The 57,671-nt window shown below is 46.0% G+C and carries 49 protein-coding genes and 3 pseudogenes (1 of these 52 cut by a window edge); 32 read left to right on the forward strand and 20 right to left on the reverse strand.

Annotation, left to right across the window (positions count from 1 at the left end):
* Window positions 1-1,468: 1,468 nt before the first annotated feature.
* The 3 genes and pseudogenes from QUA42_RS14585 to QUA42_RS14595 all read right to left on the reverse strand — a co-directional run.
* Window positions 1,469-2,539: pseudogene (locus QUA42_RS14585) on the reverse strand (ABC transporter ATP-binding protein); the annotation flags it as partial.
* A gap of 412 nt (window positions 2,540-2,951) precedes the next feature.
* Complete coding sequence (locus tag QUA42_RS14590) at window positions 2,952-4,595, reverse strand: WD40 domain-containing protein (protein WP_333137894.1); 1,644 nt, start codon at window positions 4,593-4,595, stop codon at window positions 2,952-2,954.
* Between the two features lie 161 nt (window positions 4,596-4,756).
* Window positions 4,757-4,963: a hypothetical protein gene (locus QUA42_RS14595; RefSeq protein ID WP_333137895.1), complete on the reverse strand. Its 207-nt coding sequence runs from the start codon at window positions 4,961-4,963 to the stop codon at window positions 4,757-4,759.
* Window positions 4,964-5,152: 189 nt separating this feature from the next.
* Between QUA42_RS14595 and QUA42_RS14600 the strand changes: the two genes are divergently transcribed.
* Window positions 5,153-5,500 (forward strand): DUF2442 domain-containing protein, encoded by a 348-nt coding sequence (locus QUA42_RS14600; protein WP_333137896.1) that lies wholly within the window; start codon window positions 5,153-5,155, stop codon window positions 5,498-5,500.
* Window positions 5,501-5,611: 111 nt separating this feature from the next.
* On the opposite strand, the gene QUA42_RS14605 is transcribed toward QUA42_RS14600, so the two are convergent.
* The gene (locus QUA42_RS14605; RefSeq protein ID WP_333137897.1) at window positions 5,612-6,310 is read right to left on the reverse strand and encodes a pirin family protein; all 699 of its coding nucleotides are present in this window, start codon (window positions 6,308-6,310) and stop codon (window positions 5,612-5,614) included.
* Between the two features lie 116 nt (window positions 6,311-6,426).
* Here QUA42_RS14605 and QUA42_RS14610 point away from each other — a divergent pair, with 116 nt between their 5' ends.
* Both QUA42_RS14610 and QUA42_RS14615 read left to right on the forward strand, forming a co-directional pair.
* Window positions 6,427-6,765, forward strand: a complete 339-nt coding sequence (locus tag QUA42_RS14610; RefSeq protein WP_333137898.1) for a helix-turn-helix domain-containing protein — start codon at window positions 6,427-6,429, stop codon at window positions 6,763-6,765.
* A gap of 71 nt (window positions 6,766-6,836) precedes the next feature.
* Window positions 6,837-7,235: a DUF4112 domain-containing protein gene (locus QUA42_RS14615; protein WP_190737102.1), complete on the forward strand. Its 399-nt coding sequence runs from the start codon at window positions 6,837-6,839 to the stop codon at window positions 7,233-7,235.
* 203 nt (window positions 7,236-7,438) lie between these two features.
* On the opposite strand, the gene QUA42_RS14620 is transcribed toward QUA42_RS14615, so the two are convergent.
* The gene (locus QUA42_RS14620) at window positions 7,439-8,461 is read right to left on the reverse strand and encodes a low specificity L-threonine aldolase (RefSeq protein ID WP_333137899.1); all 1,023 of its coding nucleotides are present in this window, start codon (window positions 8,459-8,461) and stop codon (window positions 7,439-7,441) included.
* A gap of 82 nt (window positions 8,462-8,543) precedes the next feature.
* On the opposite strand from QUA42_RS14620, the gene QUA42_RS14625 reads away from it, so the two are divergent.
* The 5 genes from QUA42_RS14625 to QUA42_RS14645 all read left to right on the forward strand — a co-directional run bounded on the left by QUA42_RS14625 (window position 8,544) and on the right by QUA42_RS14645 (window position 12,894).
* Window positions 8,544-8,756 carry a DUF2997 domain-containing protein gene (locus QUA42_RS14625; protein WP_333062395.1) on the forward strand — a complete coding sequence of 71 codons (213 nt, stop codon included), beginning with the start codon at window positions 8,544-8,546 and terminating at the stop codon, window positions 8,754-8,756.
* 11 nt (window positions 8,757-8,767) lie between these two features.
* Window positions 8,768-9,550 carry an XRE family transcriptional regulator gene (locus QUA42_RS14630; RefSeq protein ID WP_333137900.1) on the forward strand — a complete coding sequence of 261 codons (783 nt, stop codon included), beginning with the start codon at window positions 8,768-8,770 and terminating at the stop codon, window positions 9,548-9,550.
* Between the two features lie 20 nt (window positions 9,551-9,570).
* Window positions 9,571-11,169 (forward strand): Hsp70 family protein, encoded by a 1,599-nt coding sequence (locus tag QUA42_RS14635; RefSeq protein WP_333137901.1) that lies wholly within the window; start codon window positions 9,571-9,573, stop codon window positions 11,167-11,169.
* Window positions 11,170-11,278: 109 nt separating this feature from the next.
* On the forward strand, window positions 11,279-12,136 hold the full coding sequence (locus QUA42_RS14640) for a bifunctional class I SAM-dependent methyltransferase/HIT family protein (protein ID WP_333137902.1): 858 nt from the start codon (window positions 11,279-11,281) through the stop codon (window positions 12,134-12,136).
* Between the two features lie 188 nt (window positions 12,137-12,324).
* On the forward strand, window positions 12,325-12,894 hold the full coding sequence (locus tag QUA42_RS14645; RefSeq protein ID WP_333137903.1) for a hypothetical protein: 570 nt from the start codon (window positions 12,325-12,327) through the stop codon (window positions 12,892-12,894).
* 91 nt (window positions 12,895-12,985) lie between these two features.
* On the opposite strand, the gene QUA42_RS14650 is transcribed toward QUA42_RS14645, so the two are convergent.
* The gene (locus QUA42_RS14650) at window positions 12,986-13,540 is read right to left on the reverse strand and encodes a GNAT family N-acetyltransferase (RefSeq protein WP_333137904.1); all 555 of its coding nucleotides are present in this window, start codon (window positions 13,538-13,540) and stop codon (window positions 12,986-12,988) included.
* A 214-nt stretch (window positions 13,541-13,754) separates the two neighbouring features.
* Here QUA42_RS14650 and ilvA point away from each other — a divergent pair, with 214 nt between their 5' ends.
* Entirely contained in the window at window positions 13,755-15,287 is a 1,533-nt protein-coding gene (gene ilvA / locus QUA42_RS14655) for a threonine ammonia-lyase, biosynthetic (protein ID WP_333137959.1), read from the forward strand.
* 33 nt (window positions 15,288-15,320) lie between these two features.
* Window positions 15,321-16,529 (forward strand): hypothetical protein, encoded by a 1,209-nt coding sequence (locus QUA42_RS14660; protein WP_333137905.1) that lies wholly within the window; start codon window positions 15,321-15,323, stop codon window positions 16,527-16,529.
* Window positions 16,530-16,549: 20 nt separating this feature from the next.
* Here QUA42_RS14660 and QUA42_RS27775 read toward each other — a convergent pair.
* The 3 genes and pseudogenes from QUA42_RS27775 to QUA42_RS14675 form a co-directional block, all read right to left on the reverse strand.
* A pseudogene (locus QUA42_RS27775) lies at window positions 16,550-16,648 on the reverse strand (Rpn family recombination-promoting nuclease/putative transposase); the annotation flags it as partial.
* Window positions 16,649-16,839: 191 nt separating this feature from the next.
* Window positions 16,840-17,571 (reverse strand): DUF6920 family protein, encoded by a 732-nt coding sequence (locus QUA42_RS14670; protein ID WP_333137907.1) that lies wholly within the window; start codon window positions 17,569-17,571, stop codon window positions 16,840-16,842.
* Between the two features lie 175 nt (window positions 17,572-17,746).
* On the reverse strand, window positions 17,747-18,121 hold the full coding sequence (locus QUA42_RS14675; RefSeq protein WP_333137908.1) for a DUF1257 domain-containing protein: 375 nt from the start codon (window positions 18,119-18,121) through the stop codon (window positions 17,747-17,749).
* Between the two features lie 312 nt (window positions 18,122-18,433).
* Between QUA42_RS14675 and QUA42_RS14680 the strand changes: the two genes are divergently transcribed.
* From QUA42_RS14680 to QUA42_RS14690, 3 genes are all read left to right on the forward strand, one after another.
* The gene (locus QUA42_RS14680) at window positions 18,434-19,624 is read left to right on the forward strand and encodes a WD40 repeat domain-containing protein (protein WP_333137909.1); all 1,191 of its coding nucleotides are present in this window, start codon (window positions 18,434-18,436) and stop codon (window positions 19,622-19,624) included.
* A gap of 517 nt (window positions 19,625-20,141) precedes the next feature.
* Window positions 20,142-22,514, forward strand: coding sequence for a PAS domain S-box protein (locus tag QUA42_RS14685; protein ID WP_333137910.1), 2,373 nt, complete (start codon window positions 20,142-20,144; stop codon window positions 22,512-22,514).
* On the forward strand, window positions 22,514-24,211 hold the full coding sequence (locus tag QUA42_RS14690; RefSeq protein ID WP_333137911.1) for an EAL domain-containing protein: 1,698 nt from the start codon (window positions 22,514-22,516) through the stop codon (window positions 24,209-24,211). Before QUA42_RS14685 ends, QUA42_RS14690 begins: the two co-directional genes overlap by 1 nt.
* A 315-nt stretch (window positions 24,212-24,526) precedes the next feature.
* Here QUA42_RS14690 and QUA42_RS14695 read toward each other — a convergent pair whose 3' ends face one another.
* On the reverse strand, window positions 24,527-25,852 hold the full coding sequence (locus QUA42_RS14695; RefSeq protein ID WP_333137912.1) for a J domain-containing protein: 1,326 nt from the start codon (window positions 25,850-25,852) through the stop codon (window positions 24,527-24,529).
* Between the two features lie 200 nt (window positions 25,853-26,052).
* On the opposite strand from QUA42_RS14695, the gene polA reads away from it, so the two are divergent.
* From polA to QUA42_RS14715, 4 genes are all read left to right on the forward strand, one after another.
* Window positions 26,053-29,124: a DNA polymerase I gene (gene polA, locus QUA42_RS14700; RefSeq protein WP_333137913.1), complete on the forward strand. Its 3,072-nt coding sequence runs from the start codon at window positions 26,053-26,055 to the stop codon at window positions 29,122-29,124.
* An 11-nt stretch (window positions 29,125-29,135) separates the two neighbouring features.
* Entirely contained in the window at window positions 29,136-29,708 is a 573-nt protein-coding gene (locus QUA42_RS14705; protein ID WP_333137914.1) for a thermonuclease family protein, read from the forward strand.
* A 531-nt stretch (window positions 29,709-30,239) separates the two neighbouring features.
* A complete protein-coding gene (locus tag QUA42_RS14710; RefSeq protein WP_333137915.1) occupies window positions 30,240-30,761 on the forward strand; it encodes a hypothetical protein in 522 nt (173 codons plus the stop codon).
* A 365-nt stretch (window positions 30,762-31,126) separates the two neighbouring features.
* Window positions 31,127-32,842 carry an ATP-binding protein gene (locus QUA42_RS14715; RefSeq protein ID WP_333137916.1) on the forward strand — a complete coding sequence of 572 codons (1,716 nt, stop codon included), beginning with the start codon at window positions 31,127-31,129 and terminating at the stop codon, window positions 32,840-32,842.
* A 281-nt stretch (window positions 32,843-33,123) separates the two neighbouring features.
* On the opposite strand, the gene QUA42_RS14720 is transcribed toward QUA42_RS14715, so the two are convergent.
* A complete protein-coding gene (locus QUA42_RS14720) occupies window positions 33,124-33,816 on the reverse strand; it encodes a DUF2259 domain-containing protein (protein ID WP_333137917.1) in 693 nt (230 codons plus the stop codon).
* Between the two features lie 410 nt (window positions 33,817-34,226).
* Between QUA42_RS14720 and clpB the strand changes: the two genes are divergently transcribed.
* Together clpB and QUA42_RS14730 are read left to right on the forward strand one after the other, a co-directional pair.
* Window positions 34,227-36,842, forward strand: coding sequence for an ATP-dependent chaperone ClpB (gene clpB / locus QUA42_RS14725; RefSeq protein ID WP_333137918.1), 2,616 nt, complete (start codon window positions 34,227-34,229; stop codon window positions 36,840-36,842).
* 43 nt (window positions 36,843-36,885) lie between these two features.
* Window positions 36,886-37,011, forward strand: a complete 126-nt coding sequence (locus QUA42_RS14730) for a hypothetical protein (RefSeq protein WP_333137919.1) — start codon at window positions 36,886-36,888, stop codon at window positions 37,009-37,011.
* A gap of 34 nt (window positions 37,012-37,045) precedes the next feature.
* Here the strand turns inward: QUA42_RS14730 and QUA42_RS27780 are convergent.
* From QUA42_RS27780 to QUA42_RS14740, 3 genes and pseudogenes are all read right to left on the reverse strand, one after another.
* Window positions 37,046-37,096, reverse strand: a pseudogene (locus QUA42_RS27780) (ribbon-helix-helix domain-containing protein); the annotation flags it as partial.
* Window positions 37,097-37,139: 43 nt separating this feature from the next.
* Complete coding sequence (locus tag QUA42_RS14735; RefSeq protein ID WP_333137920.1) at window positions 37,140-37,802, reverse strand: hypothetical protein; 663 nt, start codon at window positions 37,800-37,802, stop codon at window positions 37,140-37,142.
* Between the two features lie 231 nt (window positions 37,803-38,033).
* Window positions 38,034-39,059 (reverse strand): YihY/virulence factor BrkB family protein, encoded by a 1,026-nt coding sequence (locus tag QUA42_RS14740; RefSeq protein ID WP_333137921.1) that lies wholly within the window; start codon window positions 39,057-39,059, stop codon window positions 38,034-38,036.
* A 143-nt stretch (window positions 39,060-39,202) separates the two neighbouring features.
* Here QUA42_RS14740 and QUA42_RS14745 point away from each other — a divergent pair, with 143 nt between their 5' ends.
* The 4 genes from QUA42_RS14745 to QUA42_RS14760 all read left to right on the forward strand — a co-directional run bounded on the left by QUA42_RS14745 (window position 39,203) and on the right by QUA42_RS14760 (window position 41,493).
* Window positions 39,203-39,838 carry a hypothetical protein gene (locus QUA42_RS14745; RefSeq protein ID WP_333137922.1) on the forward strand — a complete coding sequence of 212 codons (636 nt, stop codon included), beginning with the start codon at window positions 39,203-39,205 and terminating at the stop codon, window positions 39,836-39,838.
* A 161-nt stretch (window positions 39,839-39,999) separates the two neighbouring features.
* Entirely contained in the window at window positions 40,000-40,260 is a 261-nt protein-coding gene (locus QUA42_RS14750; protein ID WP_333137923.1) for a hypothetical protein, read from the forward strand.
* Window positions 40,261-40,366: 106 nt separating this feature from the next.
* Window positions 40,367-41,353: a mechanosensitive ion channel family protein gene (locus tag QUA42_RS14755; RefSeq protein ID WP_333137924.1), complete on the forward strand. Its 987-nt coding sequence runs from the start codon at window positions 40,367-40,369 to the stop codon at window positions 41,351-41,353.
* Window positions 41,354-41,367: 14 nt separating this feature from the next.
* Entirely contained in the window at window positions 41,368-41,493 is a 126-nt protein-coding gene (locus QUA42_RS14760; protein WP_333137925.1) for a hypothetical protein, read from the forward strand.
* Here QUA42_RS14760 and purU read toward each other — a convergent pair.
* The 3 genes from purU to thrC all read right to left on the reverse strand — a co-directional run bounded on the left by purU (window position 41,490) and on the right by thrC (window position 44,332).
* Window positions 41,490-42,344, reverse strand: a complete 855-nt coding sequence (gene purU, locus QUA42_RS14765; protein ID WP_333137926.1) for a formyltetrahydrofolate deformylase — start codon at window positions 42,342-42,344, stop codon at window positions 41,490-41,492. The two genes, QUA42_RS14760 and purU, sit on opposite strands and share 4 nt — an antisense overlap.
* A 113-nt stretch (window positions 42,345-42,457) precedes the next feature.
* A complete protein-coding gene (locus QUA42_RS14770; protein WP_333137927.1) occupies window positions 42,458-43,078 on the reverse strand; it encodes a Uma2 family endonuclease in 621 nt (206 codons plus the stop codon).
* A 129-nt stretch (window positions 43,079-43,207) separates the two neighbouring features.
* Window positions 43,208-44,332 carry a threonine synthase gene (gene thrC / locus QUA42_RS14775; RefSeq protein WP_333137928.1) on the reverse strand — a complete coding sequence of 375 codons (1,125 nt, stop codon included), beginning with the start codon at window positions 44,330-44,332 and terminating at the stop codon, window positions 43,208-43,210.
* A 120-nt stretch (window positions 44,333-44,452) separates the two neighbouring features.
* Here thrC and QUA42_RS14780 point away from each other — a divergent pair, with 120 nt between their 5' ends.
* From QUA42_RS14780 to QUA42_RS14795, 4 genes are all read left to right on the forward strand, one after another.
* Window positions 44,453-44,731, forward strand: coding sequence for a hypothetical protein (locus tag QUA42_RS14780; protein WP_333037450.1), 279 nt, complete (start codon window positions 44,453-44,455; stop codon window positions 44,729-44,731).
* A gap of 257 nt (window positions 44,732-44,988) precedes the next feature.
* On the forward strand, window positions 44,989-46,041 hold the full coding sequence (locus QUA42_RS14785; RefSeq protein ID WP_333137929.1) for a fatty acid desaturase: 1,053 nt from the start codon (window positions 44,989-44,991) through the stop codon (window positions 46,039-46,041).
* A 182-nt stretch (window positions 46,042-46,223) separates the two neighbouring features.
* Window positions 46,224-47,729 carry an AAA family ATPase gene (locus QUA42_RS14790; RefSeq protein WP_333137930.1) on the forward strand — a complete coding sequence of 502 codons (1,506 nt, stop codon included), beginning with the start codon at window positions 46,224-46,226 and terminating at the stop codon, window positions 47,727-47,729.
* The gene (locus tag QUA42_RS14795) at window positions 47,726-48,442 is read left to right on the forward strand and encodes a ParB N-terminal domain-containing protein (RefSeq protein ID WP_333137931.1); all 717 of its coding nucleotides are present in this window, start codon (window positions 47,726-47,728) and stop codon (window positions 48,440-48,442) included. The genes QUA42_RS14790 and QUA42_RS14795 overlap by 4 nt, the downstream gene beginning before the upstream one ends.
* A 124-nt stretch (window positions 48,443-48,566) precedes the next feature.
* Here QUA42_RS14795 and QUA42_RS14800 read toward each other — a convergent pair whose 3' ends face one another.
* Window positions 48,567-48,830, reverse strand: coding sequence for a hypothetical protein (locus QUA42_RS14800; protein ID WP_333137932.1), 264 nt, complete (start codon window positions 48,828-48,830; stop codon window positions 48,567-48,569).
* 216 nt (window positions 48,831-49,046) lie between these two features.
* On the opposite strand from QUA42_RS14800, the gene QUA42_RS14805 reads away from it, so the two are divergent.
* Window positions 49,047-50,135: a Rho termination factor (modular protein) gene (locus QUA42_RS14805; RefSeq protein ID WP_333137933.1), complete on the forward strand. Its 1,089-nt coding sequence runs from the start codon at window positions 49,047-49,049 to the stop codon at window positions 50,133-50,135.
* A gap of 188 nt (window positions 50,136-50,323) precedes the next feature.
* Here QUA42_RS14805 and QUA42_RS14810 read toward each other — a convergent pair whose 3' ends face one another.
* Window positions 50,324-51,853, reverse strand: a complete 1,530-nt coding sequence (locus QUA42_RS14810; RefSeq protein ID WP_333137934.1) for a phenylacetate--CoA ligase family protein — start codon at window positions 51,851-51,853, stop codon at window positions 50,324-50,326.
* A 304-nt stretch (window positions 51,854-52,157) separates the two neighbouring features.
* Between QUA42_RS14810 and QUA42_RS14815 the strand changes: the two genes are divergently transcribed.
* The 4 genes from QUA42_RS14815 to QUA42_RS14830 all read left to right on the forward strand — a co-directional run bounded on the left by QUA42_RS14815 (window position 52,158) and on the right by QUA42_RS14830 (window position 57,323).
* Window positions 52,158-54,062, forward strand: coding sequence for a serine/threonine-protein kinase (locus QUA42_RS14815; RefSeq protein WP_333137935.1), 1,905 nt, complete (start codon window positions 52,158-52,160; stop codon window positions 54,060-54,062).
* Window positions 54,063-54,142: 80 nt separating this feature from the next.
* Window positions 54,143-54,412, forward strand: coding sequence for a hypothetical protein (locus QUA42_RS14820; protein WP_333137936.1), 270 nt, complete (start codon window positions 54,143-54,145; stop codon window positions 54,410-54,412).
* A gap of 585 nt (window positions 54,413-54,997) precedes the next feature.
* A complete protein-coding gene (locus QUA42_RS14825; protein ID WP_333137937.1) occupies window positions 54,998-56,344 on the forward strand; it encodes an EAL domain-containing response regulator in 1,347 nt (448 codons plus the stop codon).
* 202 nt (window positions 56,345-56,546) lie between these two features.
* On the forward strand, window positions 56,547-57,323 hold the full coding sequence (locus tag QUA42_RS14830; protein WP_445301317.1) for a response regulator: 777 nt from the start codon (window positions 56,547-56,549) through the stop codon (window positions 57,321-57,323).
* A gap of 219 nt (window positions 57,324-57,542) precedes the next feature.
* On the opposite strand, the gene QUA42_RS14835 is transcribed toward QUA42_RS14830, so the two are convergent.
* Window positions 57,543-57,671 carry the end of a pentapeptide repeat-containing protein gene (locus QUA42_RS14835; RefSeq protein WP_333137938.1) on the reverse strand. 588 nt of this gene lie beyond the right edge of the window, so only the last 129 of its 717 coding nucleotides appear in the window; its start codon lies off the right edge, out of view; the stop codon is at window positions 57,543-57,545.

Here is a 57,671-nt window from a genome sequence, read left to right on the forward strand (position 1 = left end):
GTTCTGGTTGAGAAGGCTCAATCGACTCTACTGTTTCTACAATAAGTAGATTTTCGACAATCGGTTCTGGCTGAGAATGCTCGATCGACTCTACTGTTTCTACAATGAGCAAATTTTCGACAATCGGTTCTGGCTGAGAATGCTCGATCGACTCTACTGTTTCTGAAACTTCGAGATTTTCGACAACCGGTTCTGGCTGAGAATGCTCGATCGACTCTACTGTTTCTACAATAAGTAGATTTTCGACAACCGGTGCTGGTTGAGGATGTTCTATCGACTCTACTGTTTCGACAATGAGCAGATTTTCGACAACCGGTTCTGGTTGAGGATGTTCTATCGACTCTTGTCTTTCTACAGTTTCCAGAAAATCGGCCACTGGTTGCATTCCAGGTTCTAAATCGCTTATTTCCTCTGCTGTTTCTGTAATTGCTTCGGATTCTGGTTGAGAATAGTCGATCGACTCTACGGTTTCTACAACTTGCAGATTTTCGACTATCGGTTCTGGTTGAGAATAGTCGATTGACTCTACGGTTTCTACAACTTGCAGATTTTCGACTATCGGTTCTGGTTGAGAATAGTCGATCGACTCTACGGTTTCTACAACTTGCAGATTTTCGATTATCGGTTCTGGTTGAGAATAGTCGATCGACTCTACGGTTTGTGAAACTTCTAGATTTTCGACTATCGGTTCTGCTTCATGATGCTCGATCAACTCTTGCCTTTCGACAACTGGTTCAGATTCTGACTGAGGATGCTCGATCGACTCTACGGTTTCTACAACTTGCAGATTTTCGACTATCGGTTCTGGTTGAGAATGCTCGATCGACTCTACGGTTTCTACAACTGGTTCCGATGCTGGTTCCTGATGCTCGATCGACTCTACGGTTTCTGCAACTTGCAGATTTTCGACTATTGGTTCTGGTTGAGGATGCTCGATCGACTCTACGGTTTCGACAACTGGTTCGGATTCTGGTGGAGAAGGTTCGATCGGGAGTACCTCACTTTTGTAAAAAATGTTTTTTACAAAAGTGAGCATCCTGCTTGCTTGTTGAGATATCTGTAGCGAGTAAGATGATCTGGTTCCTGTGACACCCAAACTGAGATGCTTCCCTTTTATCGGCTGTACGGTTTCTACAACTGGTTCGGATTCTGGTTGAGGATGCTTGATCGACTCTACTGTTTCTGAAACAACGGGCAGATTTTCGACTATCGGTTCTGGTTGAGGATGCTCGATCGATTCTACTGTTTCTGAAACAACGGGCAGATTTTCGATTATCGGTTCTGGTTGAGGATGCTCGATCGACTCTACTGTTTCTGAAACAACGGGCAGATTTTCGACTATCGGTTCTGGTTGAGGATGCTTGAGCGACTCTACTGTTTCTGAAACAACGGGCAGATTTTCGACTATCGGTTGTGGTTGAGGATGCTCGATCGACTCTACTGTTTCTGAAACAACGGGCAGATTTTCGACTATCGGTTGCGATTCGGATTGATGAGAATCCGCGATCGAGTCTTGAGTTGTTGCCGCTTCTTGCAGATTTTGATCGACCTCCGGTTCGCTATGAACCAGATTTTCTTCCGGTTTCTTTTCAGCCGCTGTCAGCCTTAAAAACACATCTTCCAGAGTAGCGCGAGAGCGACGCATTTCGCACAGTCCAAATCCAGAGGCGACGATAGCTGTAGCAATTTCTCGTCCGGGTTCTATGTCGGATTCGCACAATGCCCGCAGGCGGTAGCGACCCACTAAAAATTGATTGCTTGGAATCAATTCCACCGATCGAACTCCCCGCAAATTTTCCAAAGAAGGCAACAGCAGACTGTTTACCAAATCCCCCTCGCCTTCAACTTCGAGTTCGTAGCCCTCTCCGGCGGCCAACTCTCCCATCAAATTTTCGGGACTACCCGCAGCGACGATTTTTCCGCGATTGATGATGGTGACGCGGTTGCAAGTCATGCTGACTTCCGGCAGAATGTGCGTGGAAAGGATGATTGTGTGCTGGCCGCCAAGACTTTTGATTAAATTGCGGACTTCGATGATTTGTCGGGGGTCGAGGCCGACGGTTGGTTCGTCTAAGATAATTACCGGGGGGTCGTGGACGATCGCCTGCGCGATACCGACGCGCTGCCGAAATCCTTTAGAAAGTTTGCGGATTAAAACTTTCCGTTTATCAACCAGGCCGCAGCGTTCGATCGCGGAGGTAACTCGTCGCGCGCGATCGCCCGCAGGTACTTGCTTGATCCGGGCGACAAAAAACAGAAACCCTTCCACAGTCATTTCTGGATACAGCGGCGGGTTTTCCGGCAGATAGCCGATGCGCTGTCTGACGGCCATCGAGTCTTCGTGAACATCCATGCCGGCGATGCGGGCCGTACCACTGGATGCCGGCAAATATCCCGACAAAATCCGCATCGTTGTGGTTTTGCCCGCGCCGTTTGGCCCCAAAAACCCGAGAATTTCTCCTGATTCGACCGAAAAAGACACGTCCGCGATCGCTGCGGTCGAACCGTAAGTTTTGCTTAAGTGTTCTACTTCAATCATTTGTCAGAAGTCACGCGATTTTAGATTTTAGATTTAGATTTACTTTGCCAACCACAGGCGGGACGCCTGTTCCACGAAGTTGAGAGTCCCGCCCGATCGGCGGGTAGATCGAAATTTATGGCGAAATTTTTAATTTGATTTTGTCTTCCAGTGTAGTCTGGCAAGAACCAAATCTATCATAAGGGTCGATCGTACTTTGAAACAAAATGCTAGGTAGTAGGGTGCCGAGCCCGGAAATGATTAGCCGATGTACATCGAATCGCTACCAACTGACGCACCCTACCAGTAGAGTCCGTGCCTAACCGAACCCTCAACTAGCTGCCTTCGCTACAGACGCGGGGCTGTTTCTAGGTTGAGTAGCGCTTACGCGCCCCTCCGCCTAACGCGCCTTCGCGGTTCGTTCAAAAAAATCTCAACTCCTTTTCCAAATCTTGATTTCCCCCAACCAACCCGCACTAACAATAGTCTTACCGTCGCTGCTAATCGCCACTGCGCTAACGTAGCCAGAATGACCGCTCAAATTACCTCTCAATTCGCCCGATCGCACATCCCAAAGTCTCACACTCTTATCCCAACTGCCAGTAACCAGCGTAGTGCCATCCCGACTGAATGCCACCGACCAAACTCCGTCGGTATGCCCGCTTAAACGCCGAATTAACTGACCATTTCCGGCATTCCATAACCCAACAGTGCCATTGCTGTTTCCCGCCGCTAAATTTTTGCCATCGGGAGTAAAAGCTAGCGACAAAACAGACAAGTTTTTGCCGCCAATAGTGCGAATTGCTTGACCGCTAGCTAAATTCCACAACCTAATTGAACCGTCTTTGCTGCCACTAGCTAAAGTTTTGTTGTCGGGACTGATTGCAACAGAATTCACCAACCCCGAATGCCCGGTCAAAGTCCGCAGCAACTCTCCTGTTTTCGCATTCCAAATCTTAATCGTTTTGTCCCAACTACCGCTGGTTACAAATTGACCGTCAGGACTAACGGCAACGCTCGAAACAGCATTGGAATGCCCGCTCAAAGTGCGTACAACCGCGCCTGTTTCTAAATTCCAAATTTTCACAGTTTTGTCGTCGCTGCCGCTAGCTAACACCTTACCATCCGCACTCGCGGCCAATGCGTTTACTGCTTCCGCGTGTCCTTGCAGGGTAGTTTTTAATTGCCCACTGGGAAAATTCCAAACTGAGATTGTGCCGTTGCTATTTCCTGTAGTAAAATAAGCTGAAGCTAGGGCAAGGGAACTGACAACTTCCGAAGGCCCTTTGAGGGTATTTGTAGCAGCAAAGGCGATCGCACTTGCCGGCGTGCGGGGCGCATTATTCGCCGGAGTTTTTGGGTTCCTGGCAGTAGGAGATTGGGGAACTACTGGCAGCGAAACAGTCGATCGCCATTTCATGAAAGTATTAATTTCTATTCCCGCAGCGACAATTTTATCAGAGTTGTCCTCTAACCTGACAATGCCGTTAATTGCGACAACTCGGCCTGCATCGTCGAGCACTGGGCCGCCGCTCATGCCCGCTCTCACTAAGTTGTTGTAGACCAAAGTATAACCGTTCCAGGGAGTTTGGCGGCCGGTAAGCTGACCTTCCGTGGCGATGAAAATCGGCTGTCTCAGAGAACCGCCGGATATCGGCCAGCCTGCCACATAAGCTTTGTTTCCCTTAGTTGCTGCGGAATTGGCTAATTGAGCCAGGGGGTAGCTTTGAGTGCTGCTGAAAGGTACGATCGCCAAATCCGCACCGGGCATTCGCCGCACGAGGCTATAGTATACAGAGTGAGCTTTGCCGTCCGGAGTTACCACCTCGTAATCCCCGGCTTTATCGACAACGTGCCAGTTTGTGAGAATATAGTATGTGCTGCCTTGTTTCTCTAAAATTACTCCAGAACCGCCTTTTGTCCCCTGGATGCGAACAGTAATTTGTTGGGCAACGGTTTTAACTTTGTCGGCGGTTAATGCGAGGGCGATTTGAGGTGATGTCAGTGGGATGAGGGCGATCGAACTCAGGGCGATCGTAGCACTCAAAATAGCCGGAATTGTTCTGCTGTAATTCATTATTGTGTCAATTTAACATACCCACATATCAACAGACGCATAACTTTTCCGGTTTGTGGCATATTGACGGTTGACAACGCCAAAACCCCTGCGCGATCGAACTTTCGACATTCGCACAAGCCTCACAATATTTGACACAGCCCTCTGGCTAGCAGAAAAATTTAGAATCGGGAACCGCACCTAGCCTCAACAATAGCCACTGGCTGATCTCTATTCTTTTCTCGGCAAATCAGAATTTGAGCCAAACGCTGCTCGGAATAATACCCATTAGCCATCCAGCCGAGGGGTGCGCCCGCGATCGCGCCAACTGCTAAACCAGTGATGAGGCTTCCAATAAGATGCTTTCTGGCGATCGGCTGTTGTTCCATAAAAATTTATCCTAAACATTTACCCTTACCAGAAATACCACAAATAAAAGTTAGTTTCTTCCTCCTATTTACTTATTTCTTAAGTAGTAACCCCTTATTAAGTATCATGTCCTTCACAGTCCGCTTAACACAACCCCATGCAGCAATAATCAAGTATCCACACTTAACAAAACCGATGGCAAGAAATATATGGTATTTAGAAACTGGGAAAAAGAATTAACTGAGGAAAATCTCCGAGATCAAATAGCAAAAGCCAAAGAAGTAGGGAAAAACGCTGAGGCTACAGAACCCCGCGCCGAATCCGTGCAGTATAACCAGTCAGAAGATTTAATAGTTATCAAACTGAAAAACGGTGCTATTTTTTGTTTTCCCCCAAGCCTTGCACAAGGCTTAGAAGGTGCTTCACCAGAACAACTTGCTGATGTTTGGCTACCGCCTTCCGGTAGTAGCGTGCACTGGGAAAGCTTAGATGTTGATTTTGGCATTCCCGAACTTATCGCAGGTATTTTTGGGACAAAATGTTGGATGGCTGATTAATTTCTTAGTCCCTCTCTACTCGGAGGAGAGTTTGACTCTTAAGCGATTTCAATCCCCGAACGATCTAAAATCCCCGACTTCTTGGAGAAGCCGGGGATTTATTGTGTAATTCTATGCCAAATCAAACAGCAAAAATTCAGCATCTGCCGTAGCTTCAATCGCCAATTCAGACTCGCCGCTAACCGCCGCAGCGTCGCCATTTTTCAAAGGCAAACCGTTGACCAAAACTGAGCCGCGAGCAACTTGCACCCAAGCGTGGCGATTCGGCTGCAAAGCATGAGAAACCCGCGAGTCTTTATCCAAAACAGCCGCATACAAATCCACATCTTGATGCACTTTCACAGCACCATCTCTCGCATCTCGTGCCGCCACTAAACGCAGTTTTCCGTGCCTTTCTGCTAGGGGAAACTCCCGCTGTTCGTAACTCGGAGGCAAACCCTGTGTATCGGGTAACAGCCAGATTTGCAGCAAATGAACCGGGTCTGTTTGCGAGTTATTGAACTCGCTGTGCTTGATCCCCGTACCTGCACTCATCCGCTGTACTTCACCGGGTTTAATCACTGCACCAGTACCCAAACTGTCCTTGTGTTCTAATGCTCCTTCTAATACATAAGTAATGATTTCCATGTCGCTGTGCCCGTGAGTGCCGAAACCTTTGCCTGGGCTAACGAAATCCTCATTAATTACCCGTAAAGAGCGAAAGTTCATATAATTTGGATCGTAATAGCCCGCAAAAGAAAATGTGTGGTAACTGTCCAGCCAACCGTGATTTGCGTGTCCTCTTGCTTCACTTTTTCTGACGGTAATCATTTTCTGAATCCTCAGTGAAATTTATCGGGTATTTCTTTGATGTTTTTATTTTAAACCGAGTCAAGTTATTATGGATAGTACGCACTTAAAAGTGCGGTACTTACCAAAAAGATACTATGCAAGTCCAAGAAGTAAAGGTCGATCGAGCAAATTGCCCTGTAGAACGCACTCTAGAGGTGATTGGCGGGCGCTGGAAAGTCTTGATTCTGCGGGAGTTGTTTCAAGGAGTGAAGCGCTTTAACGAGCTGCAACGAGCTGTCAACGGCATTACTCAGAAGATGCTGACGCAGCAACTGCGGGAAATGGAGTCAGACGCGATCGTGCACCGGGAAGTTTACCTGCAAGTGCCGCCAAAAGTTGAATATTCGCTAACGCCTTTGGGCGAAAGTCTCAAACCGATTATTAATGCCATGCACGAATGGGGAATTCAGCATATTAGCGAAGATGAGAAATGAGCGGTTTCTAGATGTTTTTTTTCCGTCTTCCGACAGATTTCAAATTTTCAACCTAGTTCAACAATAATAATATGAACAACATAGAGCGTCTCGCCACCCTCAACCGCATCCGCAAACTCAGCCGCCTGATGGATACCGCCATTGGCATCCCCGGCACCAAATTTCGCATCGGCTTAGACCCCATTATCGGTTTAGTTCCGGGTGCTGGGGATATCGTAGATACCGCGTTTTCCGCCTACCTAATTTATTTAGCAACTAGATTCAACATTCCCCAAAAAACTCTAGGGAAAATGATTTACAATATCGGTCTAGAAGCCGTTGTTGGTTCAGTACCTTTAGTCGGAGATATCTTCGATGCTTTTTATAAATCAAACATGAGAAATCTGGCGCTTTTAGAAGCACACCTCGAAGAAGCTGAACCAGAACTAGCCGCAGTTGCCGAACCTGTTCCTCAATCTATTAAATTGTAGGTACGAATTTCACAAACAATAATTGTAAATAACCCACAATCTCTCAAGCCCGCCCCCATCAAACGAAAAATCCGAATGTAGATTTTCCGCATTCGATTCAAATTTAATGTTGATGTGGGTTATCTGTTGTGGGGGGCGGGTTTATCTAGATTGTTGGTACTCGTCAGATATTATTATTTGTAAAACTCGCCCTTACGAAATAATCACTGATGTCGTTTAGCCGCTTCCACCAAAGCAATAACATCTTCTTCTCTAGTATTAAAAGCCGTTACCAGTCTAACAGTACATTCATCCCACCGATAAAACAGAAAACCCTCAGCTAGAACCGATGTAATTACAGATTCGGGAAGTTGAATAAAAATCTCGTTGGCTTCAACCCGATCGCAAAACTTCGCTCCCTCAACTTCCGCCAAACCTTGGGCTAATTTCGCTGCCATATTATTTGCATGAGCCGCATTTTTCAGCCACAAATCATCCGTTATATACGCTTCCAACTGCGCCGACAAAAACCGCATTTTCGAGAATAGATGCCCGCTGCGCTTGCGGTAAAAAGGGAAAGTCTTTGCTAATTCTCGATTAAAAAAAACCACAGCTTCCGCACCCATCGCACCGTTTTTGGTCGCTCCAAACGATAGAATATCTACACCAGCGCGCCAAGTGACATCCGCCGGAGAACAGCCCAAACTGACAACAGCATTGGCAAAGCGAGCTCCATCCATGTGCAGGTGCAAATTGTGATCGTGAACTACTTCCGAAATGTGGGAAATTTCTGCTGGATTGTAGACTGTGCCGGCTTCCGTTGCTTGAGTGATGCTGACGGCTGCGGGCTGTACGTGGTGGACAACACCTGCACCAGCGCGATCGAGCATTTTTCCTAAAGTCTCTGCCTCTATTTTACCATGATTTCCTGTTACTGTCACTAACTTTGCACCGCCTGTAAAAAACTCCGGCGCGCCACATTCATCTAGATTAATATGAGATGCTGCGTGACAGTAAACAGCCCCGTAAGGAGGAGTCATAACCGCAAGGGCCAGAGCATTAGCAGCAGAACCTGTTGCTACAGGAAAAACACTCACCGATGTCTCGAACAAATCCGAAAATTTAACTTGCAAACGCTGCGTATATTCATCATCTCCGTAAGACATCACAGCACCGGAATTAGCCGCTGCAATCGCAGCCATAATCTCCGGCGAAACCCCGGTTGCATTGTCGCTACAAAAATTCATTAGAATAATTGGTAAATAGAATCTATAATATAACTCAACACTCAGCAGTCAACACTCAAGCATTAAACCAAGAGGAAGAATTATGGCAGAATACCGCCAAATAGAATACCGAATCGGCAAAGACGGCAAAATTACCGAAACCGTCCTCAACGCCACCGGTTCTAGTTGCACCGAAACCACCGCCGGGATAGAAAAAGCCCTCGGAGAAGTAGAATCTCAAGACTTGCTACCAGAATATTATCAAGGCGAAGAAAATTTGACCGTTGAACAAACGCAGACTTTAAAACAAGTTTAGAAGAGTTAAAGATGTTTGAGTTCCTGGGTGCAACAGTTGATGTAACAACAGTGCCTGCCTTCAGCTTCGCGCTGGCTGTCGGGGGCATTTTTCTCATTTTAGTCTACCTTTATGCTGCATCTGAGGCGGGAGATGCGATCGAGTTTAAGTACGATAAAATTCTGCGGGAACGCATGAATCAGCTAGACATTCTCGATTGGCAAGACTTAGGCGAAAAAGCAGGCTTAAGTCGCTTTGGAGTGCGCTTAGTGCGGCAGGGAGACGTGGGAAAACTCACGCTAGACCAACTGAGACGGCTGGCAACAGTGCTGAATTTGAATTTTCAAGAGTTCGATCGCACTTTACTCGCACTGCCAATATCGGCTACAATCACAACTGATCCCAGCGAAATAGAAGAATTGAGGCAGCAGTGTTTCCGGCTGCGATCAGAATTGCAGCAGCAAAAAGCTCAACTAACTGCCGATTTTCGCCGCGCTACCTTTGAACAGTTGCAAACTTTGTTAACCAACTATCCCGCCGCCCGCAAAATGGCAGAAGCCAAGCCGGATATGCCCGCCAAAAATCTCTCAGCTTTGTTTACTCCCTTAGAAAATCTCTTGTCAAGTTGGGATTTTGAAATGATTGGTTCTGCGTGGGAACAAACTGCTTACAATCCGCAGTTGCACCAGCCGGATGTTGAGGATATAACCGAAGGAGAATTAGTTTATATTCGGTTTGTCGGCTATCGAGAGGGAGAGCGAATTCTTACTCCTGCTAAAGTTAGCCGCACCCTTCCAGCGGGAATGAAAAATTAAATTTTAAATTTTAAATCAACATGACTACAGTTGCCATTGATTTCGGCACCAGCAATACGGTTGTTTGCATTCTTAACCCGGATACGAAAACACCAGAAACTTTGAGATTGGGCGAGATATCCCGGATTTTCAAAACTAATAGTTTGAGCGGAGATGTTCGAGAAATATCTGTAGTGCCGACTTTAGTTTTTGTGAAAAAGGCGGGAGAGTTGGTGTTGGGAGAAAAAGTGCGATCGCAGCGTTTGGGGCAATCCCAGCCAGACCGCTTTTTCAAAGCTTTTAAACGCAATTTAGCTGCCGACTTTCAGCCCCCACCCCGCAATCTTGATGGCGAAACCTACACGTCAGAATCAGTAGCAGAACAGTTTATCAAAACTATTTGGAAACAGTTGTATATACAAAATATACAGGCCGACAAAGTAATTTTTACAGTTCCCATTGGAGCATTTGAGCGATATCTAGATTGGTTTCGCGACTTAGGGGAAAGTTTGGGAGTTGCGGAAGTTCAGGTAATAGATGAATCCACAGCCGCCGCCCTGGGATATGCAGTAAAACGCCCCGGTTCTCTAGTTTTAGTAGTTGATTTTGGCGGCGGAACTTTAGATTTAAGTTTAGTTCGCACTGCCCCTCCTTCCTCAGTCAAAAATAGCAAATCTCAAACTCTAAATTTAATGCGTGCCGAAGTATTGGCAAAATCCGATGCTTATGTAGGCGGCGAAGATATTGACATCTGGATTGTCGAAGATTATTTGCGGCAAATTGGTTCGTCGCGGGCAGAAGTCGGCCCAGTTGGCTGGCAAAACTTATTAGAAATAGCGGAAAAATTAAAAATTCAACTTTCTCAAGTTAATGAGGCGAAGGAAAGCTGGTTTGACGATGAAAATTTTATGTCTTACGACTTGCAGCTAAACCGAGACAAGCTTGAGGAAATTCTGGAATCTAGGCAGTTGTTAGAACAATTGCGGGAAAGTTTAGATGAAGTGCTGAGTATTGCACTGGGAAAAGGTATCGGCAAAGCAGATATTGAACAGGTTTTGCTGGTAGGAGGAACTTCTTTAATTCCGGCTGTCTCTAATTTAGTGGTTTCGTATTTTGGGCGGCAAAAAGTCCAAAGAGATAAGCCTTTTGAAGCCGTGGCACACGGTGCTTTAGCGTTGACACAATTGGTAAGTGTTGACGATTATTTGCGCCACAGCTATGCAATTCGCCTCTGGGAACCTTATGCTAAAGCTTATGCTTATTCGCCGATATTTAGCAAGGAAATGAAGTATCCCTGTCAAAGTTCCGAAGAGTTGACGCTGCAAGTGGCAATTGAAGGGCAAAGGGAAATTCGGTTAGATATTGGGGAAGTTGCGGAGGTATCGCAAGCGGAGGTTATTTTTAACGAAAAAGGGCAAATGACGAGCAGTTGGCTCAACAAACAGACGGATTTTCGCTCTTTGGACAGCCACCACCAGCAGGTTTGTGTGGCGCATTTGAACCCGCCTGGGGTATTGGGAATTGACAGGGTTTCGGTGAGTTTTGAGGTGGATGAGAGGCGGGTTTTGTTGGCGACGGTGCGGGATTTGGTGACTGGTAAGGTGTTGGTGGAAAAAGGGGCGATCGCCAAACTGCAATAATGGTAAAATTTTTAGATAACATTCGGATCTTGAAATCGCTACTCCACAAACTCTCGTCCGGATGGTGCGCGGACGGAAGAATATTTATTTAAATCAAATTTATGCCACCATGAAAAAGCAACAAAATAAATTCAGCCACCTGACGGCCATCGAAAGAATTTATCTGTCATTTCCGGCAAGATTTTTATTGGATAAAAACTTGCTGCAAGGCAAAGTCTTAGATTTTGGGTGCGGCTTGGGCAGCGATGTTAGATTGTTGCAGCAAAAAGGATTCGATATTACGGGTTACGACCCTTATTATTTCCCGGAATTCCCCGAAAATAAATTCGACACAATCATTTGCTTTTATGTTTTGAATGTTTTGTTTCCTGAAGAACAAGCTAATGTCCTGATGCAAGTGTCGCACCTGTTGAAACCGGGAGGTAATGCGTATTTTGCGGTGAGAAGGGATATCAAAAAAGAAGGCTTTCGAGAACATTACGTGCACAAAAAACCTACATATCAGTGCATTGTCAAACTTCCCTTTAAGTCAAGTCACCTAGATGAGTATTGCGAAATTTACAAATACGTGCATTACAACCATCAAAGAAATTCAACTAATAACTGCATATTCTGCAATCCGTATAAAAACCTAACTTTGCTAACTGAATCGGCAACAGCTTATGCGATGTTTGACGGTTATCCCGCCAGCAAAGGTCATGTTTTAATCATCCCCAAGCGTCACGTTGCCAATTATTTTGAACTGCCGTTTCGAGAGCAATCGGCTTGCTGGTTTATGGCTAATAAGGTGCAAGAAATGTTAAGTAAAGAGTTTCAGCCAGACGGTTTTAATGTGGGAATCAATATTAATAAACAGGCTGGTCAAAGTCGCAGTCACGCGGCTATTCATGTTATCCCCCGTTACAAGGGCGATGCGGCTGGGAATAAAGGCGGAATTAGGTATGTGATTCCCAAGAGTGAAAAATAAAAGTTAGCCAATTGTGAAAGGAATTATTTTTTACCGCAGAGGCGCAGAGAACACAGAGGAATAGAGAAGAGAAGAATTCATAATTTTTGTAAGGATTGTTATATTTGAGCAAACGGCGATCAAAATAGAGTTAAAATGTGTTTGCAAGGTCTAAAACTACACATTAGCAGCAATTTGGTGTTCTGTTTATGTCTAAGCGCAAAAAGCAAGAATGGCTCAAGGAAACTCTAGAACTCAAAGAAGACCACAATTGGAAGTCAAAGCCTGGAACTCGAATTTTTGTAGCAGGAAGAGGTGCAGTCCGCTTTGATGTCCCGGAAGATTGGCATTTTGAACCGGATACTAACTCGTTCCGATTTACGGATAACAAGCCGCCGGATGATGATTGTCGTTTGGAGGTTTCGTTTAATTTGCTACCACCTGGTAACTGGGCAGATTTTCCCCTGGTGCCGCTATTACAGAAGGTGGTTGAAGATGATACCAGAAATCCGATCGCTTTTGGGGAAATTATCCAATTGAAGCGGCAAACAGCCCGCGTTGTTTGGACTGAATTTAAGTTTATCGACCCTCCAGAACAGCGGGAAGCTTATTCGCGAATCTGTATTGGATTGGGTTCTAATGTTCAGTGTTTGATTACTTTTGATTACTGGGTTGACGATGCTGAACGTTTGACTCCTGTCTGGGATACGGTGATGGATTCGTTAGTTCTGGGTTTGTTTATTAGCGACCCTCGAACGGGGTTCGCACGTCCAGACTAGACTGATTTTCTGGGAAACTTTCAACAATTAATTTTGCTAAGTGTTGAATAGACAAGCCACCAGCCAGTAAATTTAGAACCTACATTAAACTTTACAACCGCTTTGCCATGAAAATATCTGGCTTGCCAATTCCGTTGGCGTCGGGCATCACTCCCACGATCGCAAAACCCATTTTTTGATAAAATTCGTAGGGATGACCGCGCAAATTTCTAATTTTGGCGATGTGTTCCCAAACGTTAGGATAAAGATTGATGCCTGAAAGAGTGGTTTGATTGTCTTCGTCGTCGGTACCCACCCACAGCACTATCCCTCCCCGGTTTTTAGCTTCTGTTGCTAAATCAGCTACGAGCGATCGACCAATTCCTTGTCCGCGAAATTCTGTTCTCACTACCAGCGGGTGCAGTTCCCAAACATTACCGTCATACTGTTTAATCCCGCCAATCCATCCCAAAACTTGATTGTTGTCGCCGACAGCAATTCGACTGATGCGATCGGGTCCCAAAGAGTCTTGCACTTCTTGCAAAGCAGAATTTAGATCGGGCCAAGCATCCGGCCAATGCTCTTTAAAACCTTCAACTATTAATCTAGCTACCTGTTGAATTTTTGGCTCGTCAACCGCACGCAAATCTGTAATTTGTACGTTCATGAATTTACATACTAAATCAAGGATTACGGACTAATACGCTCACAAACCGGATTTTATAACCGGGGTAAGTGGCAAAAACGAAATATTATTCATAGCCTTCAGGCTCTTTATGTTCCCAAAGCGAAAAGTTATTATTGAAAATTTGCGATCGCCCGATCGCCAATTCCCCGCAAAATACTAACACAAGTGCCGTACAATTATCCCACCATCCGGCATCAACCAACCTGCTAACCCCATGCTTTGCGATTACCTGGTACAAATCCTCACCGCCCGCGTCTACGATGTTGCTCAAGAAACAGCCCTAGAATCCGCCCCGAATCTATCAGCACGGCTCAACAATAAACTTTTGCTAAAGCGAGAGGATATGCAGTCGGTCTTTTCCTTCAAGCTGCGGGGTGCGTACAACAAAATGGCGCAACTGTCGCCGGATTTGCTAGCACAAGGTGTCATTGCAGCTTCCGCCGGCAACCACGCTCAAGGAGTCGCCCTCGCCGCCCGCCACCTGGGAACTCGCGCGATCATAGTCATGCCCGTAACGACGCCGCAGGTGAAGGTAAATGCGGTGATAGCCCGTGGTGGAGAGGTAGTCTTGCATGGGGATGCTTACGATGATGCTTACGCTTTTGCGCGTCAATTAGAGGCGGAAAAAGGTATGACTTTTATTCACCCTTTTGATGACCCCTACGTGATTGCTGGACAGGGTACGATCGGCATGGAAATTCTGCGGCAACATCAAAAACCAATTCACGCGATTTTTGTGGCAATTGGCGGCGGCGGATTGATTTCGGGAATTGCGGCCTATGTCAAGCGGTTGCGGCCGGAAATTAAAATTATTGGCGTCGAACCGGTGGATTCCGATGCCATGAATCAATCGCTGAAAGCCGGTAAACGGGTGCGTTTGTCGCAGGTGGGTTTATTTGCTGATGGCGTTGCTGTGCGGGAAGTGGGGGAGGAAACTTTTCGGTTGTGTCAGGAGTATGTGGATGAGATTATTTTGGTGGATACGGATGATGTTTGCGCGGCGATTAAGGATGTTTTTGAAGATACGCGATCGATCTTAGAACCTGCAGGCGCTTTGGCGATCGCAGGTGCGAAAGCTTACGTGGAACGGGAACAAATCGCAGGACAAACATTAATTGCTGTTGCTTGCGGCGCGAACATGAATTTCGATCGGCTGCGTTTTGTAGCAGAAAGAGCCGAGTTTGGCGAACGCCGCGAAGCCATTTTTGCAGTCACAATTCCCGAACAACCGGGAAGTCTCCGCAGGTTTTGCGAATGTCTGGGAAAACGCAATTTAACTGAATTTAGCTATCGAATTGCCGATGAGAAAGAGGCACATATTTTTATCGGCGTACAAATTCAAAACCGTGCGGATGCGGTGAAGATAGCCGCAAGTTTTGAAGATTGTGGCTTCAAGACTTTGGATTTAACTGATGATGAATTAACGAAATTGCACGTGCGGCATATGGTGGGCGGGCGTTCGATGCTGGCGAATCATGAATTGTTTTATCGCTTTGAATTTCCCGAACGTCCGGGTGCGTTGATGAAGTTTGTCGGTTCGATGAGTCCTAACTGGAATATCAGCGTTTTTCACTATCGAAATAATGGCGCAGATTACGGGCGAATTGTGGTGGGAATTCAAGTACCGCCCGATGAGATGCAGGAATGGCAGGCTTTTTTGGATACGCTTGGCTATCAGTATGGAGATGAGAGTCAGAATCCGGCTTATAAGCTATTTTTAAGATAGTTTGGTTTGTGGTTTAGAAACAAATTAATATTTATGAATGCGATCAAAAAAATATTGCCGTTTTTTTTGATGATTTTTGCTGTTGCTGTTGTGGCAGCAGTTGCACATTTTGCGATCGAACAACTTTCCAGCCCAGTCAGTTATTTTCAACCTGTGGATACTAGAGATGGTGCAGAGTTGTACAAAAAAGAACTACCCAACGGAAATGTGGCTTATTTGCAAGTTATTAACGTCCAAAAAATGCAAATAGACCAGCTAATTGGAGAGGTCGATCGCATGGCTTTCAATAAAGGATTGTATTATCAGGGAGAAAACAAATATTACAGTCCTTTCTTTAAGAGCAAGTTATTCTCTGAAGTTACAGGAGAATACAAAAAACTTTACGGTAATGGTGTTTTTTCCGTGATTAATTGTTCTTTTTTTGAACAATACCAACGCAGCACGCAGCTATCTTTTCCGATCAAATTCAACGGTCAAGTTATTACGGGCGGTAACGGCCTCTACGGCCCGGTCAAGAAACCCAAAGATGGGCAGTATAAAAATGTTCGATTGAAAGCTTTGGTGTGGAACGATCGAGAAGCATATATCACAAATTACGAACCGCAAACCGGAAAGCCCTTGAATCAAAAAGAAGTACAAAATGCACTTGTCACTTACGAATACAAGCACCATCCAGCTAAACTCATATCTAAAAATCCCGCAAATAGGTATCACGTCATCGGTACGCTGGACAAAGATGGTCGCAAGGGTAATGAATTGCTCGCAATTATCACAGTTAATGAAGCGACATTAGACGCAGCAGCTAAGTTAATGCGAGAATTCGGAGTGAAAGGAGATATCGTGACGATCGACGGCGGACTCTCAACTTATCTATTCAATCCTAAAATCGGGGAGATTATGTTGCCTCAATCAAATAATATTGCCACTCGCGAACTGCCGCACTATTTAGGATTTAGGAATAGAAAATCTCAGACAGCTTCACCAAAAATATTGGTGGCTCAGCCAGCAGTAAAAGTGCAGGTGGAAGCAAAGAAACCTTATTTGATTTTGTGGAGAGACAATATTCAGGATGAGGTCAAGATTGAGCTGTATCAAGAGAATAAGTTGGTTGAAAGCATAGCCAACCGCGCGGCTAGCGATGGGGTTTATGAATGGAAACCTAAGATTGCTGTAAAATCAGGGTCTTTGATTCGGATTTCAAGTGTTAAAAATGCAAAGGTGTCTGGGGCTTTGCAGTTGTGATTATTGTTTGGAAAGAAATCTCATTGCGATCGCAAATTCCGCACATCCTCTATACTGAGTCCGGTTGTTTGACTGATAGTTGCATCATCCAGGCGATCGAGCAATTGCCGCGCGAGCGCATTTTAGTAGCGATCGCGCGGCCGTATGATATTCCTTATGGAAGTTCCCTTACTGCTGTCTTGAACTCTGTAATTTTCATGGGTAATTAACTTTTTTGCTAATAGCCGTTTACCTGTGTACCCTAATTATCAGATTGTTCCCATGAAATAGGGGAGAAAATCTCAGACGCACCCTACAACAGAAACTAGAATCATCGTGCAAACTCATAGGCAATATTCGTGATGTGGCCGCGCCAGTAGGGCAATAGCGAGCCATCAGGCAGTTGCCACGCCACCTCACCGGAGAGGGGAATCCGCATACCGTCTCGCAATTCGTAGTCCCAGAAGCGGCCAATCCAGGGCGCAAACACCAGCCCACCCTTAACTGTACGGGCGCGGGCCTCGGCGCGGACAGTGGCGATTAGCCCTGCTTCATCAAAGCGGAAATCGAGGGAAACAGCGGTGTCGCCATCCTGTAGAGTTGCTCTGGCGGAAGAATTGTCGATCGCCTCCCAGCGAACACCCTGACTCGGCAGCAGTCTCGTCGGATACCAAGCCGCCTCCGCGAAAAAGCGCATCAGTTCCCCTTGTGCAGCTTCTGGAGTGCCGCGGATATCCGCCAGAGTCACCAGGCCAAGCAGCGCCGCATGGAGGATGCCTTCGCCAGAAATGTAGGCATCATGAACAAACGCATTGATACCGGGGATCATGGCAATTCGTCCGTCCCAATCAAAGCGAGGGCGTTGAGTAATTACCAGTTGAGTTGATGTGAAGGCGCTCCATTTTTCTGCGCTTTCACTCATGTTAAACGTGCCTTCGTGGGAAACCCGCGCTGCTGCAATTAGCGGTTGTCCATCATCGAGCACCGCACGAAAGTAGCGCTGCACGGGCTGGGGTAAAGCGGCGATTTCCCGCGCATCAAATGTCAGAGGTTTAATCGGCAAGCGTGCAGCTTCCAGATTGGCTCGCAGTTCCTTGGTACCCAGATGCCAGCGGTATGCTCCAAGGGCGATCGCGCCAACAATGACAACTACAAGCGCGAGGATAATTAGTACGATCGCCGAGCGCCAGATGGTGATTCCTCTTAATAGGTAAAAACGAGTTAATCAAGCACGAGTCTTAAACCCATTTACCCACTACAACTCTCAGCGTTCCATCTGCCAAAGTTTCCTCTTCTTCAACATGAAAACCCTCTGACTGCACCGCCGCCATCAAACTTTTGCGCGCGTATTTTTGACTAATTGAATTGACAAATTCCTGCTGATTAATTCGAGCGCCCCAAAAATCCGCTACCAATTCGTAATCCTCTCCGTTGCGGCGAAAACCCAAATCGTAACCATTGGATTGCCGAATCACGTACTCCGCATTAGTTTTGTCACCCCGATAACCTCGTACCTGCACGTTGCACTCTACTTGATAACCCAACTCTTCCAACACTTGATACAGCAGTTCGCCGTTCTTGATCTGAACCTTGATAGTTGTGAAGTGTGACATATCACTTTCGGATTTTTGTGTAAAACTCTGATTTGATTATAATAGCATAAACAGGAACAGTCAATAAGTTAGGAATTGCGCTATTAAACCCGCTTTTTACGATAAATATGGGGTTGAGCAGGATAGCATCTGCACATAAACCCGGTTGAGCGCTGTTTTGTACCCAGCGTCCTGTAATTACCAAATTTTAAGTTTTAAATTGATACCATATCCACACAAAAAAGCAACTTTATGCCCGTAATTTAAACCTTTAAGCAATCATTAATTACCAATTCTTCAATCTACAATCTCAAATCTCAAATCTAAAATGGTATGATAACCGACAATTCTAACCAACCCAGAGAATATGATGCCGTCCTCGGCGGCCACAGTCAAATCCCGATCGCCGGCGCTGTTTTGGGAGGCATCGCTGGGGTCAAGCAGCGCTTCAACAGTCCTAGTATCGAGTCGCGGATTGCCGCTGTTAAAGATGCTCCTAAATACGGAGGCGCTGGTTTAAATTTAGCAATTGAGGCGCTGCTTGACCCCGCAGCAGAAGTGCAGCGAGTTGCTTATTTAACTTTGCGATCGAGGACAGAACCTCTAGTGCGCCAAGCTTTAAAAGACTTCGTACCTTACAAGCTTTTTGACTGCATCCGCAGTGTGAAAACTGGGACAAATCTTGCGATTAGTCCCGGAGGTGATCGCACGGCGAGTTGGCACGGGAAAATAATTAGAATTTGCGATGTAGAGACAGGAGAAATACTCTATTCTGTTGAGAAGTATCCCCGCGCTCAAGAAACTTTTGTCCTTTGCAAAGAAAGCGAAGTTTTTGTGAGGAGCAGAAATACTCCGAAACATCGTGCGGTCGAAATTTGGCAAGGAGGAGAATTGCAGCATACTTCCCTCGGACATGAAGGGGAAATTAGCGCAATTGTCATCAGTCCCGACAGTCAAGTTATCGCCACAGGTTCGGCAGATACTACTATCAAAATTTGGAATTTAGAGACGGGAAAGTTAATCTGTACTTTTGGCAGTCTTTTAACTTGGGGATCTCATAAAGCAGGAATTGTTAGTCTTGCTTTTAGCCCGATCGCACAAACTCTCGCTAGCAGCAGTTCTGACGGTACAATTAAACTGTGGAACCTCCGCAGCAGAGAATGCTTCCAAACAATTAAGGGTTACGCGAATTGTCTGGCTTTCAGCCCAGACGGGCAGACTTTGGCTACTGGCGGCTGGGACAGAGATATTCAACTGCGACAGCTATCGAATCCAGATAGTTCAATCACTTTGGCCGGGCATTTTCACTCGATAAATGCGATCGCCTTTAGTGCCGATGGACTGACTGTTGTCAGTGCTAGTGCCGATGGTAATATCAAATTTTGGAATGCCAGTACGGGCGAAAATTTTTACACTCTCAGCGGACATCAAAGCTCTGTTACTTGTCTTACTTTTAGCAGCGATGGTGAAACAATTATCAGCGGCAGTATAGACAAAACTGTCAAAATTTGGGGAGTTAATTGAAGAAAGAAGGAAGTTCGGCAACGGATTATGTAACGGATGTAGCGGATGGAAGAAATAGAGAATAGGGAAGAAGGAATAGGGCAGAAGGCAAGGCAAAAAGAAGAGGGAATCGACCTCATGATTTTCACAAATTAATTACCTCCTAACGATTCAGGCGCTGGCTATATTTACAAATTCCAGATTCCCGATTCCTCGCTGCGTGAATCTACGCAAACAAATATAATAAATTTACAATCCCAGTTCTTGTGCAAGCCGAGGATTGCGGAACTGGTTTTTGCACTACTACAAATAGTTACCGTAAAAATACCGACTGGCAGGCATTATTCAGCTTATTATAAATTTGTAAACTGTAGCCCAAAAGCCTGAACAAGCCGCAATTTCTGAATCCTTTAAAGTACCTTTAATATTATCGCATCTTGGTCGGCTGAGTATTCCTGCTAATTGTAATATTTCACTTAAAAAGTTTATGCTTAAAAGATAGGCTGGGGTTAAATATACAGTGCGCCCTAGAGTAACCATGTCACACTGCAACCAATCCATCTGTCGTTCCCGCCATTTCGCAGAAATGTGCGATACTGCTGCCAGTTGGCAGCAAAAAGCCGATCGACTAACGGTAGAATTAAAGACCACCCAGGATCTGCTTCACGCAGAAATCGATCGGCTCAAACAAGCCAACGAAACCCTTCACGCCGCTGTCAGTTGTGCCCCAATTTTCCTGTGGGCAACCGACAGAGAAGGCAAGTTAACCCTTGCAGCAGGGAAAGGATTAGAAAATTTGGGACTCAAACCAGGTGCAACTGTCGGGCTATCGATTTTTGAAGTTTACAGCAGCCAGCCAGATATCTTAGAAAATATTGCCGAGGTACTAGCAGGAAACGATCGTACTTGGAACGTCCGAGAGAGGCATTTTATTCACGAAATTCGATCGGCAGCCCTGCGAGATGCAAACGGCGAAGTTGTCGGGGCAGTGGGTGTTTCTACTGAAATTACCGAGCGCGAGCAGTTCATCGCCACTCTGGAAACGGCAAATCAAGAATTAGAAAAGAGACAGCAGCAGCAGACGGCAGTCTTCAATGCAGCACTTGCTGAAAGCGAAAAAAAGTACCGCAACCTTGTAGAAACCTCCCAAGAATTGATTTGGTCGATCGATATTGAAGGCCTCTTGACTTTTGTCAATTCCGCCGCCAAACGCATCTATGGTTACGAACCGCCAGAAATGATCGGACGCCGCTTCACCGATTTTTTAGTTCCCGATCAAGGAAGTAGACCAAGAGAAATATTTGCCCAACTTTTAGCGAGAACCAAAATTCCGCCACAAACCGCTAATTCTCCTTACGAAACAGTACACATTCGCAAAGACGGTACTCCCGTCCACCTGCGCGTCAACAGCATCGTCAACCAAGCTGAAAACGGCGCTATTTTAGGCTTGTGCGGAACGGCGACAGATATTAGCGATCACAAGCGATCGGAAGAAGCACTCCAAGAAGCTACAGACCAACTTCGCGCCGTTTTGGATGCCGTACCCGGACTGATTTCTTGGATCAGTTCAGATTTGCGGTATATCGGAGTCAACCAGCACTTAGCAACCTCATTCAACCTGTCTCCTGAAAGCTTTGTCGGTCAAGAAATCAACTTTCTCGACAAAGGCTCGACTTTCGGAGAACTGATCCGAATTTTTTTTGACAGTTCATCTCAGCAAATCTGCCAAGAAATAGAAATAGAAATTAACGGTTTCGTCCGCAACTATTTGATAGTAGCTCAGAAATATCATCAGGGAACCGCAGCAGTTTCTGTAGGAATTGATATTACCGACCGCAAGCGTGCGGAAGCTCTCAAAAACCAATTGATTTGCTCTCTGCAAGAATCCGAACACAAATTTCGTAGCCTTTATGAAGCCACCAGCGACGCAGTAATGTTGCTTGACGAAAAGGAGTTTTTTGACTGCAACCCCGCTACATTAAAAATATTTGGCTGTAGCAACACAAAACAATTTTACGGCAAGAAACTGAGCGACTTTTCCCCACAATTTCAGCCTAGCGGACAAGACTCATCTAGTCTAGCAATACACAGAATATCGACAGCAATGCAAACAGGTAGCTGTCGCTTTGACTTGGTACACAAACGACTCGACGGTTCAGAATTTCCCGCTGAAGTGCTGTTAAATGCAATGGAAATTAACGGACGCAAAGTAATTCAAGCAGTAGTGCGGGATATTACAGAGCGCAAGCGCGACGAAGATGGCATCAAAGCATCCCTCGCAGAAAAAGAAGTTCTCCTCAAAGAAATTCACCACCGTGTCAAAAACAACCTCCAAGTTATTTCCAGTTTGCTCAAACTTCAGTCCCGCTACATCCAAGACAGCCAGGTTAGTGAAATGTTAAAAGAGAGTCAAAACCGAGTCAGATCAATGGCCCTGGTTCACGAACAATTGTATCAATCCAAAGACTTGTCAAACATTGACTTTGCTGAATACATCCAAAATCTCGCCCACAATTTATTCCAAGCTTATGAAAATCATGCAGAAGGCGTCAACTTGCAAACAAATATTGCGCCGTGTTCTCTCAATATTGATACGGCCGTTACTTGCGGGTTAATTATCAACGAGCTGGTGACAAATGCCCTCAAATATGCTTTTAAAGGGCAAGTGAAAGGTAAAATCAAGATAGATTTCACTTTAGATAATCACAGAGTTTGCGTGCTAACCGTGAGCGACAGCGGAATTGGTTTTCCTCAAGACTTAGATTATCGCAAAGCCCGAACGTTGGGTTTGCGACTGGTGGGGTCTCTAGTCAAGCAAATCCGGGGGGGAATAGAACTGTTAGAAACTGCTGGTACGACTTTTAGAATAACCTTTTCTCAGCCCAAATTGCACTCTAAGGAGAAAATTTAGTGTCCAACAAAAAAATTCTGATAGTTGAAGACGAGAGCATCATTGCGGAAGACATTTCCGACAGTTTGATATCTCTAGGATATAGAATAACTGGCATGGTCTATTCGGGAGAAGAAGCGATTGAATCGGCAGCCAAGTTTCGCCCGGATTTAGTTTTAATGGATGTTAACCTCCAAGGAGAAATCGACGGCATTACAGCCGCCGAAGAAATTCGCTTGCGCTTTCAAATCCCGGTAGTTTATCTGACAGCTTATGCCGATGAAACTACTTTGCGACGAGTCAATAGTACAAAACCCTTCGGCTATATTGTCAAGCCATTTGAAGAAAAAAACTTGCACACAACTATTCAACTGGCACTCTACCGACATCAGTATGACAGCTTGACCAACCTGCCGAATCGTTCATTTTTGCGAGAAAAGTTAAGTCTAGTATTAGATGCTCAAAAAGAATTGTCCGGAGTCGTTCCAGTTGTCACGCTTAGCTTAGATAAAATCAACCGCATTAACAGGACCTGGGGACACGATATCGGCGACTCAGTGCTTTGCACTATCGCCCAGCGGCTAACTAACTGTATGGAAAACATTAATAGTGTTGCTCGTTTGGAAGCCGCCGAATTCGCGCTGATTCTTAAACCAGTTGCAGAAAAACAGGATGTGGCTAAGATTGCTCAAAACATTTTAGATATTGTATCCCAAGCTATGATTGTCAAAGATTGCGAAGTCTATGTCACTGCTAGTATGGGGATCTGCTTGTATCCCGGGGACGGCACCGACGGAGATGAAATGCTAAAAAATGCTTATATAGCAATGTATCAATCTCAGCAAAAAGGGGGCAATACTTATCATTTTTATACGGCAAAGAATGCTAATTTTTTTATTAATACACTTCTTCAAGAAACTTGCTTGCGCCATGCTTTAAAAAGCTCAGAGTTTGAAATATACTATCAGCCGCAAATAGAAATCAAAACAGGTAAAATTATTGGGGCTGAAGCTTTGGTGCGCTGGAATCATCCCGAACGGGGGCGAGTTTCCCCCGGGGAATTTATTCCAATGGCTGAAGAAATGGGCTTGATTGCACCGTTGGGTGAATGGGTATTAGAGACTGCTTGCAGGCAAACTAAAACATGGCAAAGAGCAGGTTTGCCACTCCTGCGAGTGGCAGTTAACGTATCAGCCCGTCAATTCGAGCGCAAAAATTTCACGGAAAGAGTCAGGGAGATATTGACAGAAACCGATCTCGATCCCAAGTGTTTGGAATTAGAACTGACGGAAAGTCTGGTTTTGCAAGACGAAATTGCAGCAGCTAAAGCTTTTACGGTGTGGAAAGATCAGGGAATTAGGATAGCAATTGATGATTTTGGAACTGGATATTCTTCTTTGAGTTATCCAAAACGGTTTCCGTTTGATGCGATCAAAATAGACAAGAGTTTTATTCGCGACATTGCAGACGATCGCCAAAATGCAGCGATAACAATAGCGATTATTCAAATGGCACACTGCATGAACATGACGGTGGTGGCTGAGGGGGTAGAAAATAAGCAGGAACTTGATTTTTTGTGCGAGCACGAATGCGACGAAATTCAAGGCTATCTTTTCAGTCAGGCTTTGCCAATGGCTGAGTTTGAAGCGCTGCTCAAAAGCGATAAGTGCTGGGATTTATCCTGGAGGAAGAAGGAAGTTCGGCAACGGATTCGGTAAGGGAAGGAGGAAGAAGGAAGTTCGGCAACGGATGTAACGGATATAAGGGATGTAACGGATGTAACGGATGTCAGGAAGAGGGAAGTTTGGCAACGAGCACTGTACGGGATGTAACGGAGGTCAGGAACAAGGAAGAAAGAGGAAGGAAGAAGGAAGAAGGAAGGGTGTCAGCAATTAATAACATCCTAATTGTCTTAGTTGTTGCTAGACAATAGGATAATGGGGAAGTGGTAATTGGTAATTGGTAATTGATAATTTTTCCTAAAGACTCAAGACTAAAGACTCAAGACTAATGACTAATGGCTGATGACTAATTTAAAAGATACGATCGCCCAACCAACTTCCCAGCCACAGCCCAAAACCGGAAGTAGCCACCAACAGGATAAACGTATAAAGCCCGCTGCCGTTGTGGCTCAACCTTTCTGCAGCTACCATCCGCGCCACAACTCCAGCAATAATGCCGATCCCAGCCCAAGCCCCATAAACAGTCTTAGACCCGGCGATAGCCAAGGCTTGGACGATCGCCCCCGAACCCGCCCCAGCAAAAACCCCCGCCCACGCCCCAATCCCCAGCCCGATCGCACCAGAGAGCCCCACGGGACCGCCAGAATTCACGCCTAGTTCCGTCGCCAGCCCGCACGTCAAGCCGACAATCGCCCAACACACGGCCGCCACCAACGCCTTAACCCAATTCCCAGAACCCGTTCCCGCCATCAATCCCACCACTGTCACCACTCCCCCTACAGCCAAAACAGCAGCCACAGCCCGAGACTCAGCCTCGGAACTGGCGATCGCCCCCAAACCAGCCCCAACTGCGCCCCAAGCAGCCCCTGTGACCGTTCCTCCCGCCTGAAAACCAGCGATCGACCCCCCTACCGCCCCAGCTAAAACTAAGGCCGCCAGCCACACTCTAGGCGTTGCCGAACCCTCCGCCAGCAAAATCGCGGCCCACAGCCAATCGGCACCGCAGATTAAAGCCCACATCCACAGCGGGGCGGCTGATACCGTCAAAATCCAGCCGGTCAAAGCATAACTCGCCACAGCGATTGCCAGCGGCCACCAAGGGAAACTTGAATAATGTTGAGATGGCCACACTTCCCTCGGCGCGCTTCGCGGTTTTGAGTATTGAGTGGAAAATTCTGTTTTCCTTTTCGAGGTAAGCTTTCGATAGTTTTCAGAGGGCCGTGCTTTCCTCGCAAGGATTCGCCCTGGTTGCTTTGTTCCGCGCCACGCTTGACGGTTGTGAGTGGTAAATCGTTTCTTGCTTGAAGAGTTTTTTTTAGTTATAAATTTTTTGGAGGCGGCTTTTGGGCGGGTTTCACGGCGCTGGGAACCACGCCTGGCGGCCGATTTTCCAGAACGCCTTCTCAGCGGCTTTTCCGGCGCAGGGGGCGGTGGCTGCTGAAACTGTTTTTCGATCAACCTCGATGATTCAGGCTGACTCAGAAACAACACCAACTGCTGGTAAGCTTCATTAATTTCTGTTAATCTTTGGTGAGCTTTTTGTTGCAGGCGGTCGTTGTTGGCAAACCGATCGGGATGCCACACAAACGCTAAATCCCTGTAAGCGCGCTTAATGTCTTCTAAGGAAGTTCCCGGCTCAATTTCGAGGATTTCGTAGCAGCGATTAATGTCAGCCATAGGCTTCGGGCAGGTGTTTGTAAATTCGCGTGAAGCGAAGCTATCGCGTAGGGAATCATACTTAACATCTTCTACTATTCTCAGCCAAGCTGCACAGTAAGCCGAGATGCGCTCAAGTGTCAAGCGTCCTCAAGTATGCGGGCCATCCTTCCGGTCGATCAATGCCGACTGACAACTGAGTACAATGAGAAAATCCTTTCGTGCGATCGGTATTTGTGTCTGTGTCGGAAAATCAAGCTCCCACCTTCATTCTAGTTGACGGCCACTCCCTGGCCTTTCGCTCCTACTTCGCCTTTGCCAAAAGTCGAGACGGAGGCTTGCGAACTACGACAGGCATTCCCACCAGCGTCTGTTTTGGCTTTCTCAAGTCGTTACTGGAAGTAATGGCGGCCCACGACCCCCAGTACATGGCGATCGCCTTTGACCTCGCCACACCCACATTTCGCCACGAAGCAGACGACACCTACAAAGCCGGTCGAGCCGAAACACCGGAAGATTTTAAGCCGGATATCAAAAATCTGCAAGAACTCCTCACCTATTTGAATTTACCTGCAATAACTGCTCCCGGCTACGAGGCGGACGATGTTTTGGGAACTTTGGCAAACAAAGCCAGCGCGGCCGGTTATCAGGTCAAAATCCTCACGGGCGATCGAGATTTGTTTCAATTAGTAGAAACCGAAAAACAAATCAGCGTATTATATTTGAGTACCGATGAACTCAGGCGATCGGGCAAAGGCAAATCCCAAGAATACGGCCCGGAAGAAGTCAAAGCAAAACTCGGTATTTTGCCCGAACAAGTAGTAGATTACAAAGCCCTCTGCGGCGACAAATCCGACAACATCCCCGGAGTTAAAGGCATCGGCGACAAAACCGCTCTGCAATTGCTGGAAGCTTACAATTCCCTCGACGGAATTTATGCAGCCATAGACGAAATTAAAGGAGCAACTAAGAAAAAGCTAGAAGAAGGCAAAGAAGCTGCTTACCATTCTCAACGCATGGCGACAATTGTCCAAGACGTGCCCTTGGAAGTAGACTTAGAAAATTGCCAGCTCAAAGGTTTTGATGAAGCAGCCTTGATCCCGATGCTGGAAAAATTAGAATTTAAGACATTTTTAAGCAAAGTAAAACAAATTCAAAAACGGTTCGGCGGTGTAGAAGAACCATTGGCAAAGGGCGGGCAAGATGCCCCCCCCACAATCAATTCAATGGAGAGTGGAACAGGCAAGATGCCTGTTGCCGACAGTGGAACAGGCATCTTGCCTGTTGCCAAGGGCGAACCCGATGCCCACCCCACAATAGATAAGTCACCTGCAACTTCTGAAAGTTCAGAAGACGACGCCTTGTGGTTTTTTAGTCCCGCAGAAACCCTAGCCGCCCAGCAGGAAAACAAACTGCCAATTAAACCCCGAATAATTCAAACAACCGAACAGTTAAACGAATTAGTCGAACTGCTGCAAACCTTCACCGACAAAGCCTCACCCGTGGCGTGGGATACCGAAACCACCGCCATCGAACCGCGAGACGCCGAATTAGTCGGAATTGGCTGCTGTTGGGGAACCGGTGAAGAGGATGTTGCTTACATTCCTACGGGACATAAAACGGGCAAAAACTTGGACAAAGCCACAGTTTTAAATGCTTTGCGTCCGATTTTGGAAAGCGAGAATTATCCGAAGGCGCTGCAAAATGCTAAGTTTGATCGATCGATCCTGCGCTGTCAGGGAATCAAACTAGCCGGAGTCGTCTTCGACACCATGCTAGCCAGTTACGTACTCAATCCCGAAACCACCCACAGCCTCAGCGAATTGTCAAGGAAATACTTAGGCATTGTCGCCAAAAGTTACAATGAATTAGTACCCAAAAACAAAACAATTGCTGACATCAGTATTCCGGCGGTAGCCGACTACTGCGGCATGGATGTTCACACAACATTTCAGTTAGTAGGTAAACTGAGAACTGAATTAGATAAAGCTGATGAACATAACTTTCCCGATAAGTCTTTGCACAAGTTGCTGCTGGAAGTAGAACAGCCCCTAGAACCAGTTTTAGCAGAAATGGAATATTGCGGAATTCGCATAGATTCAGCATATCTGCAAGAACTGTCACAACAGCTAGAAAAGAGCTTAAAAGAAATAGAAGAAAAAACTTATCAAGCAGCGGGGAGAAAGTTTAATTTAGGTTCCCCGAAACAACTCAGCGAAATATTGTTAGAAAAAATCCCCGATGAGTTTCAGAAAAAGTCTCGCAAAACTAAGACGGGATACTCTACAGACGCCGCCGTATTGGATAAATTGCAAGGAGACCACCCGATTGTAGACGATTTATTAGAACACCGAACATTATCCAAGTTGAAATCAACTTATGTCGATGCTTTGCCGCAGTTAGTGCGTGCGGATACCGGGCGAGTGCATACAGATTTCAACCAAGCGGCAACTGGTACGGGAAGGCTTTCTTCTTCCAATCCAAATTTACAAAATATTCCCATCCGCACCGAGTTTTCCCGGCAAATTCGCAAGGCTTTTTTACCGGAAGAAGCTTGGCTGATGGTGTCGGCTGACTATTCTCAAATAGAACTGCGAATTTTGGCTCATTTGAGTCAAGAACCTGTGTTAATTGAAGCTTATCAAAATAACCGAGATGTGCATACCGTAACGGCTCAACTGCTGTTTGAAAAAGAGGAAGTAACGCCGGACGAAAGACGGTTTGGCAAAACGATTAATTTTGGGGTAATTTACGGTATGGGGGCGATTAAGTTTGGTCGTTCGATGGGCAAAACTTCAGCAGACGGTAAAAAGTTTATTGAACGATTTAACCAGCGTTACAGTAAAGTTTTTGAATATTTGGAGAAAGTAAAAAAAGAGGCGATCGCCCTAGGCTATGTCACCACAATACTCGGCCGCCGCCGCTATTTAAAATTCGAGAGCGAAAGCATCCTCGACTTAAAAGGCCGCAATCCCCAAGACATTCACTCCGATAGACTTAAATCTCTCAGCAGAGATGACGCCCAATCTTTGCGGGCGGCAGCTAACGCTCCCATTCAAGGTTCCAGTGCTGATATCATTAAACTTGCCATGATTGAGGTACACAAAATTTTGCAAAACTATCAGGCGCGGCTGCTGCTGCAAGTTCACGACGAATTAATCTTTGAAGTACCTCCCGATGAATGGGAAGAATTGCAGCCGAAAATTAGAAGTGCGATGGAAAATGCTCTGCGACTTAGCGTACCGCTGATAGTTGACATCCACGCTGGGCAAAATTGGATGGAAACTAAATAAAACAAAGAAATATGAGCAAACTTAAAATCGCCATTTTCCCAAAAATAAAAACCTTAAGTGCAGTTGCCCTGCTATTGCTACTATTCGGGTGTCCACAAAAGTTAGCGCCCAACAACTATGCTGTCAAACGAGTTAGCGACGGCGACACCCTTGTCGCCAGTGATGCCGCCGGGAAAGATATAAAAGTGCGTTTTGCCTGTGTAGATGCACCGGAAGTAGCGCACACAAATGCTGAGAAAAATAGCAAAGCAGCAGCAAAAAAAAATCAATTTAAGTGGGGAAATCTAGCGCACCAAAGAATGCAGCAGCTAGTCAAACAAGGGGGCGGTCGCGTTGTTTTGACCGTCACCGATACTGACCGCTACGGCCGCAAAGTTAGCGAAGTTCGCTTGCCAAATGGCACATTTGCCCAAGAAGTTTTGACCCGCGAAGGATTAGCAATGGTTTATCGTCCTTACTTGAAAAATTGTCCGAGTGCAAGTGTTCTGGAACAAGCGGAAGCCGAAGCTAAGAAAAATCGCCGTGGCGTTTGGGGAGATTCTAAGTTTGTTCCCGCGTGGAAATTTCGGAACAGTGATAAATGATGGGAAGAAGGCCCTTCGACTTCGCGATGGGGTAAAAATAAGGAAAATGGTAGGAGTACGAGCTAATTATTGCCTTCGGAGTTTTGTTAGTCTAGTAGAGCCACAAGTTTCAACCGATTTGTATATTGACAGGGACAGGATGATGTTGTGGGCGTGGAGTCTGGGAACCTTTATCAGACATTTACAGTCTTGGACTGACTCAGGTTTTGTTAAACCCCGTCTATACTATAAATCTTAGGTTTAGCTGCTCCGCATCGGCCCAGAAAGCGGGTTTCTAGATACCGATGCCGATCGTCCTAATTTAGTACCATACAATCAGGACGAGGTTCTGCTCCTACTGTCTGCAATCTGTGGAGTTTCGGCGATAGCTGACGCCAGATTAATCTAAAACCAGACATGAGTTCGATCGCACTTTTCTCCGAGCTGTTTTTTCGGAAAAGTCAACAAATGTGATAGGCTCCAGATAAACTAATAGACTGCTGACAAAAGCGGTCTATTGCAATCACCCAAAATTAACTTTAAGGGACATCAATGAATTTCAAACATCTGGTTATTTCCGGCCTTGCCCTAATCCTCGGTACTGCAATTGTAGGAAATGCGATTGCTCAAGAACTGACCGACAACCAAAAAACGGTTATTTGTCGCTTGAAAACAGAAGTTGACCAGCGGAAAGGCAACGGTCAAAAATTAGTATTTGTGCCGTTGCTGGGCCAAGTTCGCAAGCAAGTTTCATCTCCTTTTAGAGCAACACTGCATCCTAATGTGGAGTATGTTTTTGTTGCCACTTGCGACGGAAATTGTCAGGATTTAAACTTATCTCTCAAGGATGCAAGCGGTCAGGAAATCGCTGTGAGTCAAAAAACAGGCGAACTGGCGTCAATTTCTTTTACTCCCCCATCCCAAGGCGAATATCAAATCACTGCTAAGCCTGGGGAATGCACGACGGCAGAGGGTTGCAGTTACGGCCTGGGAATCTTCGTTCCTGCAAGTGCGAGCGTACCTAATGCTTCCAAAATTCCTGCTGAGATAGCACAATTTCGACTTTGCCAGTAGGGGAACAGCGATAGAGTTGTGGGTTGCGAGTAGAGTAGAGTTTTGAATCAGAAGTCTAACTCATAACTTGCAACTTATAACTCGCCACTTATATCGCAACCACGCCCGACGGTGAGTACGTTCTTAATTACTCAAACCCTGCCTTTGACTGTTTCTTGGTTCTTGCTTCTTGGTTCTTGCTTCTTGCTTCTGCTATAATTTGTTACGCATAACTCCTCCAAACTGTCAAGCCGATCAAGCTGTGGAACCCTGCAAAGACCCAATAACTGCCGAAAGCTGGCCCGAAGCCAGAACTTTATTTACCCTCATGCAGGCATCAATTAGAATATAGATGGTGCCTCTCAAAGGTGACGAGTACATTGCCCATGTCTTTAACCTTAGCTTTGAAAAATCAACTGCAGAACCGTCCTCAAATAGGGTTGAAAAGTCTGTTGGGCCGCTTAGGTATCAGGCAGAAAATCGGCTGCGGATACGCCTTGGTCATTGGTATTGCCGTTTTGGGTGCTGTGGCGGGACGGGGAGTAGAATCCTATCACAAACAGCAAGTTAGAGAAAAACTAGCGATCGACCGAGATAAAGCGGAAATCCTGACAAACCTCAATAACACGGTGCAGGAAGTCAGAATTCAGCAGCAAGAGCTGGCGACTCTGACGGCCAAACCGCAAATTTTCGATCGCCAACGCTCGGAATTCCTGACTCGCGTTGCTCAGATGAGCGGCATCCTCGAACAACTGCAAACCCCGTCGCAGACGAAGAATCCCGAGATTGCCAGAGACTACCAAGAGCTTCAACAGTTCGCTCAAGTCAACGGCAAAACCGTAGAATCATACTTTCAACAAGTACAAAAATTGTTGGCTACTGCGAAATTATCGGCTTTGAATCCGAAGCAGCAGCAGGCTTTGGGGCAGAACTTGAACAATTTTGTGGCTGGCGAAACTGCTTTGAAACTCAAACAGTTTTCCGAGGATTCAGCTCAACTGGCCGTCAACTTTCGCGAGAAAGTAGACGAGGCATTGAGAACGTACGAAAATGCCGAAAAGCTCGGAACTCTAATTCTCGTTGGCTCTCTCTTGATATCAGGTGCGATGGCAGCAATTCTAGCAGCATACACCAGCGGGGCGATCGCTCGCTCCTTAGAAGCCACCACCCTCATCGCTCAGCGAGTGACAGAAGAATCAAACTTTGACCTGCAAGTACCCGTCACTACTTCCGACGAAGTGGGAATGCTAGCAATTTCCCTCAACGAACTAATCCAAAGAGTAGGCGAATACACAGAAGAATTGCACGAAGCCAAAGTAGCCGCCGAAGCTGCCAACCGCTCGAAAAGTGCATTTCTCGCCAACATGAGCCACGAACTACGCACCCCCCTCAACGCCATCATTAACTACAGCGAAATGCTGCAAGAAGATGCTCAAGATTCTGGTTCAGAAGACTTTCTCCCGGACTTAGAAAAAATTCAAACCGCAGGCAAACACCTGCTGGATATGATTAGCGACATCCTCGACATTTCCAAAATAGAAGCAGGTCACGTCACCCTTTATTTGGAAAACTTCGACGTGGCGACCATGATTGAAGAAGTGATGACTACTGCTCAACCGCTAGTAGAAAAAAAAGGCAATGCTTTAGCACTGAAAACAAAAGGTGAACTCGGCACAATGTACGCCGACCAACCGAAAGTGCGGCAAATTCTCCTCAATTTGCTCAGCAATGCTGCCAAATTTACCGAAAAAGGCGTCATTACTATCGGCGTCGAAAGAATGAAAATTGAAAAATCACGACCGACGAAACCCAATAAAAATAATGATTTTCAATCGGGTTCAAACTATACTTCTCAAGTTTTAATGTTTCGAGTCAGCGACACCGGCATCGGCATGACGGACGAGCAATTAGAGCAGATATTTAAACCTTTTACCCAAGCTGATGCTTCGACTACCCGCAAGTACGGAGGCACGGGTTTGGGATTGACAATTAGCCAGCGTTTATGTCAAATTCTCGGCGGCGAAATTAGCGTCGAAAGCGAGGACGGTAAGGGTTCAACGTTTATTGTCAGTCTCCCGGAACGGGTTGTGATGCAGGCATGAAGTCAGGCAAAATATGGATTTTGACACGGATACACGGATTAATTATTGAGCATTAGTCAATAGTCACGAGGCAGATGTTCAAGGAACAAGAAACAGCGAGGAAGAAAGAGGGAAATTTTAAAATCTATTGATATATTAATTATCACAATAGAGAATAATTAACAACGCGCTCGCGACTGACGTACAGACTCTATCTGTAGGTGGGCCGCGTGTACCTTACATATAGGGGTTCTGCGTAAGTTTTGATAATTCCCAGGTCAAAACCTGGGAATATAGCAAGTCTAAAGAACAAAGCCTTGTACAACAGTAGTTTTCAAGACTCCTTCAAAAGTGCGTTCTGTCTTGTCCACCAGGACAACGACATTGCGCCCGTTCGGAGACAAACGAACTTCTCGGATTGAATAAGAGAACACCCAATCTTGAAAATTGTTCAGCGATCCGAGGACACGCTGCCGACCGTTATGATTAATTACAAGACGCATTGCCGCGCTTTCTTTGCCAGGAGGAGTAGTTTTTTGCCGCTGTTCCAGGCGAATTTGTAAAGGCTTTGCTGTATTGACTTTGACGGCGACTGTCTCGCTTCCATTGGCTCCGGGAGTACGAGAAATAATGTTGAGTTTAGTTCCAGCTTGAGGAGGAGTTAACTTCAAAGTTTCCCTGCTATTCCAACTTTTTTTAAGCAAGTCATCTTCTGCCATTTTAGTGCTTTTATTGGAGTCTGGTTCGCCATATTTAGTTTGGATACACCCATTTTTGATGCAGGAATTTGCAGCAACTTGGACAATTTGCAATTTTGCTTTGGGAATTCCCGCTCCAGTATCTCTGGAACTTTCTAAATACAAGTAGTAATTGCTATCGGCGGAAAAACCAGACATCCGGTGTGCGGCACGCCAGGTACTTGCCAAAGCTTCAGGGGCTAGTGCGATCGCGGCACTTGCTATAATACCTAACGAAATTAAAGGTACAATTTTCATAGCTATATTTTCCAGGTGTGAGAGTTATAGCGGCTGTTATTGATGAGTAAAACAATAACGCTTCGGGTTTCGCTATAGGACTGTGACGCTTCTCAAGTCCTCTCTCCTATTTACATGAGTGTTTCTCCATTTTCCGCAGCAGGAGACTGTTTAAGAATGTGCAGTTTTTTCAAGTGGCACTAGAAAGCATTTTTAATGTGAGAGTTGCTCATATCCAAGAGTCCAACTTTTAGGCGCGACAGTTTGCTTTTCCTTGCGAGAGACTCCTACATAGGACGGAAATACCTATCTCAAGATAGGGGAACACCGATCCGCCCCCCCTCGGCAACTCCCTACAATGACAATTGTACGGGCGATCGAGCAATTGCCTCTACAGCAGTAATCATTTTTAATGCAGGGAATTAAAATTTATGCAACCAAATAATCCAAACCAATTTACCGAAAAAGCCTGGGAAGCCCTCGCCCGCACCCCCGAAATCGTTAAAGCAGGTCAGCAGCAGCAGCTAGAAAGCGAACACTTGATGAAAGCTTTGCTGGAACAAGAATCGGGACTGGCTAGCAGCTTGTTTAACAAAGCTGGAGTTTCTGTAGCAAAATTGCGCGATCGCACTGATGAGTTTATCAGCCGCCAGCCGAAAATCTCAGGAAGCGGCGGCAACGTTTATCTAGGTCGTTCTCTCGACACTTTGCTCGATCGCGCCGAAACTTATCGTAAAGAGTACGGCGATGAATTTATTTCGATCGAGCATTTGATACTAGGTTACGTTAAGGACGATCGCTTTGGCAAAAATTTACTACAAGAATTTAAACTAGATGAAGCCAAGCTCAAAGATATCATTACCCAAGTCCGGGGGAAGAACAAAGTGACCGATCAAAATCCAGAAGGCAAATACGAAGCGCTGGAAAAATACGGCCGAGATTTGACTGAAGCCGCGCGTCAAGGCAAACTCGATCCGGTAATCGGACGGGATGACGAAATCCGCCGCACGATTCAAATTTTGAGCCGTCGCACCAAAAATAATCCAGTATTGATTGGGGAACCGGGAGTCGGCAAAACTGCGATCGCCGAAGGACTCGCCCAACGAATTATCACCGGAGATGTGCCGCAATCTCTCAAAGACAGACAATTAATTAGCCTAGATATGGGCGCTTTAATTGCCGGTGCAAAATTCCGCGGAGAATTTGAAGAACGCTTGAAAGCGGTGCTCAAAGAAGTGATGGACAGCAACGGCAAAGTCATCTTATTTATCGATGAAATTCACACCGTTGTCGGTGCGGGCGCAACTCAAGGTTCGATGGATGCCGGCAACTTACTTAAACCCATGTTAGCGAGGGGAGAATTGCGCTGTATCGGCGCTACAACTCTCGACGAATACCGCAAGTACCTCGAAAAAGATGCGGCACTGGAACGTCGTTTTCAACAAGTTTATGTTGACCAACCAACAGTTGAAGATACTGTCTCGATTTTGCGCGGCTTGAAAGAACGCTACGAAGTTCACCACGGCGTGAAAATTTCTGACAGCGCCTTAGTGGCGGCGGCTACTTTGTCTACTCGATATATTAGCGATCGCTTTCTTCCAGACAAAGCCATTGACTTAGTGGACGAAGCAGCAGCTAAACTCAAAATGGAGATTACCTCCAAGCCGGAAGAACTAGACGAAATCGACCGCAGGATTTTGCAGCTAGAAATGGAGAGACTGTCGCTGCAAAAAGAAAGTAACGCTGCTTCGATCGAACGCTTGGAAAGACTGGAAAAAGACTTAGCCAACCTCAAGGAACACCAAAACGGTTTGAATGCCCAGTGGCAATCGGAAAAAGGTGTCATCGGCAGCATTCAAAAGATTAAAGAACAGATTGATAAGGTGAATATTGAAATTCAGCAAGCTGAATTAAAATATGACCTGAACCGCGCTGCTGAGTTGAAATATAGCAAGTTAACCGAATTGCAAAAACAATTGCAAGAAGCAGAAGCTCAACTGTCAGCAACTCAAACCACAGGTAAAACTTTGCTGCGGGAAGAAGTTACAGAAGGTGACATTGCCGAGATTATTTCCAAGTGGACGGGAATTCCGATAAGCAAGTTGGTTGAATCAGAAATGCAGAAACTTCTGCACTTGGAAGATGAACTGCACAAGCGGGTAATTGGACAGGATGAAGCGGTGACGGCGGTTGCAGATGCAATTCAGCGATCGCGCGCAGGTTTAGCAGATCCAAATCGTCCGGTTGCGAGTTTTATCTTCCTCGGCCCCACGGGTGTTGGCAAAACCGAGTTAGCTAAAGCATTAGCGTCTTATCTGTTCGACACGGAAGAAGCGATCGTGCGAATTGATATGTCGGAATACATGGAGAAACACGCGGTTTCGCGGTTAATTGGTGCGCCTCCGGGATACGTCGGCTACGATGAAGGTGGACAATTAACTGAGGCTGTGCGCCGCCGTCCTTACTCCGTGATTCTATTCGATGAAATCGAGAAAGCGCACCCGGATGTCTTCAACATCATGCTGCAAATTCTGGATGACGGCCGCGTTACCGATGCTCAAGGTCACACAGTAGACTTTAAGAATTCTGTGATTATTATGACATCGAATGTCGGCTCTCAATACATCTTAGATGTGGCGGGAGATAACGAACAAATGCGACTTCGGGTGATGGAAGCGATGCGGGGAACTTTCCGCCCTGAATTCCTGAACCGGATTGATGAGATGATTATCTTCCACGGTTTGAGTAAGGCCGAACTGCGGCAAATCGTGCAGTTGCAAGTCAAGCGCTTGGAAAAACGGTTAGCTGAACGCAAGATGTCTCTGAAATTGTCGGAATCTGCGATCGACTTTTTAGCAGAAATTGGTTACGATCCGGTTTACGGTGCGCGGCCTCTGAAGCGGGGAATTCAACGCGAGTTGGAAACGCAAATGGCGAAGGGTATTTTGCGTGGAGATTTTGCTGACAGCGATACCATTTTTGTGGATATCGAGAATGAAAGATTGGCGTTTAAGCGGCTGCCGGCACAGTTGGTGACTGCCAAATAATTTGAGTAGGGTGGGCTGCGGCCCACCTTATTTTTTTGAGGCGATGCTTCTTTTTTTGACCGCAGATGTAGGCGGATGGACGCGGATGGGATTGCGGGCGATCGTTCTTAAGGGCGATCGCTTTCTGATTTATCTTTTTTCAACTCTTGACGCTCGCGAACAGATTTAGTTAGTAGGTACGTTGCCAAACTGCTAACGGATCTGCTTTCTTCTTCTGCCCATTCTTCCAGAGATTTTTGAATCTCTTCGGGCAAGTATGGGGTAACTCGTCCCCGTGAAGCCCTTCGTTTTACTGCCTTACTTCCGCACCATCACAGACTTAATTACAGCATTCGGGTGATACTTATTAGTCTGAAAAAATCCCCCTTGACCAGCGCCATAAACTCCCCCAAATTGTTGGCCTTCAGCCTTGGGAACAAACATAATGTTTCTAGTGGGTTGCTTGGCAAATACAACCCCTTCTCTCGATTCATTATCCACGTTATAAGATAAAGTCGCCTTGCCGTAAATGGCCTGAGCTTGTTTCAGAGTCATTCCCGGCCCGACGCCCTGAACTGTTTTATAATTAGCATTTTCAGTCATCAAAAGTTCAATGACATCCGTATCTTTTAGCTTTGTACCCGCAGCATAGATAATCCGATATTGCACTTTTCCCGACTGGCTGACAGCCACAGCATCAAAATCTACCATAAAAGGAGACTGTACCTTAAACTGTGCTGTGGGACCCAAAGCCTTTTTCAATTGTCCGAAAGTCATCCCCACCTTCGCCGCTCCAATTGTGCGATCGGAAATTGTTAAACTTGCAGAAGGTGTTTTTTGAGCAGCATTTGCCGCTTCTCCCAGCACATTTGTAGCCCTCAGGGCAACAGTGGAACCGGGAGTCGAAATTAAGGTGAGGTAACTGCCGATCGCCAGCAAAGCAGCTATCATTGATCCAGACAAAACTTTAACATTCAACATGACTAATTCTCCTAGATTTCAAATGCGACTATCTACCCGCATCTTTTTGACTATCCTGGGCCTCACCCTCCTAGTTTGGATTCTCAGAGGTGTTGGCCTCTTGACATTCATTCCCGGTGGTGTCATTTGGATACTAATTTTTCTGTCTTTTGTTGCGGGCATCCTCAGCACTTTACTCCGTAGGTAAGCCAGCATCCGGCAAATAACAATTAACAATTCAAAATTAACAACTTATTTTAATTTTGATTGTTTCATAGCCTTTCCCACTGTCACATTCAACTGAGCGCCTATCAGCATCACCAAAGAAGAAATATCCAGCCACAGCAGCAACACAATAAAACTTCCGATTGTGCCGTAAGTCCACGTGTAATTGCCCAAATGCAAAACATAAAACCGAAATAAAGCTGAAAATAACGCCCACAAAATAGCAGCAAAAACAGCTCCCGACAAAATAGGAATATCTGGTTGACGGCGGCTAGGCCCGTAGCGGTAAATAAAGGCAAATGCGAGTGATACAATTCCCAAAGAAATCGGCCACCGCCACAGCCGCCAAACACCTAACAATTGCGACTCCAAAGGGCAATTGCCGGCGAGGAGCAAGCAATTTTGGACATCTTTTAAATCGCAATTGGCGACGGATTCCAGCAGGCAACTCTGGCGGGCAATAGCTTGGACAATTAAGTCGCTGACAAATACTACTCCCGATGCTAGAATTAACAGCACAATTGTACCGATACTCAGCGCCAGAGAGATAAGTTTAGCCTTCCAAAATGGTCTAGTTCGATCGCTCGGGATTTCATGGATGCGATCGAGTGCAGCCATCGCCGCGCTCATTACTCCAGAAAATGCCCAAATCGCCCCAAGAAAGCTCACTGAAAACAGCCCTTTACTGCGAGTTAACAGAATTTCTTTGATTAAGCCACCAATCAACTTCCGCACGTCATCGGGTATAACTTCGCCCAAAAGACGGGCGATTTGATAAAGTGTTGACTGCAAAGGTTCAAAGAGGGCGATCGCAGATAAGATAGCCAACAGCCCCGGAAACAGCGCCAGCATAGAATTGTAGGCCATTTCTGCAGATAGCCCCGGCAAGCGCTGTTCTCCTGCCTTCGCGCCGACTTCCTTGAGCGTGCCCCAAGTCAAACACCGACAAAACAGCAAAAAACCCCCAAATTTCCGTTTGAGAGCTCGAAGCAGCCTCAAAAATGCCTTAAACAAAGCTAAAATCAGGTAGCGCAACCAGTAAAAAATGTTCATAGCGCACAGGAGAGGGGGAACTAGAAACTGGAAAATGGATGCAGGACGATCGTGCAACTGGAAATAAGGAGCGTTACTTAATTAAGCCATTGCTAATCTAAAATTTAAAATCTAAAATCTAAAATCTAAAATCTAAAATCAATATGGCTCAGGATGTCAGACAGTGGTTAGATGAAATCAAGCGGCTGCAACAGCAGTTAACAGAAGTTTCGCGCGATCGAGATGAGGCCGGTGAAAGTGCCGCTCAGTGGCGCCAACTCTACAATACCGAAGCCGAGCAGCGGCGGAATGATGCGAAATTAACTCAGCAAAGCATCGCTTCTCTGGAAGCACAAATAGAGCAATTACAAAATTTTTCCCCCATTATGCCCGAAGGGGACGATGCTGGAGTTGCTCGCCAGCAGGAGGTCGAACAACTGCAAACAGTAGGCGAACTTAAAGCTAAGTTAGCAGAAGTTCTTCAAGAGCGCGATCGGGCGATCGAACAAGTTAAACAACTCACTCAAGCCCTCAAACAAGAAGAGGCCCGTCACGCCGAAACTAGCAAAAATTTAACTAGCGCCCTCGGAGATGCCGTTGACTTGCTCACGAAAGCACAAAATCCTGCCCCTGCAAAAACGGAGACAGTATATTCTTTAGAAATAGTACCTACTCGCACTGCGAATCCTGGCGAAACAGCTCTGGAAATCCGCCAAACTTCCGCCCAAACAGGCAAAAATCCCGCCCAGCTTCCACCTTCTAAAAATCAGTTACTCGATCTACCGCCCTTTGGGAATTAGGAGTTCAGTTGACAGTTGACAGTTGACAGTTGACAGTTGACAGTTGACAGCTTGCCCGCTCGCGACTTGTGCTGAGCGTAGCCGAAGTAAGTCGAAGGGTTGACAGTTGACAGTTGACCGCTTTATAGCGACCTCTACCTGGAAGGAAGAGGATTGGAGTAATGAATAGTCTTCTGTTAATTTCTCCCGCTCATGGTTCCGGCTTTAAACCAATTCTTTCTGGTAAAAATTCAGGAATTGTCGGCATGGCGAGTCCCATTAGCAGATGGGATTTAGTCACGGATGCGTCGTTTTTGCTTTTCCTGCACTTAGAGGGCATTAATTCATCCGCTTCTTTATTATTCCCCATCTACAGATGGTTTACTAATAGATGTAAATGTACTCTATCTCAACCTATAATCCGCATTCAAAATTTTGAGTAGTGGCAAAAAATATTCCTCGCGTCGTACCAACCTACAGTCTTTAGATAGAACTTAATCGAGCTAAATTTTACTACTATCGACAACGACTGATGCGCGAGGAAACTTCATGAAGGCAGAGATATCCATAGTCTGGAAAAAGATTCAGAGCATGATCGACAGCTTTATGATCATGCTGCCTAATATTGTGCTGGCCTTAATTGTCTTTGCATTTTTTTACTTTGTGGGGGGGCAAATTAAGAGAGTGGTCAGGCGGCTTACTCGCAACCACCACCAAGCTCGAAATTTGGGGCTGGTGTTAGGACGGTTAACCCAGAGTGCGATCGTTCTAGTTGGTCTGTTTGTTGCGCTTTCGATTGTAATTCCCACATTTAAAGCTGGGGATTTGATTCAACTGCTGGGAATTAGCGGGGTGGCGATTGGTTTTGCCTTTCGGGATATCTTGCAAAACTTCTTAGCCGGTATCTTAATTCTGTTGACGGAACCGTTCCGAATCGATGACCAAATTGTGTTTAAAAACTTTGAGGGAACGGTAGAAAATATTGAGACCCGCGCTACAACAATCCTAACCTATGATGGTCGCCGGATTGTCATTCCAAATGCCGAATTGTTTACGAATTCGGTGACAGTGAATACCGCTTTCGATAAACGCCGCACGGAATACGATGTTGGTATTGGTTACAACGACGATATTGACCGCGCCAAGAAGTTAATGCTGGAAGCATTGTACAGCGTAAATGAGGTGTTGAAAGATCCTGCACCCGATGTGCTGGTGGTTGAGCTAGCAGAAAGTACCGTCAATATTCGCGTTCGATGGTGGATTGCTCCGCCGCGCCGAATTGACGATATGCGATCGCGCGACAAGGTAATTTGTGCTATTAAAAAAAAGCTTGTGGAAAACGGCATCGATTTGCCTTATCCCACGCGACAAATTTTGTTTCACGACCAAACCGAAGAAACCGATGGCGATCGCTCCCAGCAGCGTGAAGGATGGCCCGCTGGTAAAAGTACAGTTCCGAAACCTCGCAGTATTGGCGACTCTTGGGGAAAACAGGCCCTTGGGCGATCGCAACAAGACGGCAACGGACAATCTTAACCGCATCACCAGTCATGCCAAATGTCAAGCTGAGCAAAGTTTGGGATTCGCTGCACTGCGATCGTGCAACCGGAATTGATATCACTCGCCGAGGGATTAAAGGAGTAACAAACCCGATGGATATCATGCCTAATTTTTAAGCAAAAACCACAGTCCGATTGCCATAAACTAAAACACGATTTTGTAAATGATATCGCACGGCCCTTGCTAACACAACTCTTTCTAAATCTTTACCTTTGCGAACCAAATCAGACACTTCATCGCGGTGACTGACGCGCACAACATCTTGTTCTATAATCGGACCCGCATCTAAATCGGGTGTAACATAGTGGGCTGTTGCACCGATAATTTTTACCCCTCTTTCATAAGCCCTTTCGTAGGGATTTGCGCCCACAAACGCGGGTAAAAATGAATGGTGAATATTAATCACATTGGGAAAATTTCTGATAAAGTCTTGACTCAAGATTTGCATATATTTAGCCAAAACCACTAAATCAATTTTATATTTTTTAAGAAGTTCTAACTGTTGTGCTTCTTGAATCGCTTTATTGTCTTTAGTAATGGGAATATACTCAAAGTCGATACCGTATTGTGCGGCAAGATGCTTTAAATTTTCATGGTTGCTGATTATCAGCGGAATTTCACCTCTGATTTCTTGCGCTCGCTGTCGCCAAATCAAGTCTAATAAACAATGATCTTGACGGCTGACCCAGATCGCAAGCCGTCGAAGTTTTTGGGAGAAATGCAGTTGCCAATTGGCTTGTAAGTCCTTGGCAATTTCACTAAAAGCAGGTGTTATTTGTTCGGTGGTTAAGTCAAAATCATCTAATTGCCATTCGAGTCGGCTCAGAAATAATCCGGCGGTAAAATCTGTATGGTGATCTGCGTGGATGATATTGCCGTTGTGGGAGGCGATAAAATTGGCAAGTAAGGCGACGAGTCCTTTGCGATCGGGACAGGCAATTAACAGGGTTGCAGTAGGCTTGGTCATTGTATAATCGCTAAAGTTTTATTGACGCTCCGCACCATACAAGCTCTTTGAAGTTATTCTATAGGGTGTACGCTACGCAGCTTACTGTTACTCGAACTACCGCCGTTTGGTAATCAGGAATTTAAAATACTGCTTGCTGCGAAGATTTGTTGTGCGGTTAACTGCAAGTCTGGGAAGACTGAAGAAATCAGTCGATCGCTCTTTTGAAACAACTTTTTTTGATACTCATCTTCTCGCAGCATACAAATCGTAATTGTCGGCTGTTTGGGTTTGCCAATATATTCTCTGCCGCCAATGCCCAGATCATCCACAATCCAATACTCAGGCACTCCCAGCAGTGCGTAATCTTCAACTTTGCGGGCGTAGTCGTTCTGCCAATTGGTGCTGACGACTTCAGCGATTAGTTTAATTGAGTTTCCCGATGTAATTACAGGTTCTTGTTGCCACAAAGGTTCATTAATTAGTTGAGTTCGATCGACTACAAGTACGTCGGGGCGAAATGCTGTTGCTGTTCCTAATAATTTGATGAGACAGCGAGGGGGAATAAAGTAGGGTAGATCCAGACGATCGATTTCTACATTGAGTTTTCGCCCGAGGAAGGCGGATACTTGTTCGTGCGGCCCCGTTGGTTCCCTTTCGGTTAATTCACCATCGATTAGTTCGTAACGCTGGCTGTCGCCAAAGTTGGCAATAAATTCATCAACACTTAGAAGTTTGGCAGGTGATTGAACCATTCTGTTTGCTCCTGGTGATGAATTAAGAATTTTTTTAACGAACCGCAGAGGACGCAGAGGACGCAGAGGAAGAGAAGAGAGAGAAGATGACAAAGAGTTTTCATATTTCCCTGTTCCCTCTTCCTTCTTTTAAAATCCCATCGCCCCAGCTACTGCATCCAAAGTCGGAGCAATGCCGCTTTTAAATAGATTGTTGCTGTGATTAATTGCGGTATCGGGGTCTTTCAAACCGTTACCAGTCAGCACGCAAACCACCGTCGCCCCAGTCGGAACTTGGTCTTTCACCTTCAGCAAACCTGCCACAGAAGCTGCACTCGCCGGTTCGCAGAAAATCCCTTCCTGCGATGCTAACAAACGGTAAGCGTCCAGAATTTCGGCGTCGGTGACTGCGGCAAAACCGCCGCGGCTGGCTTCGGAAGCTGCGATCGCCTGTTTCCAGCTAGCCGGATTCCCAATCCGAATTGCCGTCGCCAGGGTGTCCGGGTGCGCCACCGGTTCTCCCGTTACCAACGGCGCAGCACCCGCCGCTTGAAATCCCATCATCTGCGGCAAGCGCGAACATTTTTTGGCTTGGTGGTATTGACAAAAACCCATCCAGTATGCTGTGATATTTCCCGCATTTCCGACGGGAATGCACAACCAGTCCGGGGCGTCGCCTAAAGCGTCAACGACTTCAAAAGCTCCGGTTTTCTGACCTTCCAAGCGGTAAGGATTGACAGAGTTGACCAATGTCACCGGATAATTGACAGCCATTTCGCGGACAATTTCTAGGGCCCGATCGAAATTTCCGCCAATCGAAATGACTTCCGCACCGTAAAGCAAAGCTTGCGCCAACTTGCCCAAAGCCACGTAACCTTCGGGAATCAACACGAAAGCTCGCATCCCCCCGCGTCGGGCGTAGGCGGCGGCGGCGGCCGAAGTATTGCCGGTACTGGCGCAAATTACTGCCTCGGCACCAGCTTCCTTCGCCTTGGAAATCGCCATTGTCATCCCCCGGTCTTTGAAACTACCAGTGGGGTTGAGGCCGTCGTATTTTACCAAGACGCGCACGTCTCGACCGATAAGAGAGGCGATCGCCGGTGCTGGAATCAGGGGAGTATTGCCTTCTTGGAGGGTCACTACCGGCGTGGTTTCCGTCACCGGCAGGTAGGGGCGATAAGCTTCGATCAAGCCGGGCCAGCCGTAGCGTTTCGGCTCGGCGGCGCGGGCAGCAGAGTTAGCAGCAGAGTCAGTAGCAGGTAGAATCAGGGTCACGATGTCAATGGTTTTAGGCAATGGCCAAAGAATTTACACTAATTTTAGCTCGATCGGTTAATTTGATGTTTAATACGATCGGTTCAGGTTAAAGTAACTTAATGGTGTGAATGTGTAGATATGTCTACCCAATTACTAATGTCAAATAATTCATCGACTCTTTCCCGGCCTCAAGTTACCGCGAGCAATCCCGAAATGGCTAGTTCTTCTACGCTATCGACCAGTTTTGCCCGCAAAGTAAATTCAGTGAAGTGCCCCTACCAAGCCGATCAGCAAGTTAAGTTCCTGCACTTGCAAGCGGAAATCGAATCCTTGCTGCTGGAAGTGCAAAGCCTCAAACAGCGCTCGATCGCTGGCTTGCGGGAGATCGACCCCATTTCTGGCAGGAACAGCAATTAGCAGACAACAGTCGCTAATGCTAATTGTCCTGGCCCTGTGTTATAAAAACGAATGTTTTGCTACCCGCAGTGTTTTTTGCCAATAGTGCTAGAAATTCCTAACTGCGGATAGCGATCGCTAGCTTTTGCTAAAACGCGCTTGCCTACAGCTCAACTCGTCTGCTGCTTGCTGGCAACGAGCTGACATTTTACGGCGCTTTTTTATTGCGCTAATTTGTTAAGCCATCCTCATGGCATACGGAGAATCGAAATCAATTTATGACAGCATCGATCGAAAAACCACTAAATTTGACATCCGCAAGTGACACTTCTAACCTGCGCCTGAAAGATATTCTCAAAACCCTGCCGCGGGAAGTATTCGTCAAAAATCCCCGCAAAGCTTGGACAAAAGTAATCGTCAACGTTCTTTTAGTTGCTGTCGGTTACTGGGGCATAGCAGTCTCTCCTTGGTTTCTACTACCCCTAATGTGGATTTTCACAGGCACCGGATTAACCGGTTTTTTTGTGATCGGTCACGACTGCGGGCATCGGTCATTTGCTAACCGCCGCTGGGTAAACGATTTAGTCGGACATATCGCATTTCTGCCGTTAATTTTCCCGTTTCACGCATGGCGGCACGGACACAATTATCACCACAAGCACACCAACAAAATTGGCGAGGATAATGCTTGGCACCCGATGACAGCAGCAGACTACGCTGGCGCGTCCAAGCCTTTACAAATCGCTTATAGTTTAATATTTGGTCCTATGTGGTGGGTCGGCTCGATCGCCCACTGGGCAAAAGTACACTTTATGTGGTGGCGCTTCAACGGCAAACAGAAACAAGAACAAGTCCGGTTTTCTGTGTTAGTAGTTTTAATCGGTGCTGCGATCGGATTCCCGATTTTAATTGCAACCACAGGCATTTGGGGATTTGTCAAATTTTGGTTGATGCCCTGGCTGGTTTACCATTTCTGGATGAGCACTTTTACGATCGTTCACCACACAGCACCAGACATTTCATTTAAAGAACCCGAAGAATGGAACGAAGCCCAAGCGCAACTGTCGGGAACAGTTCACTGCGATTATCCCCGCTGGGTAGAGTTTCTGTGCCACGACATTAACGTCCACGTTCCCCACCACCTTTCAACTGCTATTCCCTGGTACAATTTGCGCCTCGCCCACAGCAGCTTAAAGGAAAATTGGCAAGATCATCTCTACGAAACAGAATTTTCTTGGTCTTTAATGAAGCGGATTGCCGACAACTGTCACTTGTACAATCCCGCTGGTGGCTATCAAACATTGCAGGAATTTAACGCTAAAACAAAGTAAGTTTTAAATGCGATAAATGCCAGAAAAACCCGGTTTGTCAAACACAACCGGGTTTTTCGATATTACAACCCATAGCCTTTTTAAGGGGCGGAATGCGCGCCCTACCGTCAATATCACAATCCGTACCATTATTAAATCAGTCATTCCCCATCTAAAATCTAAAATCTAAAATCTAAAATCGAATGACTTTCAATCCCAATAACTGTCGCAACGAAAGCGAAGTAGAAAGCAAACTGATTGTCAGCTATCTGCTACCCAAGTTAGGCTATACGCCCGACACTTGGCACCAAGAAGTCACTTTTGGGAATATTCGTCTAGACTTCCTCTCATTTGCCACTCAAGTTATCCCCATAGTTGTGGATGCAGACTCGCCGATGAGTGTAGTTATGGAGGCAAAACATCCGAAGGAAAATTTAGACCGCCACCTGCGAAAACTCCATCGGTATTTAACAAGTTTGAGCATCCGCTACGGCCTCATAACTAACGGTAAAGAAATTAGAATTTACCAAAGAGTCGCCGATGATATTCAGCTAGTCTTTAAGTGTGCTGGAAAAGACATTGAAAATAGAATTGATGAAATTATCGCTTTAATTGGCAGAGAGCGTTTAAAATTTATAAAAAATCCCGATAATCTCGAACTGGAAGATAGTAAAATTAATTTGGTTAGTCCTGAGTTAATTAGCGAAGTCCCAGTACAGCCCAACAATCCCGCCACCGCAGAACCTGAGCCAAGTCAAATCTCAAAACCGGAACAAATACCTGAAAATAATCCCGTTAAGCCTCAAGTTAAATCCGATGTAACCGTTCCCAAAAAAAGCCAAAATACGATGAAAATTATTGCAGTTTACCACAATAAAGGCGGCGTTGGCAAAACTACAACAGTAGTCAATTTAGCTGCAGCGCTGAGCAAGAAAGGTAAAAGAGTCTTGGTAATCGACTTAGACAGTCAGGCAAATACAACCTTTGCGACAGGTTTAGTAAAATTTGAGGATGAAGAACAAGATGATTTGAAAGATAGCAATATTCTTCACGTTTTGCAATATGAAGATGGTTACTCGCTCGCCGAAGTAGCTCGCAAGTCAAGTTTTTGCAATCCCGCAATTGATGTGATTCCGGCCCACATCAATTTAATGGAGCAAGAAACCACATTCAATCAATTAGATTACAGCCGCATGATTTTAATTAGAAAACTAGAAGAAGTACAAGATAAGTATGATATTGTACTGATTGATACGCCGCCATCTTTGAATTTTTACGCGAGAGTGGCCCTGATTGCGGCGGAGTATTTAATTATTCCTTCTGACTTAAAACCTTTTGCCAATCAAGGATTGGTTAATGTGAAGGATTTTATCAAAACAGTCAACGGATTCAGGAAACTAATCGGCAAGAAACCTTTAGAAGTTTTAGGCGTCCTCCCTTGTAAAATCTCCACTAATACTAAATTTGTACAATACAGTTTGCCCAAGCGGAGGGAGGCAATTCCCAAACGCTACGGTATGGAAATCATGGACAGCGTAATTTACGAGAGAGACGATTTAGCAAAGTGTGCAGAACAAATGCAAATCGTGGGAAATATGGAAATCGCCGATCCGATTTCAGTGCTCGACTTTAAGCCCGATTCCATTGCATCTCAAGAATTTGAAATGCTAGCAATCGAAGTTTTGGAAAAAATAGGTAAAAACTCATGAAAAAATTATTTCCGTCCCTGGTTGCAGTGAAAAGAATTACGTGCACAGTTCCCCGTTCCAATTTTGCCGAGCCTGATTTGGAGAAATTAGCCCGACTAATTTTAGATTCAGGAGGCTTGATTAATCCGATCCTTGTCCGCCGCACGAGTATGGATGCTTACGAAATAGTAGACGGAGACTTTGAATACTATGCGGCGGCAAGAGCAAAGGAAATAGAACCTCTCAAGGGCGAGACAATCGGAGCATTCATCTTGGAAGAAGAAAATGAAGAGCTTCTCCTCGAACAACTTGAAATTCTCAGAAAAACCGCAATCCCTGAGAATCAAAGTGTAAGTGTGGTTCCGCAACCGTCCTCCAGCTTTGAACAGCGGCTGACAAATATTGAAACTCGATTGGAAAACAGAATTAATGAATTGAAAGCCGAGTATACGCGGGAAAAACAGGCGCTGATAGAGAGGGTTAAAGAAGTTGAAAGCCGCCTTCCCAAACCTGTTCCGCTGTTGGAAGCACTCAACACTCAAAAGGAATCCCAACTGAGGATAAATTTGAAAAATGCTGGCATCAAATCTCAAACAATAATAGACCACATCATCAAACAGCGAGATTTGGAGCCATTTACCTCATTTGAAAATGTGTTGGAACGCATGAAAGGTAAAGGGTTAGGCGAGAAAACAATGATTAAGCTTATTGACAAGTGGCAAAAATATTTATAAGTTTTCAGCCATCTCAATTGCATTTTTGGGGCCCTCAAAGCCCGTCCGACAAAAGTTGAAAAACCCGATATGACTCGGCGGTTCAAACCCCTCCTACACAAACTTCCGTCCCTCTCGCTGGAAACTAAAGAATAAAGGGGATATTAAAGCTGGCTATCGTATAAATCGAATTGCGATCGCAACTCGCAACGCCAGCCCGATCGCCCTGACGCCAAAAAAAGTAAAGATGAGTAAAGCAGTGTATCCTTGGTGTCTCACAGCCAGTTAAACTCATCACAGTAGCTTTTTTTAGGAATTGCAGTAACTTTTGCCGTAGCTTGCGGGGCGGGACGCCATCGCCCGGGCTGTCACCGCACAGCCCCTCGCACAGGTACAGCAGCAACGCCATATCTCCTCCAGATAACTGAGTTCGATCGCAGACTGGGAAGACTCAGCCCCAGAAACCCTTTAACTTACCACGGTCTGGGTAAGGTGTTTGTCTCGCACCCTACAATTAGAGTTCTTGGGTTAGTCCTGCATCCCTTAAAACGCCGGCTGTAAAGTGCAAACATACATAAAATACCTACACAGCAGATTTTAATGACAAAAGGGGACTTGTAACAAGATGGATCGATCGTCCGATCAAAACCAAATAGTTGAATATTTGCGGATTAAGCCAATTAGTCACACTCAGATTTACACTTCCCAAATTGCCATACCAGAGCCTCATCGGGGCGAAATTCCTCGCGAACGCCGCGAAGCTCTCAGGAGAAGTCTGATCGAGCAAGGCAGCAACTTAATTCCTTTAATTGTACGCCCCACTGAAGCTTACAGCAACGAAGAAGAATATGAAGTGGTCTGCGGCTCAGATTGGTGTATTGTTGCTAAAGAACTTGGCACCGAGCAAATGTGGGCGTGGGTATTTGAAATGACCGACGAGGAGGTAGCTGTTGCTCAAGCAGAAATGGAACATTTAGCTCCGCAACCGACTCCTAAAACAGCACAAATTGAGACTCTACTGCAACAATTTGAGCTATCATTTCAAAAAAAGGTAGATAGTCTAACAAAACAAATAGAACAATCTGTTAAAAAAAATGAAGATCTGCTAAAAAAGCACGTAAAAGCTCTAAGTGAGCAGAACTTTGAGCGTAACCAAATAGAACAGATTAAGCATTTGCTCGAACAAGTAGAAAAAGCATTTCATGAAAAGGTAGATAAAATGGCTAAAAAAATTGAACAATCGAGCAGCAACCGTCCGCCAACATCCGCTGTTATGTCTGAGGTAAATCTTGAAGGTGCTTTGAGACAGTTGGATGAACTGGAAAGACTGCTGTCAATAAAATTAGAACGCACAGTCCAAACAATTAATCAGTTTGTTTCTGACGCCATTGAAGAGGTAGAAAATGACCTGAAAAATCAAATTGAAACGCTCCGCCACCAACTGGGAGCCGCAGGGACTCACTCAGAAAGACAGCCCGATGCACCGCCGAAGAAGCAGTCAAAAACGCAGCCGAAGAAGCAGTCGAAAGCACAGCAAAAACCTCAGTTACCGCAGTTGCAGTTAGAGTTGCCGTTTCCGTCCCCAGAGGAAGACTACGAAGGTCTTTCGCTGAGACGGTTGAAGGCGATCGGCAAAGACAGGAAAGTGCGGGGCTACGCGCGCATGAAACGACCGGAAATTCTGGCGGCTCTCAGACAAACTGACGGTCAATAAAAGGGTAGTTGCTAATAGTTAAAAACTAATTATTGGGTGTTCGATCGCGTATTTCGGCAAAAAGCGGGATCGGGCTTCCAGAATAGTCCTGCGGGCAGAAACGAACCCATCGCCTGGCCGCGAAACTGCGAGAATTCAATATTGAGCCCGATACAGTTTAGTCCAGCCCCTACTGACAAAAACACGGTTTACTGCCGCGTGTATCGGTGCTTTACCCCAATCGGAAAATACTCCGCATCGCCCATCGCAGTTAATGTCACCACAGGTAACTGATATTCTGGTGGCACGTAATTAGCAAATTCGCTGTTTAGCCGTCGCAATTGCGCGAGAATTGAAGATGCGATCGCCTCCTGTATCTCCTCGTCGCCCTCCACCCCCGCTGCTAATTCCACAACCACCGATAAAAACCGATTTCGATCCGCATTTTCCTTGACTTGCAGCACAAATTTTCCAGTCACCCATTCCCGAATGGTGGGAACTTCTAAACCTACGGTGACATTTTCCGGGTAAATGTTAGCACCGAAGTAGGAAACGGTAAAGTGCGATCGCCCAAATACATAGACAAAGGGCAGGCAGCGAATTCCTCTGGGGAAATCAGAAACTTTCATACCTGCTTCTTGCTGCAAACGTGCCACAGGGTTAAATCCCCATTCTGCCAAAAAATTGAGCATTGCTTCGTAACAAATTAAACCGCCGTTATCGGAGATGTGATAGCGTATTAGCGGGATGCCGTTGTCGCCAGAAAATAACAGCGTGCCGTCATTATTCACTTCAAAAAAGCGACTTTTTGGATCGTACTGCACCAGCGTTGGCAAGCGCGATTCCCCGAATAAATTGCGTGCTGCTTCCGGCTTCTTTGCTAAAAAGCGGCGGATGCAAATGCTCAGCGGTGTCTCGTTGCCCAAAACGCCGGCATCCGCAGTACCGTAAAGGCTCGCAGAGTTGTAATATAGATTGTCAGAATTAGTGCGATCGCTCACCAAACTCCGCCATTCTTCGCTAAACACTTCCCCCGCAAACACCATCTTAATTCGGTATTTTTGCCACTCCACACCCCCAGCAATTCCGCTATCAATCACATCCTTGATAAACGGCGGATATCCCAACAATACTACTTGCTCGAAATGGTCCCCAAGTTCCTGCACAACTCGAAATATTTCAGTCTTATTATTTCCAGGCGTCACAACTGTAACTGGATAGCCCTTACTCGCTAAATACCGGCAGCAATTTGCCGTGTACATTCCGCCTACCCAAGTTCCCAACGCAAAGCAAATGACAGCTAAAGTTGAGCGAGTGTCGGCGTAAAAACTGTCGTGAAATATTTGTTCAAAACGAGCAGCAATTTGCAACTCGTCACTGATAAAACGCGGCCAAAATGTCGGGTTTCCTGTCGAACCAGATGAAACAGCAATGAAATCGCAACTTTCTAATTTCCCCTCGTAACACAACTTAGGTAAGGGGTGACAGCGTAAATAATTCTCTTTGGTAATTAGCGGCAATTTTTGGAAGTCTTCAAAGGTTTGAATTGAAGCGGGATTGATGTTAAGTGCAGCTAGGAAAGTCTGGTAAGCTGGTACTGTGGCCGCGACTTTTTGAAAAAGCGCGATCGCCCCGGATTCGGCAACTCGATTCTGCTGGTGTTGCAATCGTTCCTCAAGCGGCGCCCTCAAAAACTCTTCAAACGCCCCCATTGCTCGCTGACGCTGTTCTGGCTGCATGATTTGCTCCTTAAAATGCCTATTTTGCACCCCGATCGCTCAAGATTCCATTAGTAGCGCGGCGCGACCCGATCGCACATTGGGCTGGACACTAAAAATTTGAACACACTTTGAGGTCGATCGAAAATATGTCGCAGTAGATAAACTTCCATAGCACAAAACCGCTGTTTTCACAATAACCACAGGGGATAGCCAAGCTGCCGATCGACTAATAAACACTGACACACTATGTCAAGATTAATTCAGCGATCGCCCAAAACTCCTAGTCTCAGTCAAGCGTGAAAATCCGACGCAGCAAGTTCCCATGAACAATCCCATCTACCCCGGCATAACTCTCAACAACCACTACCGCATCGTCCGCGAATTGGGACACGGAGGCTTCGGGCGCACCTACCTCGCTGAAGATGCCCACCGATTTAACGAACCCTGCGTTTTAAAAGAATTTGCGCCCCAAGTACATGGAAGTTACGCTTTACAAAAATCCGAGGAACTGTTCGAGCGGGAAGCGGGAGTGCTCTACAAGCTGCAACACAATCAAATCCCCCGCTTCCGCGAACTCTTCCGCGTCAGTATCAGCGATCGAGGCTACCTATTTCTTGTCCAAGACTACGTTCCCGGTCAAAGCTACCGCTTTCTGCTCGACGCCCGCAAGCGTCAGGGTTTGCGGTTTATAGAGGCAGAAATCAATCAACTGCTGCTGCAGATTTTGCCCGTGCTCGAATACATTCACTCTCTAGGAGTGCTTCACCGCGACATCTCCCCGGACAACCTAATTCTGCGGAGTTCTGACGGGATGCCGGTGCTAATCGACTTCGGCGGAGTAAAACAAGTCGCCGCCACCGTAGAGTCTCTTTTCGCTGAGGCTAACGGCACTCCCGGCCCCGCGACTCGCATCGGCAAGCTCGGCTACGCTCCCGTCGAACAGATGCAGATGGGCATTGTCTCTCCCCACAGCGATTTGTACGCTCTGGCGGCCACGGTTTTGGTGTTGCTGACGGGGAAGGAACCGCATCAGTTGCTCGACAGCCAAACGCTGAATTGGAACTGGCGGGCGGAATGTTCTCTGTCTCCGAATTTGTCCCTGGTGCTGGATAAAATGCTTGCTCAACAGCCGAGCCAGCGTTACTCCTCGGCTCGCGAGGTAATGCTTGCTCTTTCCGGCAATCCGCCTTTACAGCCACCTTTGCCGGCAGCCCCAGATTTTGGGATCACGCAGCCGCCGGATCTCTCGCCTATACCCGTGCCCGCCCCCACGCCAAAACTGCCGGGAACTCCGGTGCGAATTGCTGCTATTGGCAATCAGCAAAAAATGCCTGCTTGGAAAATGGTTTTGTTCGTGGTGGCGGTGCTCTCAACTATGGGGGGAGTTGGCTGGTTTGCGGGCAATTCTTTGTTAAATCTGCAATCAAAAGTACAGAAAGTTCCCCAGTCTCCAAACCCAAAGCAGCAGCAAGAAGATGCTTTGCAAGATCGCTTTGTCAAGCTCAAAATTGACGATCGATTCTATAGCGGTTACGTCAACCTTGTGGACGAGACTTTTTATGCCAAATACCCGGAATTGGGGGGACGATTGTTAAAAGAAGGCGAGGAAGATCGCCAGTGGCGCGAAAGGTGGCAGAAAATCGGCGACGAGTTGCTCGACAAGCTGGAAAATCTCAGCAGCGACGCTAGAGCGCGGTTGGGCAGTTACGACACCACAGATATCGATCGCTGGAAAACAGAGGTTAACAAGCTGAATTTGAGCAGTCGAGCTTTGTACGATTTGGCTGATGCTAGGTTCTTTTATTGGTTTCCACAACAGCCGCGCGATCGCAATATCATTGGTTTGCCGATCGGACAAATTTGGCAAGCAATTACCGCCGACGAACTCGAAGCCTTACAAGCTGGAGCAACTGTCGAAAGCGTTGAATTTGACCGCCTATCGAACCGCAAAAGCCTCACAGCCAATCTCAAACCCGGAGAAGGGAAAGCTTACATTGCCAGGTTCGCTCAAAATCAAACTTTGCGCGTGAATTTGCAAGCACCGCGCAAATCTACTCTACTGTCAATTTATACTCCGGGGCGGACAAAGGGCGCACGAGCTTTGCTGCAAGATGCAGAGGGGCTTAGTTGGTCTGGATTGCTGGATGATACTGGTTATTATGAATTCGTGGTAGTTTCTCAAGCATCTGAGCCGATCGCTTACGAGTTGAACCTGACGGCAGAATAACTGCTATTGACGCTCTCTATCCACCCAGGCAATAATAAGGTAATACCAATCAGACAAGTTGTCGGGTTCAAACAAAGAATATGCTGAGATTCGCGATCGTAGCTTTAGTGACTTTTGGATTAGTATTAGTGACTGCACTAGGTTTACATCCGGCCAATGCGACAGTCAGCACTCCCGAATTTTATGCTTGGAACTTTGCCTCTGTAGGCAGTAGCGAGCTGGTTTGTAAAAAGACCGTGGTAGTTCCGCAAGACCTGATAATTCCGTCATCATCCATGCACGCTGTCACTATCAATTCTGCAATTGTAGATGAAAAGTTTTGCGCGACTTCCCCTAAGCCTGTGAATTAAGGCTGTGGATAATATGATTTTTGGTTAGAGAACCATAATTAAGTTCTCCGTTAGTCGATTTTAGATTTTAGATTTTAGATTCACTTCACAGATGAATCTGGCAAGTTGAACCTTAATCTAAAATTTTTATTTCTCCACGACTGTTGCCTGAAAGCAAGTATCCTTTTTTGGGCGGGCTCAGGACGCTGCCTCCTGATTCATCGATTGAGATAACACTATAGTTGTCAGTACAAATACAGACTAATTATGAACAATTAACCGAACATCATATAAGTGATTGCCTGAGTAATTTCCGGCAGCCGCGCACTGAAACTGTTAGCTGAATTTTTTTTGATGAGAAATCTCGGATATTTTGTAATAAAAATTTATCCAACGAGTCGGGCGCAGCAGTTTTCTGCTCTGGAAAAAGATCGAAATCTTCCCTATTTGGGCAGTTATTTGATTGTGAGTTAAGAACAGAGGAGAAATATTCAGCCATTTGGCTAATCATTTATTGGCTAATTAGCTGAAGTATTAATTTGCTAGTTTGAGTATGCTAGAGTTAGTCAGGTTCAGATATATAGTGCCATCTGTTATCTAAGTATCATGCTCAAAATTTTGGTGATTGAAGACGACGAATTAATCCGGGAAACTCTTCTGCAACTCCTGGAATCTCACAGCTACCGGGTTATTGCGGCTGAAAACGGTCGAGCAGGGGTGCAGATGGCACTTTCGGAGATACCGGATTTAATTTTGTGCGACGTGCAGATGCCGGAACTCGACGGTTATGACGTGTTGCGGACTCTGCGGCAAAACTCTCTAGCTGCAACAATTCCATTTATTTTCCTCACGGCTCAAAGTGACAAAACCGATTTTCGTCGGGGGATGGATTTGGGGGCAGACGATTACCTGACAAAACCGTTTACCAAGGGTGAATTGCTGGGAGCCATTGCTTCTCGCGTCTTGAAACGGCAAACTATTACTCAACCGCTGACAGTCGCGCTTAACCAAGCAGAAGCCAGACTCAAAGATTTAGTTAACGACTCCACCAAGGTTACGACTCTCTCTCCTGAAAAGTTTGCTCTCGAAGCTTTGCTGCGCCACGCTTTGGCACAAGGTGAGTTTCAGGTATACTATCAGCCACAAGTAAATCTTGCTACCGGCCAAGTTATCGGCGCCGAAGCTTTAGTGCGCTGGCAAAATCCCGATCGAGGTATAATTTCTCCCTGCGAATTTATTCCATTAGCAGAAGAAACCGGTTTAATTATTCAGATTGGCGAGTGGGTACTGCTTTCAGCTTGTGCTCAAGCCGCTAGTTGGCTGGCTGCAGGCTTTTCGCCCTTTACAATATCAGTAAACTTGTCGGCCCGGCAGTTGTCCGACCCGGAACTCAAGGCGCGAATCGTCCAAATACTGGAAACTACAGGCTTGGAGCCTGCTAATTTAGAATTAGAAATGACCGAAAGCGCTTTGGTGGAAAATGCGACTGTAGCAGGCGCTACTTTAAACGAACTTAAAGCTCTAGGAATTCGGATTGCTATTGACGACTTCGGGACCGGTTACGCTACTTTAGGATATCTTAAGCAATTTGCTTTTGACAGTTTAAAGATCGATCGAATTTTTGTCCGTAATGCCAACGAAGATACTCAAAATGCTGCTATTACTACAGCAGTAATTTTACTGGGTCACAGTTTGAATATGACTGTAATTGCTGAGGGAGTGGAAACAGAAGCAGAACTAGATTTTTTGAAACAACATCAGTGCGATATCATGCAGGGGTATCTGTTCAGCCGCCCCGAACCCGCACCGATAATTGAAAGTATGTTGGTTGCCGCCCCGAGTTTGTTCGGACCGCCCCCAGCAGCAGCACCTGGTCGCGTTGTCCCTTTTGTACCTGTGTCCGAACCAGAAAAATCTAAAAACCTTTCAATGTCGGGTCTAGGAATAGTGTAAGTGTCACTAAGATTTCTGTTTTATAGGGTAAAATTATTTCTTTTACCTTCTATTTTCTGCATAAAAGTTGACGCTTCCTCGTAAAAAGTTGTAGCTTTTGATGATAGGCGAATCCAAGAAGGAGATTGTTCCCCATATTGCTCTACTGCTTCCCCTTTTATGCGGTCGGCGCCCCTAATTGGACTATTTGAGAAAGTGTGGCGTGTTGAAATTGCGAGCCTTTATCAAGTTGCAGGAGGTAAACTCAATTAAGTTCCTACTTTGGGACTGGCAGTTTCAAGAACTGTCCAACTGGAATTGGTGCAAGCCTGTCATGGAAAGAATATTAGTGGTGGACGACGAAGCAGACTGTCAAACAGTCTTAGCAATGTACCTGGAAAGTCAAGGATATCGGGTGGAATGCGCTAATTCAGGGGTTGAGGCGCTCTCGATGTTTGAAAATGCCCCCCCAGATTTGGTAATTTCAGATGTCATGATGCCGGAAATGGACGGGTTTGAGTTTTGTCGCCGTTTGCGAACTACCCGTTTGGGACAGTTAGTCCCCTTTATATTTTTGTCGGGTCAAGGCGAGTTGGAGTCAAAAGTTGAAGGTCATTCGATCGGCGGTGACGATTATTTGGTAAAACCTTTTCAGTCTGAAGAAATCTTAGCTAAGGTAAAGGCGCAGTTAGAGCGCTCTCACCGCATTCACGCCGAGATTGTCCGACTGCTTCAAACTTCTAGCGGTAGGGCGGTGGAACCACAATTGGTAGCAGTATTGCCAGCACCTGCACCTTTGCCTTTAACACCAGCCGAGGAAAGAGTTTTTTGGGAAGTGATCCAGGGTTATACTAACAAACAAATTAGCGATCGGCTGTTTATTAGCCCCCGGACTGTGCAAGCTCATTTAGGCAGCATTTTCAGTAAATTACAGTTAGAAAATCGTGCCCAGCTTGTGAGATTTGCCCTAGAAAGAGGATACAAACCACCTCAAACTTAGCTCGTATCTCAACTTAGGGTGCGCCAGCCAGCCAGCGAGTCAGCCGATTTTAGATTTTAGATTTTAGATTTACTCCACAGATTCATTGGGGAGCTAAAACTTTAGTCTAAAATTTTGATCTTTCCACGACTTAAGTCGCGGGCTTGTATCCGTTTTGGGTCGGAATCAAAAACTCCCGTAGCTGCCAAAAAATGGAGGCTGACGCACTCAGCAAGCAGATTATTCCACATTCAAAACACAATAAGGAAAATTAGTGCTCACGCAAACCCCTGGCCCCAAATTCGTACCTCGCAAGTTGGCACGTTCCAAACCAGCCTGCCGCACGTTATTTGCCGCATCAATATTTGT

Origin of the sequence: Microcoleus sp. Pol11C2, from assembly GCF_036701505.1 — a bacterium.
Lineage (GTDB): Bacteria > Cyanobacteriota > Cyanobacteriia > Cyanobacteriales > Microcoleaceae > Microcoleus.

Bases quoted from the DNA above. Each gene is read 5' to 3' on its own strand.
- QUA42_RS14820 (WP_333137936.1), top strand. From the start codon at position 54,143: ATGCTGAGATTCGCGATCGTAGCTTTAGTGACTTTTGGATTAGTATTA.
- QUA42_RS14745 (WP_333137922.1), top strand. From the start codon at position 39,203: ATGGCTCAGGATGTCAGACAGTGGTTAGATGAAATCAAGCGGCTGCAA.
- QUA42_RS14760 (WP_333137925.1), top strand. From the start codon at position 41,368: ATGCCAAATGTCAAGCTGAGCAAAGTTTGGGATTCGCTGCACTGCGAT.
- QUA42_RS14790 (WP_333137930.1), top strand. From the start codon at position 46,224: ATGACTTTCAATCCCAATAACTGTCGCAACGAAAGCGAAGTAGAAAGC.
- QUA42_RS14650 (WP_333137904.1), bottom strand. From the start codon at position 13,540: ATGAACGTACAAATTACAGATTTGCGTGCGGTTGACGAGCCAAAAATT.
- QUA42_RS14755 (WP_333137924.1), top strand. From the start codon at position 40,367: ATGAAGGCAGAGATATCCATAGTCTGGAAAAAGATTCAGAGCATGATC.
- QUA42_RS14625 (WP_333062395.1), top strand. From the start codon at position 8,544: ATGGCAGAATACCGCCAAATAGAATACCGAATCGGCAAAGACGGCAAA.
- QUA42_RS14610 (WP_333137898.1), top strand. From the start codon at position 6,427: ATGCAAGTCCAAGAAGTAAAGGTCGATCGAGCAAATTGCCCTGTAGAA.
- QUA42_RS14675 (WP_333137908.1), bottom strand. From the start codon at position 18,121: ATGTCACACTTCACAACTATCAAGGTTCAGATCAAGAACGGCGAACTG.
- purU (WP_333137926.1), bottom strand. From the start codon at position 42,344: ATGACCAAGCCTACTGCAACCCTGTTAATTGCCTGTCCCGATCGCAAA.
- QUA42_RS14615 (WP_190737102.1), top strand. From the start codon at position 6,837: ATGAACAACATAGAGCGTCTCGCCACCCTCAACCGCATCCGCAAACTC.
- QUA42_RS14590 (WP_333137894.1), bottom strand. From the start codon at position 4,595: ATGAATTACAGCAGAACAATTCCGGCTATTTTGAGTGCTACGATCGCC.
- QUA42_RS14800 (WP_333137932.1), bottom strand. From the start codon at position 48,830: ATGGCGTTGCTGCTGTACCTGTGCGAGGGGCTGTGCGGTGACAGCCCG.
- QUA42_RS14810 (WP_333137934.1), bottom strand. From the start codon at position 51,853: ATGCAGCCAGAACAGCGTCAGCGAGCAATGGGGGCGTTTGAAGAGTTT.
- QUA42_RS14635 (WP_333137901.1), top strand. From the start codon at position 9,571: ATGACTACAGTTGCCATTGATTTCGGCACCAGCAATACGGTTGTTTGC.
- QUA42_RS14680 (WP_333137909.1), top strand. From the start codon at position 18,434: ATGATAACCGACAATTCTAACCAACCCAGAGAATATGATGCCGTCCTC.
- QUA42_RS14720 (WP_333137917.1), bottom strand. From the start codon at position 33,816: ATGAAAATTGTACCTTTAATTTCGTTAGGTATTATAGCAAGTGCCGCG.
- QUA42_RS14660 (WP_333137905.1), top strand. From the start codon at position 15,321: ATGAATGCGATCAAAAAAATATTGCCGTTTTTTTTGATGATTTTTGCT.
- QUA42_RS14695 (WP_333137912.1), bottom strand. From the start codon at position 25,852: ATGGCTGACATTAATCGCTGCTACGAAATCCTCGAAATTGAGCCGGGA.
- QUA42_RS14730 (WP_333137919.1), top strand. From the start codon at position 36,886: ATGCTTCTTTTTTTGACCGCAGATGTAGGCGGATGGACGCGGATGGGA.
- QUA42_RS14710 (WP_333137915.1), top strand. From the start codon at position 30,240: ATGAATTTCAAACATCTGGTTATTTCCGGCCTTGCCCTAATCCTCGGT.
- QUA42_RS14595 (WP_333137895.1), bottom strand. From the start codon at position 4,963: ATGGAACAACAGCCGATCGCCAGAAAGCATCTTATTGGAAGCCTCATC.
- QUA42_RS14815 (WP_333137935.1), top strand. From the start codon at position 52,158: ATGAACAATCCCATCTACCCCGGCATAACTCTCAACAACCACTACCGC.
- QUA42_RS14740 (WP_333137921.1), bottom strand. From the start codon at position 39,059: ATGAACATTTTTTACTGGTTGCGCTACCTGATTTTAGCTTTGTTTAAG.
- QUA42_RS14685 (WP_333137910.1), top strand. From the start codon at position 20,142: ATGTCACACTGCAACCAATCCATCTGTCGTTCCCGCCATTTCGCAGAA.
- QUA42_RS14825 (WP_333137937.1), top strand. From the start codon at position 54,998: ATGCTCAAAATTTTGGTGATTGAAGACGACGAATTAATCCGGGAAACT.
- QUA42_RS14780 (WP_333037450.1), top strand. From the start codon at position 44,453: ATGTCTACCCAATTACTAATGTCAAATAATTCATCGACTCTTTCCCGG.
- QUA42_RS14795 (WP_333137931.1), top strand. From the start codon at position 47,726: ATGAAAAAATTATTTCCGTCCCTGGTTGCAGTGAAAAGAATTACGTGC.
- QUA42_RS14770 (WP_333137927.1), bottom strand. From the start codon at position 43,078: ATGGTTCAATCACCTGCCAAACTTCTAAGTGTTGATGAATTTATTGCC.
- QUA42_RS14630 (WP_333137900.1), top strand. From the start codon at position 8,768: ATGTTTGAGTTCCTGGGTGCAACAGTTGATGTAACAACAGTGCCTGCC.
- QUA42_RS14600 (WP_333137896.1), top strand. From the start codon at position 5,153: ATGGTATTTAGAAACTGGGAAAAAGAATTAACTGAGGAAAATCTCCGA.
- QUA42_RS14645 (WP_333137903.1), top strand. From the start codon at position 12,325: ATGTCTAAGCGCAAAAAGCAAGAATGGCTCAAGGAAACTCTAGAACTC.
- QUA42_RS14715 (WP_333137916.1), top strand. From the start codon at position 31,127: ATGTCTTTAACCTTAGCTTTGAAAAATCAACTGCAGAACCGTCCTCAA.
- clpB (WP_333137918.1), top strand. From the start codon at position 34,227: ATGCAACCAAATAATCCAAACCAATTTACCGAAAAAGCCTGGGAAGCC.
- QUA42_RS14705 (WP_333137914.1), top strand. From the start codon at position 29,136: ATGAGCAAACTTAAAATCGCCATTTTCCCAAAAATAAAAACCTTAAGT.
- QUA42_RS14785 (WP_333137929.1), top strand. From the start codon at position 44,989: ATGACAGCATCGATCGAAAAACCACTAAATTTGACATCCGCAAGTGAC.
- QUA42_RS14640 (WP_333137902.1), top strand. From the start codon at position 11,279: ATGAAAAAGCAACAAAATAAATTCAGCCACCTGACGGCCATCGAAAGA.
- QUA42_RS14605 (WP_333137897.1), bottom strand. From the start codon at position 6,310: ATGATTACCGTCAGAAAAAGTGAAGCAAGAGGACACGCAAATCACGGT.
- QUA42_RS14735 (WP_333137920.1), bottom strand. From the start codon at position 37,802: ATGTTGAATGTTAAAGTTTTGTCTGGATCAATGATAGCTGCTTTGCTG.
- QUA42_RS14750 (WP_333137923.1), top strand. From the start codon at position 40,000: ATGAATAGTCTTCTGTTAATTTCTCCCGCTCATGGTTCCGGCTTTAAA.
- QUA42_RS14805 (WP_333137933.1), top strand. From the start codon at position 49,047: ATGGATCGATCGTCCGATCAAAACCAAATAGTTGAATATTTGCGGATT.
- QUA42_RS14620 (WP_333137899.1), bottom strand. From the start codon at position 8,461: ATGAATTTTTGTAGCGACAATGCAACCGGGGTTTCGCCGGAGATTATG.